General features: G+C 51.9%; 39 protein-coding genes (2 of these 39 cut by a window edge). 34 read left to right on the top strand and 5 right to left on the bottom strand.

The features are described from left to right. The 11 genes from BLW29_RS21385 to BLW29_RS21335 all read left to right on the top strand — a co-directional run. Window positions 1-763: the 3' portion of a carbohydrate ABC transporter permease gene (locus BLW29_RS21385; protein ID WP_090983350.1), read on the top strand. The gene continues 131 nt to the left of window position 1, outside the view; 763 of the gene's 894 nt are visible here — the last part of the coding sequence; its start codon lies beyond the left edge, outside the window; the stop codon is at window positions 761-763. 73 nt (window positions 764-836) lie between these two features. Next, complete coding sequence (locus BLW29_RS21380; RefSeq protein WP_090983349.1) at window positions 837-2,552, top strand: type 2 periplasmic-binding domain-containing protein; 1,716 nt, start codon at window positions 837-839, stop codon at window positions 2,550-2,552. A gap of 182 nt (window positions 2,553-2,734) precedes the next feature. After that, on the top strand, window positions 2,735-4,642 hold the full coding sequence (locus BLW29_RS21375) for a cache domain-containing sensor histidine kinase (RefSeq protein ID WP_090983347.1): 1,908 nt from the start codon (window positions 2,735-2,737) through the stop codon (window positions 4,640-4,642). A 1-nt stretch (window position 4,643) separates the two neighbouring features. Further along, the gene (locus BLW29_RS21370) at window positions 4,644-6,227 is read left to right on the top strand and encodes a response regulator (protein ID WP_090983345.1); all 1,584 of its coding nucleotides are present in this window, start codon (window positions 4,644-4,646) and stop codon (window positions 6,225-6,227) included. Window positions 6,228-6,746: 519 nt separating this feature from the next. Continuing rightward, window positions 6,747-8,234 carry a glycoside hydrolase family 32 protein gene (locus tag BLW29_RS21365; protein WP_090983343.1) on the top strand — a complete coding sequence of 496 codons (1,488 nt, stop codon included), beginning with the start codon at window positions 6,747-6,749 and terminating at the stop codon, window positions 8,232-8,234. Between the two features lie 183 nt (window positions 8,235-8,417). Next, window positions 8,418-10,433, top strand: a complete 2,016-nt coding sequence (locus tag BLW29_RS21360; RefSeq protein WP_090983341.1) for a beta-galactosidase — start codon at window positions 8,418-8,420, stop codon at window positions 10,431-10,433. Between the two features lie 89 nt (window positions 10,434-10,522). Further along, window positions 10,523-11,476, top strand: coding sequence for an ABC transporter permease (locus BLW29_RS21355; RefSeq protein ID WP_256208765.1), 954 nt, complete (start codon window positions 10,523-10,525; stop codon window positions 11,474-11,476). 57 nt (window positions 11,477-11,533) lie between these two features. Then, on the top strand, window positions 11,534-12,421 hold the full coding sequence (locus BLW29_RS21350; RefSeq protein ID WP_090983339.1) for a carbohydrate ABC transporter permease: 888 nt from the start codon (window positions 11,534-11,536) through the stop codon (window positions 12,419-12,421). Between the two features lie 79 nt (window positions 12,422-12,500). Continuing rightward, entirely contained in the window at window positions 12,501-14,249 is a 1,749-nt protein-coding gene (locus BLW29_RS21345) for an extracellular solute-binding protein (protein ID WP_090983338.1), read from the top strand. Between the two features lie 141 nt (window positions 14,250-14,390). Then, window positions 14,391-16,172 carry a sensor histidine kinase gene (locus BLW29_RS21340; protein ID WP_090983336.1) on the top strand — a complete coding sequence of 594 codons (1,782 nt, stop codon included), beginning with the start codon at window positions 14,391-14,393 and terminating at the stop codon, window positions 16,170-16,172. Then, window positions 16,165-17,790, top strand: a complete 1,626-nt coding sequence (locus BLW29_RS21335; protein ID WP_177186741.1) for a response regulator transcription factor — start codon at window positions 16,165-16,167, stop codon at window positions 17,788-17,790. Before BLW29_RS21340 ends, BLW29_RS21335 begins: the two co-directional genes overlap by 8 nt. Before the next feature lie 99 nt (window positions 17,791-17,889). Here the strand turns inward: BLW29_RS21335 and BLW29_RS21330 are convergent, their stop codons facing one another. Continuing rightward, window positions 17,890-18,753: a helix-turn-helix transcriptional regulator gene (locus tag BLW29_RS21330; RefSeq protein WP_090983332.1), complete on the bottom strand. Its 864-nt coding sequence runs from the start codon at window positions 18,751-18,753 to the stop codon at window positions 17,890-17,892. Window positions 18,754-18,911: 158 nt separating this feature from the next. Between BLW29_RS21330 and uxaC the strand changes: the two genes are divergently transcribed. Beyond that, window positions 18,912-20,321 carry a glucuronate isomerase gene (gene uxaC / locus BLW29_RS21325; protein WP_090983330.1) on the top strand — a complete coding sequence of 470 codons (1,410 nt, stop codon included), beginning with the start codon at window positions 18,912-18,914 and terminating at the stop codon, window positions 20,319-20,321. 45 nt (window positions 20,322-20,366) lie between these two features. Continuing rightward, window positions 20,367-21,197: a phytanoyl-CoA dioxygenase family protein gene (locus BLW29_RS21320; RefSeq protein WP_090983328.1), complete on the top strand. Its 831-nt coding sequence runs from the start codon at window positions 20,367-20,369 to the stop codon at window positions 21,195-21,197. 71 nt (window positions 21,198-21,268) lie between these two features. Here BLW29_RS21320 and BLW29_RS21315 read toward each other — a convergent pair whose 3' ends face one another. Next, window positions 21,269-22,363 (bottom strand): CobW family GTP-binding protein, encoded by a 1,095-nt coding sequence (locus BLW29_RS21315; RefSeq protein ID WP_090983326.1) that lies wholly within the window; start codon window positions 22,361-22,363, stop codon window positions 21,269-21,271. Between the two features lie 247 nt (window positions 22,364-22,610). On the opposite strand from BLW29_RS21315, the gene BLW29_RS21310 reads away from it, so the two are divergent. After that, window positions 22,611-23,687, top strand: a complete 1,077-nt coding sequence (locus BLW29_RS21310) for a CobW family GTP-binding protein (RefSeq protein ID WP_090983324.1) — start codon at window positions 22,611-22,613, stop codon at window positions 23,685-23,687. Between the two features lie 89 nt (window positions 23,688-23,776). Then, window positions 23,777-24,283, top strand: a complete 507-nt coding sequence (locus BLW29_RS21305) for a hypothetical protein (RefSeq protein ID WP_090983322.1) — start codon at window positions 23,777-23,779, stop codon at window positions 24,281-24,283. Window positions 24,284-25,844: 1,561 nt separating this feature from the next. On the opposite strand, the gene BLW29_RS21295 is transcribed toward BLW29_RS21305, so the two are convergent. Next, window positions 25,845-27,278: an ADP-ribosylglycohydrolase family protein gene (locus BLW29_RS21295; RefSeq protein ID WP_090983320.1), complete on the bottom strand. Its 1,434-nt coding sequence runs from the start codon at window positions 27,276-27,278 to the stop codon at window positions 25,845-25,847. A 65-nt stretch (window positions 27,279-27,343) separates the two neighbouring features. Next, window positions 27,344-28,234 (bottom strand): helix-turn-helix transcriptional regulator, encoded by an 891-nt coding sequence (locus BLW29_RS21290; protein ID WP_090983319.1) that lies wholly within the window; start codon window positions 28,232-28,234, stop codon window positions 27,344-27,346. A gap of 406 nt (window positions 28,235-28,640) precedes the next feature. Here BLW29_RS21290 and BLW29_RS21285 point away from each other — a divergent pair, with 406 nt between their 5' ends. Both BLW29_RS21285 and BLW29_RS21280 read left to right on the top strand, forming a co-directional pair. Beyond that, entirely contained in the window at window positions 28,641-29,981 is a 1,341-nt protein-coding gene (locus BLW29_RS21285) for an MFS transporter (protein ID WP_090983317.1), read from the top strand. Between the two features lie 80 nt (window positions 29,982-30,061). Further along, window positions 30,062-30,445: a hypothetical protein gene (locus BLW29_RS21280; protein ID WP_090983315.1), complete on the top strand. Its 384-nt coding sequence runs from the start codon at window positions 30,062-30,064 to the stop codon at window positions 30,443-30,445. A 59-nt stretch (window positions 30,446-30,504) separates the two neighbouring features. On the opposite strand, the gene BLW29_RS21275 is transcribed toward BLW29_RS21280, so the two are convergent. Beyond that, a complete protein-coding gene (locus tag BLW29_RS21275; RefSeq protein WP_090983313.1) occupies window positions 30,505-31,602 on the bottom strand; it encodes an undecaprenyldiphospho-muramoylpentapeptide beta-N-acetylglucosaminyltransferase in 1,098 nt (365 codons plus the stop codon). A gap of 224 nt (window positions 31,603-31,826) precedes the next feature. On the opposite strand from BLW29_RS21275, the gene BLW29_RS21270 reads away from it, so the two are divergent. The 17 genes from BLW29_RS21270 to BLW29_RS21190 all read left to right on the top strand — a co-directional run. Beyond that, a complete protein-coding gene (locus BLW29_RS21270) occupies window positions 31,827-32,840 on the top strand; it encodes an iron-hydroxamate ABC transporter substrate-binding protein (protein WP_256208762.1) in 1,014 nt (337 codons plus the stop codon). Window positions 32,841-32,994: 154 nt separating this feature from the next. Continuing rightward, window positions 32,995-34,773, top strand: a complete 1,779-nt coding sequence (locus BLW29_RS21265; protein WP_090983311.1) for a sensor histidine kinase — start codon at window positions 32,995-32,997, stop codon at window positions 34,771-34,773. Further along, the gene (locus tag BLW29_RS21260) at window positions 34,670-36,184 is read left to right on the top strand and encodes a response regulator (protein ID WP_371264769.1); all 1,515 of its coding nucleotides are present in this window, start codon (window positions 34,670-34,672) and stop codon (window positions 36,182-36,184) included. The genes BLW29_RS21265 and BLW29_RS21260 overlap by 104 nt, the downstream gene beginning before the upstream one ends. Before the next feature lie 225 nt (window positions 36,185-36,409). Beyond that, window positions 36,410-37,327: an ABC transporter permease gene (locus tag BLW29_RS21255; RefSeq protein WP_256208761.1), complete on the top strand. Its 918-nt coding sequence runs from the start codon at window positions 36,410-36,412 to the stop codon at window positions 37,325-37,327. Then, the gene (locus tag BLW29_RS21250; protein ID WP_090983305.1) at window positions 37,327-38,244 is read left to right on the top strand and encodes a carbohydrate ABC transporter permease; all 918 of its coding nucleotides are present in this window, start codon (window positions 37,327-37,329) and stop codon (window positions 38,242-38,244) included. Before BLW29_RS21255 ends, BLW29_RS21250 begins: the two co-directional genes overlap by 1 nt. A 71-nt stretch (window positions 38,245-38,315) precedes the next feature. Beyond that, window positions 38,316-39,917, top strand: a complete 1,602-nt coding sequence (locus tag BLW29_RS21245; protein WP_090983303.1) for an extracellular solute-binding protein — start codon at window positions 38,316-38,318, stop codon at window positions 39,915-39,917. 96 nt (window positions 39,918-40,013) lie between these two features. Continuing rightward, window positions 40,014-40,805 carry a glycoside hydrolase family 16 protein gene (locus BLW29_RS21240; protein WP_090983301.1) on the top strand — a complete coding sequence of 264 codons (792 nt, stop codon included), beginning with the start codon at window positions 40,014-40,016 and terminating at the stop codon, window positions 40,803-40,805. Window positions 40,806-40,832: 27 nt separating this feature from the next. After that, a complete protein-coding gene (locus BLW29_RS21235) occupies window positions 40,833-42,419 on the top strand; it encodes a DUF4091 domain-containing protein (protein ID WP_090983299.1) in 1,587 nt (528 codons plus the stop codon). A gap of 1 nt (window position 42,420) precedes the next feature. Continuing rightward, entirely contained in the window at window positions 42,421-44,109 is a 1,689-nt protein-coding gene (locus BLW29_RS21230) for a DUF4091 domain-containing protein (RefSeq protein WP_090983297.1), read from the top strand. Continuing rightward, the gene (locus BLW29_RS21225; RefSeq protein ID WP_090983295.1) at window positions 44,103-45,863 is read left to right on the top strand and encodes a DUF5107 domain-containing protein; all 1,761 of its coding nucleotides are present in this window, start codon (window positions 44,103-44,105) and stop codon (window positions 45,861-45,863) included. Before BLW29_RS21230 ends, BLW29_RS21225 begins: the two co-directional genes overlap by 7 nt. A gap of 116 nt (window positions 45,864-45,979) precedes the next feature. Next, on the top strand, window positions 45,980-49,333 hold the full coding sequence (gene icmF, locus BLW29_RS21220; RefSeq protein WP_090983293.1) for a fused isobutyryl-CoA mutase/GTPase IcmF: 3,354 nt from the start codon (window positions 45,980-45,982) through the stop codon (window positions 49,331-49,333). Window positions 49,334-49,485: 152 nt separating this feature from the next. Then, window positions 49,486-51,306, top strand: coding sequence for a cache domain-containing sensor histidine kinase (locus tag BLW29_RS21215; protein ID WP_090983291.1), 1,821 nt, complete (start codon window positions 49,486-49,488; stop codon window positions 51,304-51,306). Then, entirely contained in the window at window positions 51,306-52,880 is a 1,575-nt protein-coding gene (locus BLW29_RS21210) for a response regulator (RefSeq protein WP_090983289.1), read from the top strand. The genes BLW29_RS21215 and BLW29_RS21210 overlap by 1 nt, the downstream gene beginning before the upstream one ends. Window positions 52,881-53,008: 128 nt before the next feature. Beyond that, complete coding sequence (locus BLW29_RS21205; RefSeq protein WP_090983287.1) at window positions 53,009-54,340, top strand: ABC transporter substrate-binding protein; 1,332 nt, start codon at window positions 53,009-53,011, stop codon at window positions 54,338-54,340. Between the two features lie 87 nt (window positions 54,341-54,427). Then, window positions 54,428-55,315 (top strand): carbohydrate ABC transporter permease, encoded by an 888-nt coding sequence (locus BLW29_RS21200; RefSeq protein WP_090983285.1) that lies wholly within the window; start codon window positions 54,428-54,430, stop codon window positions 55,313-55,315. A gap of 9 nt (window positions 55,316-55,324) precedes the next feature. Further along, complete coding sequence (locus BLW29_RS21195) at window positions 55,325-56,161, top strand: carbohydrate ABC transporter permease (protein ID WP_090983283.1); 837 nt, start codon at window positions 55,325-55,327, stop codon at window positions 56,159-56,161. A gap of 42 nt (window positions 56,162-56,203) precedes the next feature. Then, on the top strand, window positions 56,204-57,671 hold the beginning of the coding sequence (locus BLW29_RS21190) for a CIA30 family protein (RefSeq protein ID WP_090983281.1). Its footprint extends 4,193 nt past the window's final position; 1,468 of the gene's 5,661 nt are visible here — the first part of the coding sequence; its start codon is at window positions 56,204-56,206; its stop codon lies off the right edge, out of view.

The raw sequence follows: 57,671 nt of genomic DNA, 5'->3' as shown, positions 1-57,671 counted from the left end.
TGAAGGGCAGGACGCGATGCGCGGCGGCATCTACTGGTGGCCTCGTCTGGTTAGTCTCGATAACTTCCAAGCCGTGTTCAACAACCCCGGCATTATGCTGGCCATGGGCGTAACCGTTGCGAAGACCGTTATCGGTGTTCCGGCACATGTGTTCTTCACCGCAATGGTTGCCTACGCCTTCTCCAGACGAGAGTTGGTCGGACGCAAAATCTACATGCTGCTGGGCACGATCACGATGTTTTTCAGTGGCGGTCTGATCCCGTTCTATCTGCTGATTCGCGACTTACATATGCTCGATAATTTCTTGGTTTATATCATTCCGGCCATGTTCAACTTCTTTGATCTCATTATCTTCTTGGCTTTCTTCCGAGAAATTCCCGCAGGGCTTGAAGAAGCCGCGAGGATCGACGGAGCCAATGACTTCTCCATCTTCGTACGCGTCGTCCTTCCGGTATCGATGCCGGTTATCGCCACGATCGCCTTGTTCCACGGGGTGTATCAATGGAACGATTATTTTACGGGGATGATCTACATCAACAATATGGATTTGCAGCCGATTCAGACGTACCTGTACCGGGTTATCGCACAGTCGAGCTCCAACATTATGATGGCGGCGATGCCGGGCGGTATTACGAAGAGCGTTACCTCGCAGTCGATCAAGCTCGCCACGATGGTGGTTACAACGCTGCCAATCGTGCTGGTGTATCCGTTCCTGCAGAAATATTTTGTCAAAGGCATGATGATCGGCTCGATCAAAGGTTAGGTTATTCGTCCAAGCAGGCTGGATTCCAAGTCGGCAAAGACATTATAATAAGCGAAGCAAAGGGGTAGAACACATGGGAAAAGGTAAGGTTCAGCGCTTAATTGCTTTAACGACAGTGTTTGCGCTTGTCTTCACGCTGGCGGCTTGCTCCGGCGGCAACAACAACAATAAGAAGAACGAAGCGGCAGCCGGCAACAACAAAGCCACAAATACTGCGGACAACACCGCGGCGGAGAACACGACAGCAGAGAACAAACCTGCCGTATCCGCTGACGAGCCAGGCTGGAAAGCCGACACGTCACCAATCACGTTCGACTGGTATCTGAACTTCTCTTGGTTCCCGAATAAGTGGGGCGTAGACGCAACTTCCCAATACATCACGAAGAAAACCGGTGTGAACGTCAACTTCATCGTACCGGCAGGCAACGAGAACGAGAAGCTCAATACGATGATCGCTTCGGGCTCGCTTCCGGATTTCATCACGCTTGGCTGGTATGAGGACGGCGTGAAGAAGATGATCGAAGGCGGTTTGGTTGAACCGCTGAACAAGCTGGCCGATCAGTACGACCCGTACTTCTTCAAGGTTGCCGACCCTGCGAAGACATCCTGGTACACCCAAGAAGACGGCAATGTGTACGGGTATCCGAACGCATCGTCCTCGCCGAAGGATTTCGAGAAATATGCACGCGATTACACGTCGAACCAAACGTTCGTCGTTCGCAAAGATATGTATGAAGCGCTTGGCAAACCGGACATGCGCACCAAGGAAGGCTTCCTGAACGCGCTCAAAGCAGCGAAGGAGAAATTCCCTGAAGTAAACGGACAGCCGCTTATCCCGCTTGGCTTGCATGAGTTTGGCGAGACCGGCAACAGCTCGCTGGAAGGCTACCTGCAGAATTTCCTTGCTGTTCCTTATGAGAAAGACGGCAAGCTGTATGACCGTGTGACTGATCCGGAGTACGTAAGCTGGCTCAAAACCTTCCGCAAAGCCAATGAAATGGACCTGCTGGCGAAAGACATCTTCATCGACAAACGTCCGCAGATGGAAGAGAAAATCGCGCAAGGCCGTTACTTCGCGATGCTGTACCAACGCAGTGATTTTGCCGCACAACAGAATGCTTTGTTTGCCAAAGATCCGAATTCGGTCTACATTGCAATCGACGGTCCTGGCAATGATGCAGGCGACCAACCGACGCTTGCCGGCCCTGGCATCTCCGGCTGGACAGTAACGCTCATTTCCAAGAACGTGAAAGACAAGGCAAGAGCAATCCGTTTCCTTAGCTACCTTGTAAGTGAAGAAGGCAACAAAGACTTGTTCATGGGCGAGCCGGGCGTTACGTATGACACCGCTGACGGCAAAGACGTGTTCAAGCCTGAAGTCCTTGATCTGCTGAACAAAGACCGCTCTTCCTTCGATAAGAAGTATGGCGCGTCGTACACCTTCTGGATGCTGATGGATACCAATATGAACTTGAAATGGGCGCCGCCGAGCGTGGAGCCGTCCAAGCAAATGGAAGATTGGACCAAAGGCAAAACGCAAAGCTTCTCGCAATACGACCAAATCAATCCGACGGGCAACTCCGAGGAAGGAATTGCGAACACGAAGATCGCACAAACATGGGGCAAAACGCTTCCGAAGCTGCTCCTTAGCAAGTCCGATGAAGACTTCGACAAAACGTTCGCGGAGTTCGTAGAGAAACGTAAGGATGCAGGCTTCGATAAGGTGCAGGCGTTCCAACAGAAGAAATACGAAGAGAACGTAGCAAAGCTGAAGGAATTTCTGAAATAGAAGACGACAAACTAGTCGCAACAATCGGGTAATCGAACAGCCGGCGGTGCAAGCCTCGGCCAAGAAGAGTGGTGAAGTCTGCCGCCCTGCTTGGCTGCGGGCTTCCGCCCGGCTGTTCATGCTCGTTTTCTGCGTTATACTGGAGACTAGGCATTCATCCCACTCTATGGACGTGATTTCATTTGCTTAAGAGACCGCGCATAATCAGCCGTGAAACGATCATTTATAAGCTGGAACAGCTGTCCTTGCAGAAGCGACTGTTTATTTCGTACATCCTCATCCTGCTGCTGCCGAGTCTCCTGATTTCGCTGTATATTTTCCAAGAGCTGAACGACAATTATATGAAAGACATTGTGAAGAAATACGAGAACACGCTGGAGATCGAGCGGGTCAATATGAACAATAATATCGAAACGATGGAGCGGGCCGCGCAGCTGTCGATCTCGGACAAAGAGGTACTTTATTATCTGGAGCGGACCAGTGAACCCAACGCCACGGAGCTGATTGAGTTCGACACGACAGTGGTCTCGAATATATTGCGCCTTCAGTTCAACAATCCGAATATCGAGCATATCCGGCTGTTCTCGAATAATAAACGAATTAACGAGCTGTGGCCTGTCATTATGCTGGAGCGGCGTATTCAAGGGGACCCTTGGTATGAGAAGGTGAACAGCTTAGACGGACAGGAGTTATGGTATTTTGACCGGATGGACCGAGAGCCGATACGCTCGCTTGTCCCCGATGCGAAGGAATACAGACCGAAGCTCTCGCTGCTGCGCGAGATTGAATATCCGGCGGGGCGCCATGTCGGCATTATGCAGGTCGATATGCTGCTGACGAATTTCTTTCAAGGCGTGTTTCATGGTACGGATACAAGCCAGTCGGAGATGTTCGTTATTGATGGCGAAGGCAAAATGTTCCGTAATGACGCCAGTCCTTTTCTGGCTACAACAGGTCTTGAAGAGACGGACATCCGCAGCGCGCTGATTCAGCATGTCACGCAAGGAACCGGACACTTCCTGTTTAACCACGACAAAACGCCGTTTCTAGGCAACTACATGTACATCGAGAAGCTGGACGCTTATGTTGTTAACGTCGTATCGCTGAAGAATGTATTCGCTGATATCAATAAAACGCGCAATAAACTCATTATGGTCAACGTGATTTTGCTGGCGATTCTGTCTGTTTCGACTTATTTCCTGAATGCGCTTATATTGAAGAAATTGCATACGCTCGCTCATTTCATGAAGCGGGTGCGCCAAGGCGATTTCAACTTTGATTTCACGATCCGCGGCGGAGGCGAGGTCGGAGAGCTTGCGCATCATTTTCGCAAAATGTTAAAGAAAATCAATTCGCTCATCGCCGAGGCCGTCACGAAACAGGCTGCATCCAAGGAAGCCGAGCTGCGGACGCTCAAGAATCAGATCGATGCTCATTTCCTCTATAACACACTGGAGAACATTAAGATGCTGGCAGAAATCGAGAACCAGCCTGTCATCTCGGATGCGCTGACTTCGCTTGGCGGCATGATGCGCTACAACTTAAAGTGGACGAGTGAATACGTGCGGCTGAAGGATGAGCTTGGACATATTACGAACTATATCGCCATTATGAACGTTCGGTTTGATCATAAGGTCAGCTTGCAGATCAACATTCCGCCGGATTATTTGGATCAGGAGCTGCTCAAGATGTCACTGCAGCCGATCGTGGAGAATTCCGTTAAGCACGGCATGAAATTTAAGCCTTCGGAGGCGCGCAATGTTGTCATCTCGATTAAAGCTGAAGTCGTCAATTCCAGCATCGTCATCGCAATTGAGGATAACGGGATTGGCATGACTGCGGAGATGGCAGAGGAACTGAACCGGAAAATCAGTCAGGAAGAGGCGGGCGGCCTCACCGACAAACGGGATATATATGCGCAGCAGGAGAAGCAAACGGAAGGCAGCGGGATCGGTTTGCGCAATGTGCATCAGCGTATCCAATTGTTCTATGGTACAGAGTACGGCTTGTTCGTCGAGAGCAGGGAAGGTGCTTACACGCGCGTCATTATGCGCGTTCCTTATTTCATATTAAGCGGAGGGGTGACCTGACATGCGTACACTGCTGATTGTGGACGATGAACGTAATATCAGGCTCGGGCTGAAGGCGATCATTGAACGAGGTTATCCCGGACGGTATGAGATGTTATTCGCGGCAGATGGGGAAGAAGCACTCGGGCTCATTCAAGGCGGTCAAGTGGAGATCGTGATCACGGACATTCGAATGCCGGGGATGGATGGTTTGGCGCTGATTCGCCAACTGGCGCTGCTTGAGCAGAAGCCGGTCGTCATGATCCTCAGCGGGCATGATGATTTTCAATATGCGAAAGAAGCGATGCTCTACGATGTACGGGAGTATCTGCTCAAGCCGATTGTGCGGGATGAGCTGTTCGCAGCGCTTGAGCGGGTGGAGCGGGAATTGGAGCGGCAAGCTGCGCTGTCCGAGCGGCTGGGTGAAGTGCATCACTATCGAGATGAGCTGCTGGCGAGCCAGTTGAATTATATTTTCCTGCATCCGGCTATGACGGAGATTGAAATTGCTGAGCGTTGTGCCAAAGCTGGCTGGGATGCGCTGGTTGAAGCCCGGGATTCGTCGGAGGCGGTTCAGCGTGGTTATGTAATCGCACTGCTGAAGCTTCGCGGCGGCTTCTCCTCCGGGAAAGTAGGTCAGCTTGAGGCGATGCTGGCGGCTCGGCCATGCGGAATTAGGTTCTATTTGAAAGATAGAGACGAGCAGTTAGTCGTCATTTGCGAGGAGGACGAGGGACCTAGTGGATTGCTCGCATTCATGAAGGAGCATCATGTATCCGGGAAAATCGGGGTAAGCGAGCGACTGAGTGGCGCAGGCGGAGTCAAACAAGCGTACGAGGAAGCGCTCGAAGCGCTGCGATATGGCTTCTTGCAGGCGGTAACTGCTGAGCCGGTGCTGCTGCATTACGACCGGAAGAGAGCGCGCCATCAGGAGAGCCATCTGCCGCTGGAAGACATCCGGCGTCTGGCGAATATGCTCGGCACGGAGCGGGATAAGGAAATGAAGCAGATCCTTACGGAGCTTCTGGATCCGAAGAAGCTGGCCGGCTTCGATATCGCGTCGATCGAGGAAATCAGCAAGCAGCTGAACGAGCTTGTGTTTGACCGCGTATTCAATCAGTACGGCGAGGAATCGGTGGAAATTCTGCGGATCTATAAGAAGGTCGGCTGCATGTATAACTTCGAGACGATTCATGATTATTTTCACAGCGTGGAGGATTTGCTGCTTCGGTTAAATGATTATGTGAAAGGACTGCGCCTTGTGCATGTCGAGCATAAGGAGATGAAGAAGGCGGTCAGCTACATTCACGATAATTATCACCGGGACCTAAATATGGCGACGGTATCGAACCATGTCTCGCTGAACTATTCGTATTTCAGCCAGGCATTCAAGGAGTTTACCGGCGAGAGCTTCGTCGTCTACTTGAAGCGGGTACGCATTCAGAAAGCAAAGTCGCTGCTGGAGGAAACGGAGCATAAGATCTACGAAATCAGCGAGCAGGTCGGCTTCGAGAACTCGAAGCAGTTCAATCGCGTCTTCCGCGAGATGGAAGGCATCTCGGCGATGGAATATCGGACGAAGCATGCGGTGCAGCATCGCGTGTGAGAGGGAGGGCAGCCTATAGTGGGCTGCCCTTTTATTGCGGCAAGGCGGGTTGCCGGAGCTGCATGGCAATGGTAGCATGCGCCAAAGCTGTGATGGCCGCCACGCACCTACATGATGCTGGCCATCCCTTCAATACCACATCGAGCCCAAATGTTGCACACTATGCAATATATCTACCATTTCAATCGCGAAATAGCGGAAATGTTGCACAAAAGGCAGCATTTCCTTAGCATACGAGCCCAAAAAGGCCATAACGAACCCGAATGTTGCATAATGCGCAACAAATCCAACTAACCAGCCGTAAAACGCCAGTTTTGTTGCAGAAAATGCAATATTTTCGTAAATGATGCGCCTGAGGAAATGCCATATCAGCCTCTAATGTATGGCTCCAGGGATACATGCAATTCCACTCCATATTACCTGCGAAAAAAGGAAATATTAGATTAATAGTATGCTATAATCCGTTTTAAAGTGGTTACTTTATTCGTGCAAGGAGTTCAATTCGAGCAGGAGGCTGTCATGGAAACGAATCAAGCTAAGAAGCATGAAGAGCAAATTGCCAGAGCCAATCAAGCAACGGAAGAAGGAAGCTCGAGGATTAAGGAGGAACGCTTCCGGCTTCGCTATCATTTGATGCCGAGAACCGGCTGGATGAACGATCCGAATGGACTTGTATACTTCAAGGGCAGCTATCATGCCTTCTATCAATATTATCCGTATAAGCCGAGCTGGGGACCGATGCACTGGGGGCATGCCAAGAGCGAAGACCTCGTCAATTGGACCCATCTTCCGGTCGCGCTGGCACCTTCTGAACCCTATGATCAAGGAAGCTCCGGCGGTTATGGCTGTTTTTCTGGAAGCGCTGTCGTAAATGGCGATTCGCTTGCTTTGTTGTACACCGGGCATGTTTCCGGCAATTCGCCGGTGGAGGTACAGTGTTTGGCTGTCAGCACGGATGACGGCATCACTTTCGCGAAAAGCGAAGCGAATCCGGTTATCCCGGGGCCGCCGGAAGAGGGATTATTCGGCTTCCGCGATCCGAAGGTCTGGAAGCATGAAGATACATGGTACATGGTCATTGGAAGCGGTCAAGAAGGCCGAGGCAATGTGCGGCTATATGCTTCTTCGGATTTGCATGAGTGGCGCTATGTGAGTATCGCTGCTGACAGCGATGGCTCGCAGGGCGATATGTGGGAATGCCCGGATTTGTTCCCGCTTGGCGGTGGAGAGAATCATGTGCTGATTGTCTCTCCAATGAACATGGGAGCAACGAAGACGATGTATGTGTCCGGCACGTTCGACTACGAAGCTGGCAAACTCACGACTACTCTTGCCGAAAGACTCGACTACGGCTTCGATTTCTACGCGCCGCAGACGTTGGAGGACGATCAAGGAAGACGCATTCTATTCGGATGGATGAATATTTGGGGGGCGACGATGCCCGAGCAGCAAGACGGATGGATGGGCGCGATGACGATTCCGCGCGAGCTCATTCTGCAGCCGGACGGCAGCGTTCGTATGCTTCCTGTGCCGGAGCTGGAGACACTTCGAGGAGAGCGGTATGAGGTGGAATCGCAGGTAATTGAAGCGGGCACGGAACTAGCGCTGCGAGGCATCACGTCGGATGCGGTGGAAATCATAGCATTGTTCGACGCTGACGCGGCGACCGAGTTTGGCCTCAAGCTGCGCTGTTCCGCGGACGGCAGCGAATACACCGAGGTCGGTTACCGCGCAGCGGATCGGACGCTCTACGTGAACCGCGATCTTGCCGGCCTTGGCGACGGCGGAATCAGTGAAGTTCAGCTTACGCCGCAGGACGGCGGATTGCTGAAGCTCCATCTGTTCCTCGACCGTTCATCGCTGGAGCTGTTCGCGAATGACGGCGAGAAAACGATGACGAACCGAATCTATCCGCAGCCGGATAGTTTGGGGGCTTCTCTGTTCAGTCGTGGAGGAAATGCGATTCTTCGCTCGTTTGTAAGCTATGAGCTGAATGCGATTCAATAATTATACAAGGCGAAAGAGTCTGCCAGGCAGCAGGCTTTTTCTTTTTTCTAGGTGATATCAGAAAATAGACCAATCCAACCCGGATTGGTCTATTTTCTATGGTCAAAAGGTGGCGTTTATAAGGTTGGGACGCTGCCCGCCATCCTCCATAATGAGGTAGACAACCGAGGGGGAGGGAAGCAGATGAAATTCGGCGCTTGTTATTATCCGGAGCATTGGCCGGAGGAACGGTGGGAGCTGGACGTGAAGCTCATGAAGGAAGCCGGGCTGAACGTGCTGCGTATCGGCGAATTTGCTTGGTCGAAGCTGGAGCGCTATGAAGGCAGCTACAATTTCTCATGGATGGATCGCATCATTCACCTACTAGCAGCACAAGGAATCGACGTCATCTTAGGGACGCCAACCGCTGCGCCGCCTAAGTGGCTCATGGATAAACATCCCGATATCTTTATGCGGGACAACAAAGGCATACCAAGGGGTTTCGGCAATCGGAGGCATTACTGCTACAACAATCCGAATTACATGGCAGCCTCGGATCGCATTGTAACGGCAGTCGCGCAGCATTACGGCGAGCATCCGAATGTCATTGCGTGGCAGACCGACAATGAATTCGGCTGCAACGATACGGTGTACTGCTATTGTGAGTATTGCCGAGCAGCCTTTCAGACTTGGCTTCGCCACACCTATACAACTATCGATCAGCTTAACGAAAGCTGGGGAACGGTATTCTGGAGTCAAACCTACAACGAGTGGGAGCAAATCGTGCTTCCTGCGTATACCGTCTTCCATCTGCATAACCCGGGGCTAGAGCTCGATTATCGCCGGTTTGCTTCCGATTCCGTCATCGCGTATCAGAAGCGGCAAATTGACCTGTTGAAGCAGCTTGCCCCGAGTCAGCCCGTCACTCATAACATGTGGTCGGAGATGAATGAGATCGACAGCTTCGAGCTGTCTAAAGATCTGGACTTCGCTTCCTGGGACATCTATCCCAATCTTTGTTTTACCGATCAGCCGGATCCCCGCGAAAGCGCCATTCAGCTCGACATGGCCCGCGGCGTGAAGCGAGCTCCCTTCTGGGTGCTGGAGCATCAAAGCGGCGCGCCGGGCGGTAACATTATGTTCCCAACTCCGCGTCCGGGGGAGCTTCGCAGATGGACCTATCATTCGGTTGCTCACGGCGCCGATGCGATTGTTTATTTCCGCTGGCGGACCTGCTTATTCGGGGCGGAGCAGTTCTGGCATGGCATATTGCCGCATGATGGCATTCCGGGCAGGCGGTATGACGAAATCAAACATGTTGGCGAGGAGCTGAAACGAGTCATGCCGCTCATCGAAGGCAGCAGCGCGGGAGCGGAAGTCGCGATCATTCGCTCCTACGATAACGAATGGGTCATGAATATTCAACCTCAAGTAATGGGGCACCGGTATATCCGCCATCTTAAAGGCTATTATCGTTATTTCTACGATCATCATATTCCGGTTGATATCTTATCCGACGAGGCGGATTTCAGCCGATATCGACTAGTCGTCCTGCCGCACTATATGCTGTCCAAGCCGGGAGCCAAGCAGCGAATCTATGATTATGCGGCGCAAGGCGGTACCGTTCTGCTCGACTTCCGTTCCGGCTCGCGGCTGTGGGACAACCGGATGTCGGACCAGACGCTGCCCGGCATCTATCGGGAGCTCCTTGGCATCTCGATTAGCGACTATGGCATTCTGCGTGAAGGTCAAACGCGCAGTGTCCGAACGCACGACAACAACAACAGCTACAACGCCACGACCTGGTATGACGTCATCGAGCCCGAGACGGCGGAGCCGATCGCCTGGTTCGGCGAAGACTATTTTGCCGGATCACCTGCAGCAACATGCAATTGGTATGGTCAAGGCGCCGCCTATTACATGGGCATGGAGCCACAGCCTGCCTTAATGAATGCACTTATGGATCGCATATGCGACGCCGCCGGAGTAGCACCGATCCAGTGCATACAGGTTCCGGACAGCATCGAGCTCACGCGAAGGGTAAGCGACACCGGCAACGCGTATATTTTCGCCATCAATCACGGTACAGATCATCAATCCATCACGCTCGCAGAGCCGCTGTACGAACTTACAACGGAGCAAACCATAGGAGCGGGCACGATCGAATTACCGGGTAATGGCGTGTTTCTCTTCTGCAAGGATCACCCGCTACTAGGGTGATAAGCTGCAGTTTATCAGGTTGTTGATGTTACCCGACCCTCGCATAATAAAACTAGGATGAGAAATAGGGTTGAAAGGAGTATGGCAGTGTGAAATCAATCGCTCCAACCAGGCAAGACACAGCACCAAACAAACGCAGCTTCGGCAGAAAAGTCATCATGCAAAGACAGCTGATCTACATGTCTGTTCCGTTCGTCCTCCTAATTGTCTTGTTCTCCTACGTTCCGCTCTGGGGATGGGTAATGGCGTTTCAGCGGTACACGCTTGGCAAAGGGATTAAACATAGTCCTTTCGTCGGCTTCGATAATTTCGTCGCGCTCTTCCAAGATGAACAGTTCTACCACGTGCTGCGCAACACGCTGGCCATGGGGCTGCTGCAGTTGATCACCGGGTTTGTATGCGCTATTGCGCTGGCCCTGCTGCTGAACGAGGTCAGATTCGTCTGGTTCAAACGAGTGATCCAAACGATTACCTACATTCCTCATTTTGTCTCTTGGGTCGTCATTGCGAACATTACGCTCACGATGCTTTCTCCGGATGATGGGATGCTGAACCGTATTCTAATGAAGCTTGGCATCATCCAGGAACCGCTCTACTTCATGGGTGAGGAAAAATGGTTCTGGTTCATCCATACGACGGTCAGCTTGTGGAAGGAGCTAGGCTGGAGCACGATTATCTTCTTGGCGGTATTAGTGGGGCTGAATCCCGAGCAATATGAAGCGGCGGAAGTCGATGGCGCAAGCCGGTTTCAGAAAATGTGGTACATCTCCATTCCGGGCATCATGCCGACCGCGATTCTGCTGCTCATCTTAAATGTAGGCTGGATCATACAGGGCGGCTTCGAGTCGCAGTATTTGCTGGGCAATCCAATCGTCGTTGATTATTCCGAGGTGCTCGATCTCTATGCGCTGCGCTACTCGACACAGCTTGGAGACTTCTCGTTCGGGGTAGCGATCAGCATGTTTAAATCGGTTGTCAGCGTAGTAATGGTGCTGGGCGTTAACTACTTGGCCAAGAAAACGAATCAAAGCCGATTAATCTAGCAGCGAGCTCACACGTACACAATTACAATCCCGACAAGAAATGGAGGGTGGTCAAGAATGGACCGCAATCAGGCGTGGGGCGCATTCGCGTTCAACTTCTTTAACCTTACGCTGCTGCTTCTCATCGGCATGGCAACCTTGTTCCCCTTCTTGAACCTCATTGCGGTGTCGCTTAACGATCCGCTCGATTCCTTGAAGGGAGGAATAACGCTCCTGCCCAGAGAATGGACACTAATGAATTACAGAGCGATATTGAGCGATGACACGCTTGCATGGGCGGCTGTTCGTTCCGTAATTCGTACCTTGCTTGGCACCGTGCTCGGCGTTACGGGCACTGTCATGATTGCCTATACGCTAAGCCGCAAACATTTCATCTTCCGCAAAGCGTTTAACGTCATCTTGGTGATAACGCTCTACGTGAACGGCGGCCTCATTCCGACGTATCTGCTCATCAAGAACCTGGGGTTAATGAACCATTTTGCCGTCTATATCATTCCCGGCTTAATCGGGGTGTTCAATGTCATTCTCATTCGCAGCTACTTCGATCAGCTTCCGGAAGGACTGGTAGAATCAGCGCAAATCGATGGAGCGACCGACTTTCAGACGCTTTTTCGAATCGTGGTACCCATCAGCTTGCCGGTTATTTCGACCATTACGTTATTCATCGCGGTTGGCCATTGGAATTCCTGGTTCGATAACAATCTCTATGCCAGCCGCAATCCGGATTTGAGCCTGCTGCAGTTTGAATTACAGAAGATTCTGATGCAAAGCGTAAGCCAGGTTGCCAATGCGAATGAGCATGTGGACGGCAAAGCCATACAGTCCAACCCCGATACGATTCGGGCTGCATTAACCATTGTAGTTACGATGCCGATTCTGCTTGTTTATCCATTCCTGCAAAGGTATTTTGTCAAAGGCGTTACATTGGCTGCAATTAAGGAATAACGAAGGATTCGCACAATATCAAACGGAGCGATCGATCCGTTGATATATACAAAAACGAGGATTGAAAGGGAGTCTAACGATGAAGGGTACAAGGTTAAAACGCAGACTTACAATCGGACTCATCATTACTGTACTGGCAGTGCTTATCTCAGGCTGCGGTTCCTCCAATAATAACAATAACGATGGGGCAGCAAACACAAACGAACCGGCGAAAAGCACGAATACAGCAACAAACGAAGCTAATACAGGCGACAATGCCACAGCAGAGCCGGCAGCGGATTTAAGTCCGATCGAGTTTACGATCAACACGGCAGATGACAAGCTGAAATGGGATACGCCAATTACGAAAGCGATTACAGACAAAACAGGCGTGTCGCTCAAGTATGACCTCTCCGTGGGCGATCAGTTTCAGAAATGGGATCTATGGCTGGCGGCCGGAGATTATCCGGATGTCGTCGTGCTCGATGCCAACTACACGCAGAAATTCAAAGATGCCGGCGCCATTATCCCGCTTAACGATCTAATCGAGAAATACGGTCCGAACATTAAAGAAAAGTATGGCAAGTACTTCAATTTGCTCAAAGACAAAGACGGCAATATCTACTCCTTGTCCGGCGTCAACAAGAGCGAAGAAGCGGCAGCCAACTCAACTGCTAACTTTATTGTGCAATACGATGTGCTGAAGGAAGCCGGATATCCGGAAATCAAAACCTTCGATCAGCTCTACGACGTCATCAAAGCGTATGCCGATAAACACCCGCAAATCGACGGGAAGGATACGATCGGCTTCGCCGCTTCCATGGCCAGCTGGACGATGAAGATTGAGTTCAACAATCCGGTCATCAATGCGCTTGGACTGCCTGACCATGACCGCTCCCGTATTGATGCAAGCGGCAATGTAACGTACAACCCGGTTTCCGAGGAATCCAAGGCTTATATGAAGTTTCTAAACAAGCTGTATAATAACGGGCTGTTCGACAAAGAGGCCTTCTCGCTCGACAACATTGCAACGAAAGCCGCACAAGGCCGCGTCCTTGCTGCTTATTCACCGGGCTGGTTCTTAGGTGACGCTGAAGCCTCCCTGCGTAATTCGGGTCATCCCGAACGTGCCTATGCCCATATTCCGATTTATTTCTCGGAAGGTACGGAAGATCACTCCAACACGCTGACACCGACGCAGGCAGGCAGCTATCAGTGGACGATCAGCAAGAATGCGAAGAACCCGGAGCGCATGATTCAGATGATTGATTTTCTGTTCTCCGATGAAGGGCAAATCCTCACGCAGTGGGGAATTGAAGGCACTCACTTTGATGTGAAAGACGGCCGCCGCGTGCTGAAGCCGGGGCTTATCGCACAGCGTCTTGCTGATCCGGATACGGATTACAAGGAAGGCTTCCACGGCATCGGAACAGGCAACTTCTCGTGGTTCGGAGTCGGCAATGGCGCGAAGCTGGCAGATGGCGACTATTCCACGCCGCTTACCAAAGACATGGTTATCGCGAATTACGATGACATGACGAAGGAAGTGCTGGCGAAGTATGGCAAGCAGGTATGGGCTGATTTCTTACCGCCGGTTGAGTATGTACCGGGTTATATCTGGCAGCTTACGCCACCAGAGTCAACGAAGGTGGAAGAACAGAAGATCGATGATACATGGCGCAAATACTTGCCGAAGATCATCATGTCGAAGGATGACGCTGCGTTCGATTCCAACTGGAAGGATATGCAGGATGGCATCAACAAGAATGGTCTGGAGAAAGTAGAGGCGGCTTATACGCAGCTATGGGCGGATTTTAATGCCAAGTACAACAGCATTTTAGGCCAGTAATCGTGTATTGTTAAGCTACTCCTTGTTCGCAGCACTTGCGGGCAAGGAGTATGTTTCGTACGGCAGCGGGAGGAATAAGGCGAAGAGGAAGCGAATGAGTGAGAAAACGTACAGCCACGAAAGGTGCGAGGTAGCCGCCACATGAAAATACGGACAAAGCTGATCGTAGCCAATTTACTCGTTGTATTGCTGCTGCTGGGCTCCCTTACGTATGTGCTCATGAAACGCAGCAGCGATCTGGTCTACGAGCATATCATCGAGAATGCTGAACTCTCGCTGTCTCAAGTAAGCGCGAACTTCGATAATAAGCTGAGCTCCTATGAGGAGAATGCGAACACGTTGTTCTTGAACTCTTCCCTGAATGAGAAACTCCAGAAACGATATAAGGATCAGCAGGAAGCGTACGATACGTATTTTGACTATTATCAGCCATTTATTTCAGCCGTCCAAGCGACCAAGGCGATCTCTCATCTCAACTTATATACCGATAATCCCACCTTTCTATTCGCGAATGTGTTTCTGATTGATGAGGAAACGCGACAAAGCGATTGGTATCGCAAGGTGTTTCATAACCGAATCGGCGGCTACTGGACCGGACCCTATACGCCGCTTCTTGAGCATAAACCGGTGTTCAGCTTCCGCAAACGAATGAATAATTTCGAGCCGGATTCCCCAAATGTCGTCTCGATCGAGATCCAGCTTCGTGTGTTGTCGGAGCTTATTAATGTAGAGAGTAAAAGTAAGCGTTTTATTTTTACGCTCGCAGACGGTACGGTACTGATCGATAGTGCGCAGACCGGCGGGATTACGCAGATCAAGGAACTGCCCTTTTATGCGAAAATCATGGAAGAAACAGAGGGAAGTTTCAGCTACGAGGATGAGCATAACGGTTATCAGATTATGTTCCAGACGCTTGAATCTCACAACTCGGTTAGAGGGATGAAGGTGCTGACCTTTATTCCTATAAACGAGCTGATGCCGAAGATCGAACAGCTTCGCTCGCTCTCGATTCTCTTGTTTCTGATTGCGATTGTTGTTTCTGCGCTCTTCATTTCCACGATATCGGTAGGTTTGACGAGCCGATTGACGGAGCTGGCGTTTCGGATGAAGCGGGTGCATAAGGATAATTTTCAGAGTTTCGTCGAAGTAAGGGGCAAGGATGAGGTGGCGCAGCTGGGCCAAATGTTCAATCTGATGGTGCAGCGGGTCGGTCAGCTCATCCAAGAGGTGTATCAGTCGGAAATCGATCAGAAGGAGCAGGCGCTGCGGACGAAGGAAGTGGAGCTGTACGCGCTGCAGACGCAGATCAATCCGCATTTTCTGTTCAATGTCCTGAATATGATCCGAGGCAAGCTGTTAATCGCCGGCGAGCGGGATACGGCCAAAGTCGTGGGGCTTCTGGCGAAGTCGTTCCGGATGATGCTGCGTAATGGCGGCCCTACGATTACGCTGAGCGAAGAAATGGAGTTTATCTCGATCTATCTGCAGATCCAGCAGCATCGTTTCGGCGATAAGTTCACCTTTGCCATCGCGATTCCGCCGGAAGCACTGGATGTGAATTTGCCGAAGCTGTGCATTCAGCCGCTTGTCGAGAACGCGATTACGCATGGGGTGGAGCTGAGTCCTAAGCAATCATGCATTCAGATTAGAGGCGAATTGGTGGATGGCACGCTTCAGATCACGGTGGAAGACGATGGTCTCGGCATGACGCCGGAGCGTTTAACCGACATACAAGCCGGCTTGCAGCAGGATTCACTGGAAGTCACCTCCCACATTGGTCTTCGCAACGTGAATCGGCGATTGAAGGTCAGGTATGGGGACAGCTATGGTCTGACCGTGCATAGCGAGCAAGAGGCAGGAACGAAAGTGACGATATTCATTCCGATGCAGCAGGCGGATAATGGAGGCGGAACAGATGTATAGCGTACTGATCGTGGAAGACGAGCCGCTCGCAAGAGAATCGCTTAAATATGTGATTGATTGGGAAGCTTACGGGTTCCAAATCCGCGCGGAGGCAGAGGACGGCAGACGGGCGCTTGAGCTTATGCAGCGCAACCACTACTCGCTTGTCCTTACGGACATTCGCATGCCGACGATGAACGGGCTGGAGCTGATTGCCAAGCTGCGGGAATTCACGGATGTCCCGGTGATTATTCTTAGCGGGTACGAGGACTTCGAATATGCACGGCAAGCACTTAAGATGGGTGTTCACGACTACCTATTGAAGCCTGTGGAGGAAGAAGAGTTAATCGCGATATTGGAGCGGATGGGCCAGAGCATCTCGGAGAAGCGGGCGTTACAAAGGCAGCATCATCTGGGTTTAACTGCACTTCGCGATCAAGTGCTTCGGAAGCTTGCGCATGGTCCGCTCAGCCGAAGCGAATACGAGGATGCGATTCGAATGATCGGCAGCGGAATGGGAGAAGGACCACTTCGCACCCTGCTTGTGGAGATGGATTCCCTCTCTTCGCCAAGCCCGGCTCTAACCGAGCATGATGCGGAATTGAAGCGATACGCGGTGCGTAATATCCTGGAGGAGCTGTGCGTTGGTCGGGGGCTAGTGTTCGAGATCACCGAGGAACGGTACGGCATCGTTATGATCGGGCAGGAGGACGGCGCTGATGGTGAAGGATTGGTTAGGTTTGCTGGGCAGCTAAGAGATGCAGTAGCCGTGAATGCCAAAGAAACAATCAGTATCGGCATCGGGAGCGTGGCTGCGAGTGGGAGAGAACTTGCGGGGTCCTTTGCCGCCGCGGAGGAAGCGCTAGATGGAAAATTCCTGGTGGGCAGCGGTTCGATTCTGGTGGGCAGAAATGCGGTTGAGCATGTAGTTGGAAGTGGGAGCGGGAGCGAGGACGGAGGAGGGGGCGGCGTTTGCGGCAGCGGGGTCCAACGTACAGGCAAGCTGCAGTCCGGCGTGCTTGAGGCGATTTCCAATTTGCAAGATGAACAGCAGGTGGAGGAAGCCATTGAACGGTTATGGGAAGGCTTCAAGGCGGAGCAAGCACCGGGAAGTGTCGTTCGTAAGAGCGTGCTGGAGCTGCTCGTCCAATTGCAGCAGCTGGTCAGAGAGCTCGGCGCCAGTGCTGACGGTCTCTTCGAATATGAGCTTGGCGACTACGAACGGGTCATGAAATGCAAGACGATGGAGGAGCTGCAGCTTCTCGCAAGTCGAAAGGCTATGGATGTGCGAGCGCGGTTATGCGGGATAAAGCAGCTGCAGCCGAACACATTGGTTACAACGGTGAAGAAGCTCGTTCAGGAGCAGTATCACACCAATATTAGCTTGCGGAGTATCGCACAGCAGGTCTTCTTGAACCCGAATTATTTGGGCAAAATGTTCAAGGCCGGAACCGACGAGTCGTTCAACGATTATTTGCTGAAGGTGCGCATGGAGAAAGCGAAGGAGCTGCTCAGACAGTCGGATAAGAAGGTTTACGAGATCGCCGAGGCTGTCGGTTATGGCGAACTGGACTGGTTCTATAAACGCTTTAAGAGCTATGCCGGGATGAGCGCCGGGGAGTATCGGATGAAAGGATAGCTTGAGTGGAGCGATGGAGGCAGTGAGCAAGGAAGTAAGCGATGGAGGAAGTGAGCAAGGAAGTAAGCGATGGAGGAAGTTCTTCCATCGCTTACTTGCTTATAATGGATTCATTTTGCGGTAGGCAAGCGGCGTCAATCCGGTCATTTTCTTGAAGATGCGGTCAAAATGTCCCGTGTTCTCGAACCCGGTCCGCTCCGCGACGACGATGACTTTAAGATCCGTCTCCTTGAGCAGGCGCTGAGCCTCGCGAATTCGCGTCAGATGAACGTATTCGATTAGGGTGAAGCCCGTGACCGTCTTGAAGCTTCGGCTGAGATAGTAGGGGCTCATGTAGAATTGTTTGGCGAGATCAGCCAGTGCAAGCTTGGTGTCATAGTGCTCGTTGATATGCAGGGCAACCTCGGAAATTTTCTGATGGAGAGCAGTCGGCTGCTCGGCTTTCGCAGCGTCTGAGTCCGCCGGTGCGGGAAGCCTTGCCGCGAACAGAAGAAGTTCGGTCAGGAGAAGCCGCAGATAGGATTCAAAGCCGGGACGCTGCTCGGAGGATTCGGTGATCATTTTGCCTAGCAGCTGACGGACGAATACTTGCTCTTGCGGCGTAAGGTGCAGCAGCAGCGCGTTATGCCCGAATGGTTGCAGCAGCAGCGGGTCATAGAGGGGATGCTCCGTTCCGAGGAAAGCATCGCTGAAATTGATGACGATTCGTTCATGCTCCGGAGGTCCATGCTCAGAGGAGTTGTGGACGACCTGTTTATTCACCAGCACTAAGTCGCCGGACGTAATCGAATAGGAGCGGTCCTCGATGAAATGCACGCGCTGCCCCGATACCAAATAATAGATTTCATAGGTGGGGTGGAAATGATTGTTGCGTCCAAACGGCTTCGTTCGATGCACATGCTGAATATAGAAATCGCCTTCCTCATCTCCATATGAGAGCGGTTCGTCGACGGTGAGCTTCATTCGATCCTCCTTAAGGCTGAACTAACAAGATAACTCTACTTTAGCGCAAGATAGGTGAATAAACCATCACTTTGAGCAAAATATGTCACGATATTCGGCAAATATTGCGTTATGCTGAATGGAGATACGGACTTTAGAGGAAGGTGGTACATCCCACTATGCGTAATTTTATGGATGATGATTTTTTACTACATAATGAGACTGCGAAACGGCTTTATCATGAATATGCGAAAGCCATGCCGATCCTGGATTATCACTGTCACCTTAGTCAGCAGGATATTTACGAGAATAAAAGCTATACCAACCTGACCGAAGTTTGGCTGTATGGCGATCATTATAAGTGGCGGGCGATGCGCGCTAACGGCATTGAAGAGAAATACATTACCGGCGGCGAAGGGGTCAGCGATTATGACCGTTTCCTCGCTTGGGCGCGGACGGTACCGATGACGCTTGGCAACCCGCTCTATCATTGGTCGCATTTGGAGCTGCGCCGATTGTTCGGCATCGAAGAGCTGATCAATGAGAAGAACGCGCCGGTCATCTGGGAGAAGGCGAATGCCAAGCTGCGTGGCGGCGGGTATGCCGTACGGGATTTCATCCGTGACGCTGGCGTGGAAGTGGTCTGTACGACAGATGATCCGATCGATTCGCTGGAGCATCATGTGCTGCTGGCACAGGAGCCAGATTTGGGTTTCCGCGTGCTACCTTCATTCCGTCCGGATAAGGTGCTGGAGATAAACCGTGCTCCTTTCGTCGGTTATATTGCGAAGCTGGCCGAGGCTTCGGGGAGAAGCAGCATCGAGAGCTATGATGAGCTGCTGCTTGCGCTGAAGGAGCGGGTACAGTTCTTCCATTCGGTTGGAGGCAGAGTGTCTGATCATGCGCTAGATTATGTACCTTGGGCGGAGACGACGCGCGAGGAGGCGGCGGGGATTTTTGCGCGGGCACTTCAAGGTGGCGGCGTAACGCTTGAAGAGGAGAAGAAGTACAAATCCTATACGCTGGTTTACTTAGGCGAGCTCTATGCGGAGCTAGGCTGGTCGATGCAGCTGCATATGAACGCACATCGCAACAATAATGCGCGAACCCTTCGCGAGCTTGGCGTGGATACGGGGTTTGATTCCATGAACGACAGTCCGGTAGCTGTGCCGCTTGTCCGGCTGCTGAGCAAGCTGGATGAGCACGATAAACTGCCGCGTACGATCGTATATTCTTTGAATCCTGCAGATAACAACGTGCTGGCATCGCTGATCGGCAGCTTCCAAGGCGGTGGTATTCCTGGCAAAATCCAGCTCGGTGCAGCATGGTGGTTCAACGATACGAAGGACGGCATGCTGGAGCAGCTGAAGTCGCTTGCGAATATGGGGCTGCTCAGCCGGTTTGTCGGCATGCTGACAGACTCTCGCAGCTTCCTCTCGTATACGAGGCATGAGTACTTCCGCCGGATCTTCTGCAATTTGCTTGGCGAGTGGGCGGAGAACGGGGAAGTTCCTGCGGATGCGGAACTGCTCGGCGGTCTTGTGAAGTCGGTGTGCTACGAGAATGCAAGAGGGTATTTCCGTTTCTAGCTTTCGGTAAGTTGAGAAGGTAGAAGACCATTCAGGAGGGATACCATGGAGGGCAAACTGACATCACCCGATGAGATCAACAGAAAGTTGTATCCGCACGGCGAGATTCATCAGGCTGTTCACCGCGTTACCGATGTTGAGGAGGAGCTGGTTCAGTTCTATCGGCAGCAGGGATACGCTGCGGTACTGGATGTGTTGTCCGGCGACGAAATTTGGCGTGCGACTGAAGCAATTATGGCGCATATTGCCGATGATGGGACAGCCGTAAAGGTGCAGTTCGTGAAGCCGAGGAGCGAACTGCACAGCGATGAAGAGCGTGAGCTCGCCGTCCGCAAATTGTATGAGTTTGTGGAGGTCGACGATCGGTTGCGAGCAATCGCCTATCATCCGGACATATTGGCCGTCGTGGAGAAGTTGCTCGGCGCGAAGCCGAAGCTGGTGCAGGATATTGCATTGCTTAAACCGCCCAAGGGCGGGGGAGAGAAGCCGTGGCATCAAGATATGGCCTACGGCAACCTGGCTTATGATCGGCCTGTGATTGGCGTTTGGATTGCGCTTGACGAAGCGGGGCTCGATAACGGCTGCATGCAAATTATCCCCCGTTCGCATATGAACGGCGGCATTCCGCATTATGCGGAGCGGGATTGGCAGCTATGCGATACGGTTGTGCCTGTCGAGCGCAATGTCGCTGTTCCGCTCGCGCCGGGCAGTGCGCTGTTCTTCCATGGACTGCTCATGCACGGCACCGCATACAATTTCTCACAGAAGCGCCGCCGCGCGCTGCAGTTTCATTATGCGCCGGATACCGCTGAGAAGATCAACCCCAGAGAGTATAAGCGTATGTTTACGAGCGAGATGACGGGGGCGGACTGTTAGCCTTTGTTTTGAAAAAAAGGGATATCTCATCCAGGCCGTTCGTGGTGACGGCAGGTGAGATATCCCTTTATTTATTTGCGGGTAGTGAACCGTGCCCACTCCTGCTTGATCTTGCTCTCATCGAGTTCGATGCCGATCATGACAAAATACGGCTTCCCTTCATAGCTGCTCATCGACCATTCCAGTCGTTTGCCCGCCAACTGGAACAGCATGAGGCTGCCATCCTTGCCGTAAGGCAAATATCCTTTGGCACGCAGGCAATTGTTGCCGCGCCCGCTAATAAAGGCTTCGAACTGACGCCGCGAGAGTCCGGCTGCATTTGCGCCGGGATAAATCGCTGCCGTTCGAATGCGCGAATACGAGCTCGGCGCTTGGGTTGCGGTGGCGCCTTGCTGTGTGGCCGCGGCTTGCTTGTTAACGGCCGCCTGCGACTTGCCGGCGCCGCCTCCGCTGCCCGGCAGCTTCTCCGGCAGCACGCGGCCGCCGATTGCAAAAGCCGTCCGCGTGCCGGAGATGACAGGCTGCCTCCGCGCGGGTGAAGGAGAGATTCCCGCGAATACAAGCGCGGAATCGATCTCGCAGCGTGTTGCCGTGATGACTTCGGCCGCCTGGTTGCGATCGCGAATGAGCTGCTTCACTTTATCCGCGGTTCGATTGGATATGAGGTCGAATTTATTGGCGATGATCAAGTCCGCCGCCTCAATCTGCTTGCGCAGCGTACGAATCAGCTCGCGGTCAGAGGAGAAGATGCTGTTATAGTCGAGCGCATGCTCGGCATCCAGCACCGTTACGATCCGGTGCAGCTGCACCTTGCCGATAATCGTCGGCTCCGTTAACGCCTCGGCAATTTCCTCCGGGTTCGCCACACCGGTTAGCTCCATCACGATCACATCCGGCTGCATCAGCGCAAGCCGCTCCAAGCAAGAGGCTAGCTCGCTCTTCTTGCTGCAACACAGGCAGCCTTCCGTAATCCGCTCCAGCATCTGAGTGGCGGATGCACTGCTCACCATCGTTCCATCCACGTCAACGGCTCCGATTTCATTCATCAGTACAGATGCGCGTAAACCGGTAGCCTTGGCATGCTGCAGCAGCCTCAGAAGCAGTGTTGTTTTTCCGCTGCCCAGAAAGCCGCTTAATACGATTACCGGGATTGCTGATTGTTCCATGTTCGAGCGCTCACACTCCCTCCAAGGTCCACATTCAAAGAAGGATATGCGGCATCCGGCCAAAATAAAACCTCTTGGGGCAGAATCTCCAACGCGCGCAGCAGTAGGGGCGACAGAGAGCGAACTCACCCGAGCAAGCTGTTAAATTCATCGAAATAACGGTATAATTTAGCCAACTTCGTTCGGAGACCAATCAGCACGCAAGCGATTTGTCCCCAGAACATTAACGAGAGGACGAACACGAACTATGAATGCCATTCCAATCCATCTGCTGTCAGGCTTCCTGGGCAGCGGCAAAACAACCCTTCTAAACCATGTGGTAGATTACTATAAAGCACAAGATGTGAAGGTCGCGATCATCATGAATGAGCTCGGCGACGTCAACTTAGATGGTCAATTCGTCGATCAGGATGTACCTATGGCCGAAATGCTAAGCGGCTGCATCTGCTGCACCATTCGCGGCGATCTGAGCATCGAGCTGAAAGAGTTGATCGAGGAGCATCAGCCTGATGTTGTGTTGATTGAGTCGACGGGCGCTGCCAATCCGATGGAGATCATCGATGCGATTACGGAGGCGGCTTTGTTCATGCGCCTCGATCTACGCACGATCGCAACGGTCGTCGACGGACCGGAGCTGCTCGTTCGCAGCCGCCGGGGCGGCAAAACCTTCAAGCTCATGCAGGATCAAATTCGCTGCGCGACGGATCTGATCGTCAACAAAGCCGACAAGCTTGCACCGGAGGAGCTCGTAGAGGTCCAGCAGCTGGTACGCGAGCTGAATGCGTATGCTCCGCTCACGGTGACGGTTCGCTGCGTCGTCGATTTGGGGATGTTCGATCAAGCAGCCGCGGCCAAAACGAAACCGGAGGCCGGCGCAGCACAGCCGGCGCAGAACGGCAATCATGTCTGCGGCGCTAACTGCCAGCATGACCATGATCACGAACATGATCATGACCACGACCACGATCATGACCATGACCACGATCACGATCACGATCATGACCATGACCACAACCACACTGACGAGCCTTATAATTCGCATGCGCATGTTATGACGCTGACGCATTATTTGTCAGGTCCCGTTGACAGTCATGCCTTCGAAGCACTCATTAACAGACTGCCGAAGGAAGTATATCGAGCCAAAGGCATCGTCACATTCAGCGATACGAACAGTCGATTCCTCTTCCAATACGCCTATCGCGAGGTGGAATTTATTCGGATCACGCCGCAGGGAACTGTGAATGACGTTGCGGTGTTCATCGGGGAGCATTTTGCCAAGGATGTCTTGGAGCGGGAATTGGCAGAGCTTACAGAGGCTCATTAAGATTAGTGAGTTTGGAATATTTTGGGGTATGTCGGGGATACTATCGCAGAATGGGCAGTTTTATAGCCCGCGAAAGGGAGCTGATGTACATGACAACAAATCGGTTGCGTACGCGGCTGGCCATCCTCGGCACAGCTGCCGCGCTCATTCTAACAGCAGGAACGGTATACGCGAATAGTGCTGAAATTGCGATTCCATCCTCCGACCAGCTGCAGGCGCAGCATGAACAGAAGCAAGAGCACTGGAAACATGGCGATCACGGCAAAGGCCGTGAACACCGCGAGGCTCGGAAGCTGGAACATCTGCAGAAAGCGGCTGTTTACTTCGGGATCTCAACCGAAGGGAAAACCGCAGAGCAATTGCAAGAAGAGCTGAAAGCTGCCATTAAGAAGAGTCCTACGAAGTGGGAGAAATTCAAGGCAGAGAAGAAAGCGGAGCGATTGGCACGTCTGCAAGAGAAAGCGGCACGTCTGGGTATCAAGACGGAAGGGAAAACAGCCGAGCAGCTTCGCGAAGAACTTCACGCAGCCTGCAAGGAGCATGGCATGAAGAAGGATGAGAAGGGCCAGAAGTCCAAGTCTTATTCTGCTTCATAATAAACCGCAAACAACAAGGGCAGTCTCAGAAAGTTGCAAAAGCGACTTTCAAGGCTGCCCTTGTTTTGCTAATGTGGCTGGTATCGCTAGGATACGCTTCGTATGCGCCCGAGCCAGGACAAGGCCAACCCATCGATCCCACGCGATGAATATTGAGAGTGCGACAAACGTACGCTCAGCACTAGAAAACACGCTGAAATGAAGCTGAGAGTTCCAAAGTCGCACGCTCAGCAAACAAACTAACCCGATTCCCTCCGAGATGGATGCTGAGAATGCGTCAAACGAACTCTCACCATTTAAACCACGCCATAATGGAGCTGAGAGTTCCAAAGCCGCTCTCTCAGCAGGCAGTCTAATTCGATTCCCTCCAGTCGAATGCTGAGAGTGCGACAAACAAACTCTCACCACCTAAACCGAGGATGTGTGGTCCTGGGAGCTACTCATTACTCGTTTCTGCTGCATTTCGGTGGATGTGTGGTCCTGGGAGCTACTCATTACGCGTTTCTGCTGCATTTAGGCGAATGTGTGGTAGTGGGAGCTACTCATTACTTGTTTTTGCTGCATTTAGGCAGAGGTGTGGCTCTGGGAGCTACTCATTACTCGTTCCCACTGGATTTCGGCGGATGTGTGGTAGTGGGAGCTACTCATTACTCGTTTCTGCTGCATTTCGGTGGATGTGTGGTAGTGGGAGCTACTCTTTACTCGTTTCCGCCGACTTTCGGTTTATCAGACACCACGCCGAAATGAAGTTGAGAGTTCCAAAGTCACACGCTCAGTATACAGACTAACTTGATTCCTCCCTCACGATGATGGTGAGAGAGCAGAAAACAAACTCTCACCACCGAAACCACGCCGAAAATATGCTGAGAGTTCCAAAGTCGCACGCTCCGCAAACATACTAACCCAGTTTCCCCCCTCCCGTAATCAGCTCGCATATACCCGAATACGACTAAATTAGCCTTGTACGATCCGTTAGAGCTTCCCGCGAAATATATGCGATTAATATGATCCAATTTGTTTGCGCAGATAGGTTTACTCAGTGTGCTGAGGTGGAAATGTTGCAGAACATGCAACAAATCGGACGTTACGATGGGTGAAACCCATTTATGTTGCAGATTCTGCAACATTTTTAAAGTTCGGAGCACTAAAGGGGCATATAGTGGAGGTAATGTTGCAGAATCTGCAACAAATTGCCCATTGCATAAGCAGAACGCCATTTATGTTGCATGAAATGCAACATTTCCGCTTAGGACGAGCTCCCATAGGCGGCCAAGCCAGGTAAGCGGTCAAGTATGAACTCCAGCAGGTGGCCAAGCCAGGTAAGCAATCAAGTACGAGCTCCCAAAGGCGGCCAAGCCAGGTAAGCGATCAAGGATGAGCTCCAGCAGGCGGCCAGACAGAGCGAATTTGCATGAAATGCAAATGAAACACTTTCGCTCAGGACGAGCTCCCGCAGGCGAAGCCATGCCGAGAGCCAGCACCCTGCGCCTCTTCCCCCAGCCTCCTGGCCCTCCCCAAAACAAAGGAGCTAAGCGCATCCCAGCCGCTTAGCTCCTTTCCATTACGCTATAACCGAAGTCTGTGCCTGTATCTTGCGGAACACCTCGAAGCTTCTCCGAGCGCAATCCGAAATGGCGATCGGATGGAAGCCGGTTACTTCCGCGTACAGCTTGTCGTTCAGCGGTGTCGTCCAAGAAGCAGGCAGTGCGCCGGCCCCGAGCATCGCGCCGAGGATGGAGCCGACAGTCGCTCCGTTGCAATCCGTATCCCAGCCGCCGAGCACGGCCGTCGTAATGCCTTTCTCGAAGTCGCCGCCGGAGTAGATCAAAGCTGCCGCACAGAGCGCCGCATTATTGTTCGTATGCACGGCATCGTAATGCTTGAACGCTTCCCAGATGCGGCTGACCAGTTCAACTTGATCCGTCGTCGAATTGGCGATCTCGATGGCGAATCGAACATCGTGCGCGAGTCTGCTTCCCGAAGGGATAACGCTGAGCCCAATCTCTACGATGCGGCGCACGTCAGTCTCTACGAAAGCAGCGGCAATCATAGCCGAGCAGAACATCGCGCCATAGATGCCGTTCTTCACATGGGAGAACGAGGAATCCTTCCAAGCGAGCTCCGCTGCCAGCTCAGGATTACCGGCAGCGCCGTATGCGTACCCGTCAACGCGGATTTGCGCGCCGATCCATTCCCGGTACGGATTCAGATAGGTGCGCACCCAATCCTTAGAGGCAAGCCGATCTTCCGGGCTGGAATCGCCCATATGCGAGGTTACTTGGGCATAGTTCAGATAAGCCTGCGTTTCCGCCGTGCAGACCTGGGCATAGCTGAGCTTGCGGTGCCACATTTTGCCGATATCCCACGAGTCGAAGTCCGTTCCGCGTTCCTCCAACATATGAAGGCCGAGCACGGTGTAGCGGATATCGTCATCCGTTTCCATGTATGCGATATGCTCGCGCGTGCTCGCTTTGCACCACATGGCGATATGCAGGTCCGGGTAGTCCGCTACACTGGCGGACTCGACAGGCGTATACCCTTGAATCGGCCAGGCATCCGCGCCTTCAAACCACAGCTTCACATTCTCCCAGCCGGGTCTGCCGCCGGAACCGTTCATGTACGGACCTGCCTCGAGCGGCTTGCCGAGCGCGCAGCCCACGGAACGACCGAGCCATGCGCCGTTAAACTTATCGAGCCACTCGCCATCGGTTAGTGAAGGCGCTGCAATTGCCGGTCCTGCCGGGCTTTCGGCACGGATCGTTTCCAGATCGGAAGGCTCCGAATAAGGGAAATCCGCTCCAATCGGAAGTGCCATCAATTCATTGTAGATATCCATCAGCGCGGACTCGTTATAGCCGTTAGCTTTAGCCGCAGCTGCCGCCTCCGCTTTAACCGCCTCCAGCTTCTCTGCAAACCCGGTCACATCACAGCCTTCTTCGCCGCGCTGCTTGATCTCTTCTTGAATCAGTGAAAATAAGGGAGCCCAACCTGCCATATCGCATTCACCTGTCCTCTCTAACGTATATATCTATTGTAGCGGACAACAGTTGATGCATCTTCTCATGGTACAGGCGGGAAACTCTCATTTTTTGCGGGAGCTGCATCCGGTGCAAGCCCGAGGGTTTGGCGAAAATGAACCGGTGAAATGCCTGTCGACTCCTTGAATACACGGTAAAAGGTAGCTAGGCTTTGGAAGCCGCATTCGAACCCGATATGAGCCACTTGCTTGTCGGTTCCGGCCAGCAGCCGCTTCGCTTCTTGGACCCGAAGCATAGCCACATAGTCGGCGAACCGTCGGCCTGTAGTCTCATGAAACACACGACTCGCCCGAGAGACGCTGATGCCGAGCTCCTGCGCGATATCTTGGAGACTGATCGATTCGCGGTAGCGCTGCTCCACCAGTGAGGCTAATGCCTTGGTCTGATTGACCGATTGCACCATCATTCGCTGCTGCGAGGCGGTAAGTCCGCTGTGGTAATGCCGCAAGAGCAGGCCGCACAGCTGGATGAGCGCACTCTTGGCCAGCGCGATATAGCCCGGCTTTCTCTCGCGCAGCTCCCGTTCAATGGCGGTCATCCATGGCGCGATGGCCGCAGCAAGCGGGGTATCGGCGGCAATGAGATTGCTGAAATGCTCCGAATGGTAAGAGAAGGGAAGCAGCAAGCTGGGATCTTCCTTCATGAGCAGGTCGCTGTCGAAATTCAGAAACAGATAGTGACTGGGATGAAGCGGATCGGACTGCGCGATATGCAGCTCCTCATTATTAACAAGGAAGAAGTCGCCTTCCCGGACATGATATTGTTTATTGCCAAAATAAAACGTCCCCGTCCCCGACAAACATAATCCCATTTCTAAACTTGTATGCGCATGCAGGGGCTGTCGATAGGCTTTAGGTGTCCAATAGAAGGCGTTAATCGGAATTTCATGCTCATACGTAATCGTAAGCTTCATAGACGGAATTTCCTCCTTATCACAAAGCGATGATAGCGGGATAGCCCAAAAGACTCTCTTTTTAGGGACAAACCGATTGTGCAGAATCGGTTTTGACGATACTATTGGGATAGATAAGAGGTGGAACATGCATCAGATGCGCTTCAAATGGAGTTATCTTGCAGCAATTGTCGTATCCCTGGCGCTTTGGGCGGCCATCATTATGGGCGTAAAGCAGCTGCTGCACTAGAAAGATGTCAATCGCACGGGTGTTTCCCGGAGCGAAAGGCATCTTTTTTAGTTTCACGATCATAGAGTTCAAGCATATCATCTTGCAACAATCGGTCAACCAAATTACACTGATAGGCGAGTAGTACTAGGACTTCAAGCAAGCAGCAATGAAAGATGAACCGAAGGAGACAGTGGGATGAAGGCATTAAGCGCAAAGGAAAAATGGTCTTATGGATTAGGCGCACTTGGGCAAAACCTGATTTATGGTCTCGTAACTACCTTCCTGATGGTTTTCTACACAGATGAGTTCGGCATTAATGCTGCGATTGTCGGCACGTTGTTTCTGATTGCACGGATATGGGATGCTGTGCTTGACCCGGTGGTGGCTGTGTTTATCGACCGCGTCAATACGAGATGGGGCAAATTCAAACCGTTTGTGCTGATTGGCGGCGTCATTGTCGCTTTGCTAACCGTAATGTGCTTCTACGCCCCTGACTTTAGCATGCCAATGAAAATTGCCTACATCTATGTCACGTACATGCTCTGGAACACGGCATATTCCCTATTCGACGTACCGTATTGGTCCATTGCACCAACGCTCACGAATGATCCGGCAGAACGTACTAAAATCATTGCCTTTCCCAAAATCCTCGGTGCAGTCGGCATTATCATTGCCAGCGGTGCAGTCAGTCCGCTTGTGAAGGCGCTTGGCGGTAACGATGATGCAAACGGTTACTTGTGGACGGCGATTATATTTGCACTCATCTGTGTCTTGCTTATCATGCTGATGTTCCGAAACACACATGAGCGATTAGTTGGAACAAGAGCAGAGCATGAGTCGCTCAAAGCCAGCGTAAACGTCGTCATTCGGAATAAACCGCTGCTAATTGTGACGCTTGCCAGCTTCTTCGCCACAACGCCGCTCGTGCTGAAGAATACGATGGCGATTTATTTTATGAAATATAATGCTGGTGACGAAGACAAGCTTCCGCTGTTTCTGTTAAGCGCGATGCTTCTGATGCTCGTGGCAATGGGCATCACGCCGAAGATAGCGGCGAAGAGAGGGAAGAAAACGACCTTCATTATCGGCGGTATGATTGGAATCGTGGCGAATCTGGTACTCTTCTTCATCCAACCGGAGAATACAGCCGCCTTGTTCACTGTCAATGCGATCAGCATGTTCGGACTCGGCTTCATTCTAGTCCTGATTACATCGATGCAGGCGGATACCATTGAATATGCAGAGTGGAAGACGGGGAAACGCTCCGAGAGCATTGTGACCTCCGTCGGAACGTTCAATGCGAAGCTTTGCTCTGCAATCGCAGGCGCGATAGCGGGATACGGACTTTCGCTGTCCGGCTATGTGGCTGATCAAGACCAAACCGATACCGTGCTGACAGGTATTCATGTGATGATGTCCATCTTACCGGCAATCGGCTTGCTGCTTTGTGTTCTATGTATCTCGTTCTATCAACTAACTGAACATCGATACGCGGAGATGATGGTAAGCCTGAACGCGAGGAAGAAGGGTTCATAGATAATTACATAAACCCCCAGTCATTGTAGACAGCTTGTCATATAATACAGCATGTCTACTTGAAAGGAGTTGATGTGATTATGGCTTATTCAACGGGCGTAGTTACCAACACCAGAGCTTCCGGAACTGCGGCGACCAATATCGTCGTGAACACGAGAAATCTGGACACTGATGATTCCGTTTGGATTACTGTACAAGTATTCGCTTCTGTCGATTCCAGTGACTTCTATACGGCGTATTACTCCATGTACGAAGTACTTGAAGATTCGTACGACGTACGGGAATTTTATATTGCAGGGAATGTCACGTATGAAGTGCAATTGTCGGTGACTGTAGAAGCAGGGGTGCCGAATGCGCTGATGTCCGTAACCGGACTCGACGAATATGGAAACTTGGTCGAAGACCAGCGTTACACGCAAGCCGACCTTGCTTTCATTACCAGTCTCAGCCCAATTAAGCTGTAACTACACATGAAGATGGCTCGTTTGCAGAAAACTGCGAACGAGCCATTTTTCGATTCACCTTATTCGATAAGAAGTGCGATTAATCGGCTGACGGCATCATCCTGCCCATGCCGCCGCATACGCTCTTTGATCGCATCCCGATTGCTGTACAGCCTGGCAAGGCGCGATAAGAAGGCTTCATCGGTCAGCTCTTCCTCCTGCAGCACCTCGCAATAACCGGATTGCCGGAACGATTCGGCATTCAGAATCTGATCGCCGCGGCTCGCATCCTTCGAAAGCGGGATGAGCAGCATCGGCTTGCCGAGTGCGAGAAACTCGAAGATCGAATTCGAGCCGGCCCGTGATATGACCAGTTCCGTACAAGCGAGCGCATCAGCCAGCTCATCATGGATATATTCATATTGCCGGTAGCCGGGAATGCCGTCGCAGCTTGCATCGAGCTCCCCTTTGCCGCATATATGAATGATTTGGTACGTGCGCGTCAGCTCGGCGACATTATGCCGGATGGCTTCGTTGATGCGCTGGGAGCCGAGGCTTCCGCCCATAATGAGAAGGACAGGCTTGCCCGGGGTGAATTTGCACCATTTGATGCCTTTCCACGCGCTTCCCTTGCGCAGCTCACTGCGGATGATCGGTCCGACATGAACGGCTTTGTCGCCTTTAATATGCTGGGCGGTCTCCGCGAAGGTAATGCAGATTCGCTTAGCGAATGGTCCTGCGATCCGATTAGCAAGGCCGGGGGTCAAATCCGATTCATGGATGATGACCGGCACCCGGTTCAGCCAAGCGCCGATGACGACCGGAACGGAGACGAAGCCGCCTTTGGAGAAGAGCATGTCAGGCTTCAGTGCTCTAATGAGGCGGAAGGCTTGGAAGACGCCTTTGACGACACGGAAGGGATCTTTCATATTTTCCAAATCGATGTAACGGCGCAGCTTACCTGTCGAGATGCCGTAATAATCGATGCCAGAGAGTCGGCTCACGAGCTGCTTCTCAATCCCGTTCTTCGAGCCGATATACGAGACCTTCCAGCCCCGTTCGAGCAGTGTGGGGATTAGTGCCGTATTGACGGTCACATGTCCCGCTGAGCCGCCGCCGGTAAACAGAATATGGCGCGGCTTCGTTTCCCGTGGCGGGGAAAGGGTTTGATTTGGCATGAGGGCACTCCTTGATAACATCATTATGACAAGCGTACCACAAGTTTCAATAAGTCGGGAGATAGTGAAGGACGTTACTGAACCACTTTCTATATCTTAGAACACTATGCGCGTATACAGGGCGAACATGACAAGGAAATCCCTCGCTATGGCTTGACTTTGAAAATGATTTTCATTATCATGCAATGTAGTGAAGAAATCTTTATCATCAGGGGGCACTTACATTGTTTAAGACAAGTACGATTAGAAAGTTTAGTTTGATCATGACGGGTTTGCTGGCATTGATGCTGGTTCTATCCGCTTGCGGCAACAAATCCGAGAATAACAGTGGCAACACCGCAACTGAGAATAGCGGCAACACTGCTGAGAACGCCGGCAACAACGCGGCAGCTGAGCCTCCGACTGAGAAAGTAGTTAAGGATGGCATGGGCCATGATGTTACAATTCCTGCTGAACCGAAGCGTATCCTCGCTTCTTATTTAGAAGATCCGGTAATAACGCTTGGCAAGACGCCTGTTGCTCAGTGGTCTGTAGCAAACGGCGTTCAAGATTACCTGGCTCCGCAACTGAAAGATGTGCCAACAATTGGCTGGGATCTGCCGGTTGAGAATGTACTGAGCTTAACACCCGATCTCATCATCGTAGGTTCCGAGTCTGCTGTACAGAAGGGGCTTTATGAGCAATATGCGAAGATCGCTCCTACTTATGTACTTGGCGACAAAGTAAACAACGACTGGCGCGAGACGCTTAAAACAATCGGCGGCCTGCTGGGTCAGAGCGAAGATGCGGACAAAGCAATTGCCGAGTACGATCAGAAAGCAGCCGACACCAAAGCGAAGCTTGCCGGTGCGATCGATAAGCAATCCGTAGCCGTTCTATGGCTGGTAGCGAAGAACTTCTACATCGTGGATGAAACCAAATCAAGCGGCGCGGTCCTTTACAAGGATCTTGGCTTAACGCCTCCGAACCTGGTTAACGAAATTCCGGAGAAGTCCAAAGCTTCTTGGAATCCGGTAGCGATGGAGAAGCTTGCGGAATTGACAGCCGATCACATCATTCTGGTGAACAGCGACAAAACCGATGCAGCCGAAACGTTGAAAAACCCAGTATGGAAGAACATCCCTGCCGTGAAGAACAATCATGTTTATGAAGTTCCGGCTTCAAGCGCATGGCTCTACTCCGGCAAAATCGCCGGCGAGCAAATGATGGACGATGCGGTTAAGCTGCTCGTTAAATAATAATTTAGAAGCGTGCAATCCTCTCATTTCGATGAAGAGGAGCTGCACGCTTTTATTTTGCATACGGTAATATCGACACTGACAGCGGTTTCATCTTCTGTGTTATAATTAGAGTCGAAACGTTTCAAACCATATGTAGGCAGGATGACAGACTATGAATGTGTTGCGCAAGCTCCCGATCAGAGGGCAGATGTTTCTCATTGCTGCATTAACGATGGGCATGATTATCGCCATTCTGCTGTTTAACTACAGCCGAAGCGCTGCCTTTCTGACGAAGAACAACGAGGTCTATACAAACGATATGTTCAGCCAGATTGAACAAACGATTCTATCGAATTATGATGTTGTGAAATGGCTGACCTACAACGTCGCCTATAATAAATCGATCCAGGATTATTTGCTGGACGAGGATCCCTTGTCCAAGCTGCAGCGTTATCCGACGCTCAGGAATTTATTCATCAACTTATCTACGGTTAAGCCGGGGATCTTGGATTTCCTAATCATCGGTAAGAACGGCGAAACCTTCTCCCTGCAAGGCAGTACGCTGAGTCAGTTTAACGTCAAGATGCCGAAGAAGGCAGACTCGTATTTCTCTGCCATTCAAACCTGCAAGAACATAGGGCTCGAACGTTACTGCTTCGCTGTCGGTACGAACATTTTCTCCAGTGACATTCACAATAACTATACGAACGAGATCGGTCAGATCATCCTGCTTATCGACGCAACTACACTTACCGGCGGCTATGACATCAAATCTCTCCAGCCCGGAACAAGCGTATATTTGCTGGATCGGAACAACACGATATTCATGAGTAATGCACGTGACAAAATCGGACAACCATTCCACTTGCCAAGCGACGAAGCGGATAACGGCATCGTGCAGGTAGATGGCAAGCTGCAGCATATTCAAGTGAAGGAGCTGCCCCAGATCGGCGGGAAATTCGTCCGTTTGATTCCGGATGATGTTTTCTTCAAGGATATCCGCAAGCTGCGCAAGCAGACGATGATTGCCTTAGGTATCGGTATCCTGCTGATGATCATTCCGTTCGTGCTGATCCTGAACAATATGATTTTGCCGCTGCGCAAACTCTATCATTATATGAGAATTCATCATAAGGACGATTTGAACAAAAGGCTGGATTTGCAAGGATCTACAGAAGCGGAAGTCATCGGCATCCGGTACAATCAGATGCTCTCGGACGTACAGGATCTCACCGAGCAGCTGGTCGATTCCAACGAACGGCTGTTAAAGTCGGAAATTGAGAAGAAGCGCGCCGAGTTTGATTTTCTCAAGAGTCAGGTCAATCCGCATTTCCTTTACAATACACTGGATACGATTCGCGGGCTCGCCTCCGAGCGAGGCGTGCCGGAGATCCGCGAGATGACCGGGGCTTTGTCTCGGATATTCCGATACAGTATCAAAGGCCAGGACACCGTATTGTTGTCTGATGAAATCCGCATTGCAGAAGCGTATATGAACATTCAGATGATTCGCTTCTCGAACCGATTTACCTTTCAGTGTGATATTCCCGAGAGCTTAAGGTCTGCTGTTGTACCGAAAATGATCCTGCAGCCCTTGGTCGAGAATGCCGTCTATCACGGGCTTGAACCGAGATATGAACAAGGCAAACTGACCATTACCGCTCACTATGATCTCAACAGCGGGCATGATCTGATTGTGACCGTCAGCGATGACGGCGTTGGCATTGACGAGAAGCGCCTGGCTCGATTGAGGTACCAGCTTCATTCGGACCGTCAGGTGAAGCCGGATGCCGCGAAGTCTGCCGGCGTTGGACTGATGAATGTCCATCATCGTTTGCAATTTCATTATGGCCATGATTATGGACTGGATATATGGAGCAAAGAAAATAGAGGCACCGTCGTTACGATCCGGATTCCCGTTCAAATGGAAGGAGGAGCTAATCCTGTATAGAGCTATAATTGTCGATGACGAGCAGTGGGTCGTGAAGAATCTGCTGGATACCATCGTGTGGTCCCGTTTTGGCTTTGAGATCGTCGCTACCGAAACGCAAAGTCCAAGAGCGCTTGAGCTCATGAAAGAGATCAATCCCGATTTGGCCTTCATTGATATTCGGATGCCGCAGATTAGCGGTTTGGAGCTCATTAAGAAATGTAACGAGCTGCAGCTGGATACGCTCTTCATTGTCGTCAGCGGCTTTGCGGAGTTCTCGTATGTACAGAAATGCATGAACCTCGGAGCGATCGGGTATTGTCTGAAGCCGATCGAGGAAGAGGAGATCATTCCGCTGCTCAAGAAAGCCAAAGAGAGGCTGGATGAACGTTCGGCCAAAGATGTGCCTTCTATGCTGGAGTGGATTGTCGAGGATAAGCAAGAAGGCAGCGAGCGAGTGATGAAGCTGCTGACCAATGCCGGCATCGATGCTGCGAGCGGCTTACGCGTTGTTGTCGGCTTGGATGTGAACGACTCGAATCTGCTTCGTCCGTATCGGCATATGAGGCTGAGCGCAAGCGGGGGGAAAAGCGTATATATTGCGATGGAAGAAGAGGATCAGCCGGAATCGCTGTACGGCCATTTGGCGAATAGCAGCGCTACATTCCGCGGCATCGGGATCAGCGGATTATTCCATCACGTGGCAGAGCTGAAGGGAGCCATCGAGGATGCGGAGATGGCAGCCTTTCAATACTTTATAACCGGCCACCCTACTGTGCTCCAAGTCGGTGAGTCGAAGGGCTTCTCGGATTTCAAACAGCTGCCCGCTGCGCTTCAGAATCGAAATTTGTCTGAATTAATGTCGCTGTTTGAGCAATATGAGCAATCATTCCGTGCCGGCGCCTATCAGATCAAGCACGCCTTCTTCCTCCACAACACGGTATTAACGACCATTATTCATTCGCAGAATAACGATTCAGAGAAGCTTGCCAGATACTTGCTGGTCGACTATGAACGATTAATCGAGCGATATCAAGATATCTCGGAATTAATTCAGGATTTGAATCGGATGTCCGGTGCATACTTGGGCGGCATGTATCATCAAGGGCATTTCCGCAGCGAATCATTCGTTGCCGTTATTGAATACGTGAACAATCACTACCAAGAGAATCTATCTCTTCAGATGCTGGCTGATGAATTTTTTATGAACCGGAATTATATCAGTCAGCTGTTTATCAAGCATGTCAGCCAGTCGTTTACGGATTACTTGGCTGAGCTTCGCGTCCGTCATGCCTGTGAGCTGCTGAGGAACAGCAACTTGCCCGTCCACCGTGTAGGGGAGCGTGCAGGTTATCCCGATGCTTATTATTTCAGCAAAATATTCAAGAAGATCGTCGGCAAGACGCCAAGAGAATATCGAGTGAGTAAATAGGAACGGCATCCTGCCGTTCTTTTTTTATTGAACGAAAATGGACAATTATTATTAGTTCTTGTCTATTTGTTAGATGTAAGGAGAAGCCTAACGGAAAATGTCCGATTCTGAATACAAAAGCTGCTATTCATTGTACATGGGAAGCGCTTTCATTTGCGGCTAATATAGTTCTATAAGAAACAGAACAGCAGGTAAGACGACTTACATGTATTGGGGATGGTTCAGTTGAACGGTACAGTGCTATGGAAACGGATCTTGCAGTATAAAATGTTTTATTTGTTCTTAGTGCCCATTGTCGTTTACTACGCAATCTTCGCGTACATCCCGATGTACGGCGTCACACTCTCCTTCAAGAAATTCATGTACAACAAAGGCATATTGGGCAGTCCATGGGTTGGGCTGGACAACTTCCGATACATCTTCAAGTACTCCGATTTCTGGACGGCGTTCCAGAATACGATTGTCATCAGTATCGGCAGGCTCATCATCGAGTTTCCGATGGCGATTATCGTAGCCCTGCTGCTTAACGAGGTAGCAGGCTCCAAGCTGAAGAAGCTGTACCAGACCGTTTTCACGTTTCCGCATTTTCTATCCTGGGTCGTGCTTGGCGGTATTCTCGTGAATATCCTTGGCAACACAGGCGCGGTACATTTGGTGCTATCCCATATTGGACTTGAGAATGTCAGTTTGCTATCCGATCCGGATACGTTCAGAGGTTTACTGTACTCGACGAATATATGGAAAGAAGCAGGCTGGGGAGCCATTATCTATCTGGCCGCTATTGCCGGGATAAGTCCTGAGCTGTATGAGGCGGCTTATATGGATGGCGCGAACAGGTGGAAGCAGATGCTTCACATTACTTGGCCATCGATTAATGGAGTTGCTGCAATGATGCTGATTCTGGCTGTCAGCGGCATTATGAATGGCGGTTTCGATCAAATTTTCAACCTGTACAGCCCTGGCGTATACGATGTTGCGGACATTCTCGATACGTTTATGTACCGATTATCGTTCTCCGGCAGAGTTAATCTTGGCTTCGGTATCATTACGGCAGTTGGATTGTTTAAGTCGGTTATCAGTTTGGCCCTCTTGCTGATTGCTAATTATTTCGTGAAACGTATGGGTCAGGAGGGGCTGATGTAATGGCAGAAACTACAGTTGTAAATCAGAACGTCGGCGGCGGCCAAGACGAGCATCGTTTGGCAAACAGGGGAAAGAGTAAAGCAGACATCATCCTGCATGCCCTATTCATCATCGCAGCAGTAGCGGCCATATTTCCGTTCTACACCGTATTAATCAGCTCATTCGGAACGCCGACTGGCTTGATCTGGCCGACGACCTTTACACTTGAGGGGTACGAGCAGATTATTAAGTACGGCGTCGGCAGAGCCTTCGCGGTCTCGATGTCTGTTACAATTATTGGAACGTTCCTCAGCTTGTTTCTAACGACGGTTGCCGCTTATGCGCTCAGCAAGAGAGGGATGCCGGGCTGGAAGTATATTATGGGCTTTATTATCTTCACGATGTTCTTCGGCGGCGGCCTCATTCCGTACTACTTGACGATTAAGGGTGTTGGCTTACAGAACAGCTATTGGGTTATGATTCTCCCATCAGCGCTGAATACGTTCTATATATGGATCATGCTTTCCTTCTTCCGGGACTTCCCGGCGAGCTTGGAGGAGTCGGCTAAGATCGACGGGGCAGGCGATTTCGCCATTCTGATGCGTATCGTCATTCCGACCTCGATGCCGGTCATTGCTTCGATCTCGCTCTTCTACGCGGTAGATCGCTGGAACGATTGGTATACGCCGATGCTGTTCCTGACCGATGCGGATAAATATCCGATGCAGCTCATGCTGCGCAACATGTTGACTAGTATTTCTCAAATATTAAGCATGAATAACGGCGTATCGGTTATCGATCAATCGAAAGTGAAAATTCCACAGGATTCACTCAAAATGGCAGCAATCATGGTAACGAGCTTACCGATCATGGCCGTCTATCCCTTCCTGCAAAAGTATTTCACTAAGGGGGTGATGATCGGTTCGATCAAAGGTTAACGCCTTTGAAGCTGATTACCCGTACCTGAGCCTTGAAAGAAGATCCATTACTTGAGGGGGATACAAAAGATATGAAGAACAAGAAAACTCTTACCGTAGGTCTTAGCACAGCGCTGATTGCAACCACCTTGCTGGCAGGTTGCGGGTCGAATGCAGATACAACAAACAATGCAGGCAATGCAGCGACAACGAACAATGCTGCCAACACGGGCAACGGGAATGCAGCCGAAGCCGATCTGTACAAAGAGCATCTGGAAGTGTCCATTGCGTATTTCGACATCGCTTCCGCGATCAAAGATGGCCAACCGGACGATATGCTGAAGATGATTCAAGATAAATTCAATATTACAATCAAGCCGGTTAACGAATCTTGGAGCGATTACTCGGACAGAACGAAGCTGTGGGCCGCTTCCGGTCAACTGCCTGATGCCTTCTTCTCGGATGCGACAAGCGGCGACTTGTTCAATCAATGGGTCGATCAGGGGATCATTAAACCGCTGCCGGACGATATGGGCAGATTTCCGAATCTGAAGAAATATATCGATCTTCCGGACGTTCAAGGCGCGAATGCTGCCGATGGCAAGAGCTACTTCGTACCAAGGATGCTTGCTAACCGCAATGAGCTTCCGAACGACCGCGGCATTCTGATTCGCAAGGATTGGATGGAAGAGCTGGGGCTCAAAGATCCGACGACGTACGATGAGCTGAAGGCTGTATTGAAAACGCTGGCCGACAAGAAAGGCGTAATCGGACTGACGACGAATAACATCGGCTGGACGCATGACAGCGTCTTCCACAACGTTGCTCCTGGCGGCGGCTGGTGGCAGAAGGTAGACGGCAAATGGATTCCGGGCTGGATGACGGATGGCTATGCTGAAGTTGTAGAACGCGAGAGAGATCTGTTTAAATCCGGTCTGATGGATAAAGATTTCGCGGTTCCGAACATGGATGCCGACGGCAAGTTTAATCAAGGCAAAGCAGCTGCAATCGTTACTACTGTGAAAACCATGACTGGCATGATTCCGGGCTGGACAGCGGCAAACCCGGGCTCGAAAATTATCGATCATGTCAAAATCTTGCCGAACATTCCGGCAGCAGACGGCAAAAACTACTTGTACGGCTACTTTGACTACTGGTCCGGCACGCTCTTTAACGGAGAAGTCAGTGACGAGAAGCAAGAGCGCATTCTGGCCCTGCTGGATTGGCTTGCGTCCCCGGAAGGACAGAAGACCGTGTTCTACGGACTTGAAGGCGTAGATTGGGAGCCGAACGGCGATAAAATCACCAACAAGCATTCCGGAGAAGCAGGCTTTGATCTAGCGAAGAAGTACCCGTCTTCAACCGTATTTAACGGTCTGTCCATCTGGGGTGACGGCGTGCGTTATATTGAAGGTTATGGTCCGTCGGAGACGGAGCAAGTCCAACAGTACTTGGATGGTGTTGAAGCAGAGGCACTGAAAACCGGCGAGAAGGCTCCTGTAAACTGGGTTGTCAATTCCTTTGCCAGCTCGCTTAGCACAGGCGGCGGAGACCTTGACGGTTTGGTAACCAAGCTTGTTATGGGCAATGACGATATCAAAGCAGCGCTTAAGAAATTTGCCGATGAGCAAATGGGTCTTGGCTTGCAGGATGCGATCGATCAAGTGAACGAGAAGTTCAAGGATGAGAACTAAATAGCCGTACCCTTGGAGTGGGAGCCTGTTTGCGGGTTTCCACTCCAACCTTTTGTTCTGGCAGCGATTCGAATTAATTGGAGGTATAACCTAACCATGATAACGAACCACTTCGATGTATCGGATAACGGATGGAAGCTGGTATGGCATGAAGAGTTTGACGGGCCGGAGATTGATTTGTCGCGCTGGGATTATGATATTGACGGACATGGCTGGGGGAATAACGAGCTCCAGTATTATACGAGAGAAGCTCGAAATGCTTATATCGAAGATTCCAAGCTTGTAATTAAAGCGATCCAAGAGGAATACGAGGGAAGTCCATATACATCGGCGAAGCTGGTTACGCGAAACAAGGTGGACTGGACGTATGGACGTTTTGAAATCCGTGCGAGACTGCCCTATGGTCAAGGCATTTGGCCGGCTTTTTGGATGATGTCTACGGATTTACAGGTTCACGGTGACTGGCCGAGTGCCGGTGAAATCGACCTCATGGAGATGTGCGGACATGAGCCAAACAAAGTGCATGGCACGCTCCACATGGGCAATCCGCATTACTATAAAGGTGATTGTTATACGTTGGAATCCGGTAATTTCGCGGATAAGTTCCATACGTTTACGGTGGATTGGACGCCAACACAGATGAGATGGTACATCGATGGTCAGATTTACTATAAGAGCAGCGAATGGTATACACGAGAGACTGATTCTTCGATAGCCGAGCCTTACCCGGCACCATTCAACAAACCTTTCTATTTGATGCTGAACTTGGCCGTCGGCGGCAACTGGCCGGGCTATCCGGATGAGACAACGGTATTCCCGCAGACACTGGAAGTGGACTATATCCGTATCTATCAACCGGAAGACGGCAATTACGGACCAGCAATCTAAGTAAGCCTTGCAGGAGGTATAACTCGAATGAAAGCTCAAATCTTCAGCATGAATGAATGGATTTACCCGGACAGCATCGTTTCGGAGAACGGCAGCACAGCGATCAAGCTGCATACAGCAAGAGGCAGCTACGCTGCTTGTCAGATTCTGTTTAACGAAGTATCGCCGAACGCCGAGATTCATTGTGAGTTTGTACGTTCGACAAGCTGCGTATTTGTGCGCCAGCCGGAGGTCTATCAATTACTTGATATTTTGGTAGAAAAGAATACCGGCCCGATTAGCCACTGCATCAATGAAGGCGAATCTGCTGTAGGCTACACGACGCGCCAGGCGCCATTCCGGGTGTACGAAGCTATGAAGCCGCTTACGGAAGGTGTCGTTGCTCGCGCTGCTACGGAAGCACTGTATCTGTGCTGGGAAATTCCGACCGATGCGGGAGCAGGTACTTACACGGGGGAACTGGATGTAAGGATTGGTGAAGGGACTTGCCTCATTCCAGTCCAAATCGAGGTGCATCAAGCGGTCGTACCTGCAGAGGAGACGCTGGCGGTTACCAACTGGTTCAGCCTGCCGAATATGGCCAAGCGCTACAACGTAGAGCTGTGGTCGGAAGGGCACTGGGCAATGATCGAGAAGTATGGCAGACTGATGCGGCGTGCAAGGCAAACGCATTTCTGGGTGCCGATGGATGCGGTGCAGGTTAGCCTTGTGGGCGAAGATCGCTACCGGTTTGATTTTGCTAGAGCGGAGCGGCTTATTCGGCTGTACTTCAGCCTTGGATTTACGTTTATTGAAGGCGGTCTGGTTGCCGGACGCAAAGATTTCTGGGGCTCGGAGTTTCATATATGGAATACGTGGAACGGCGGAGAAGCGCTTAAAGCGATATCGACGGAAGGTTATGCGTATCTGTCGCAATTTCTGCCTGCTTGGCGAACGTTCCTCGAGCAGAATGGCTGGCTGGGCAAGCTGGTGCAGCATGTAGCGGACGAGCCGATCGGAACGAGCGTGGAGGAATATCGCATTCTATCGGGTATCGTTCGTAAATTCATGCCGGGCATTCCGCTGCTTGAAGCGGTAGAAACCTATGATCTGGCCGGTTCTGTCGATATCCTGGTGCCGAAGAATATCTACTACCTCGAGCATCGCGAACAGTTCGAGAAGCTGAGATCGCTTGGCGATAAGCTGTGGTTCTACACCTGCTGCTTCCCCGGGGGCTCTTCGATGAACCGCCTGTGGGACATGCCTTTGCTGCGGACGCGGTATTTGCATTGGGGCAATTACAAATATGATTTGGAAGGCTTCCTGCATTGGGGTCTTAATCATTGCGATGACGACAAAGATCCTTACGAGCAGACGGATCTTTGCTTCCCGCCGGGGGATACGCATATCACCTTCCCGGGAACGAATGGACCGATCGGAAGCGTGCGTTTAGAGGCGATGCGTGCAGGCATCGAGGATTATGAGCTTCTGAGGCAGCTTGCGAAGAAGGATAAGGGGCTCGCAGATGAACTGACGCATAGCTGCCTAATCAGCTTCAATGAGGCTAACGAGGATACGGCGCACTTCGAGCATGTGCACCGCAAACTGCTTCAGGCACTATCGGAGGAGAGATAAGATGGCACAGACTTTTGAGACGAAATGCGTCCATTCGCTTGTTAAGGTATTTGCCGATGAGGAGCTGCTGGAGTCCGCATTTCATGAGGGCTCAGCGCTGCTTGGCGAATATTATTCCTTTCAGGTCGCATACCGCGCCGCTTATCTGATGAAGAACATTCGGGTATTTGCCGAATCGCCGGATTTGGAGGGTGCCATCTCGCTTAGAAGCGTCGGCCTGGTACCTTCTGAGCTGACTAACTATAACGACCCTGACGATTACTTGCTGCGAACTACGCCGGGACTATACCCGGATCCGCTGTATCCGCTTGAGGATGGTACTGTACATGCGCTTCCGAAGCAGTGGCGGTCTGTGTGGGTTACGGTTAAACTCGGAAACGCCGGCGCTATTGCGCATGGCGAACATCCGATTAGGATTCGATTCACGGACGAATCCGGCGAGGAGCTTGGATCGGAGTCTTTCCGGCTTCGAGTTATTAATGCTGAACTGCCGGAGCAGCGTCTTCTCCACACGGAATGGTTCTATTTCGATTGTCTCGCCACCCAGTATAACGTCGATATCTTCTCGGAAGCGCATTGGAGCCTCATCGAGACCTATGTCGCTCATTATGCTGAATATGGCATGAACTTGATCTTGACGCCGCTGTTCTCGCCGCCGCTTGAGCTGGATTACGGCAAATATCGTCCGACTGTCCAGCTGATCGGCGTGAAGCGCATCGGTCATGGGCAAGAGCATGGTTATCAGTTCGATTTCTCGCTGCTGGAGAGATGGGTAGAGCTATGCCACCGCAATGACATCCATAGGTTCGAGTTCTCCCATTTGTTCACGCAATGGGGAGCGAAGCATGCGCCGAAGATCATGGCGGAGGTCGAGGGTGAGAATGTGCAAATTTTCGGCTGGGAGACCGATGCCGCCGGAGAGGAGTACAACCGATTCCTGACGCAGTTCATTCCGGAATTGGAGCAGTTCATTCGCTTGCATGGTCTGGAGCAAAGCTGTTATTTCCACTTGTCCGATGAGCCGACGCTTCATGATCTGGAATCGTATACGAAGGCAAGCACGCTTGTCCGTTCGTTGTTCAATGGCGAGTATCCGATCATCGATGCCTTATCCGAATTTGAGTTCTATGAGAAAGGGCTGCTGACGCATCCCGTTGTATCCACCGAGCATATTCACACCTACATTGCCGGCAAGGCCGATCCGCTCTGGGCGTATTATTGCTGCTGCGAGTACAAGCATAACGAATCGAACCGCTTCTTCAACATGCCATCGGCTCGCAATCGAATGATTGGCGTTCAGCTGTATAAGCACAATATTCAAGGGTTTCTGCACTGGGGCTACAATCACTGGTATTCTCAGCGTTCACGCCGCGTCATCGATCCGTTCACGGTGACGGATGCTGATCATGCTTTCCCTTCGGGGGATGCATTCTTGGTTTATCCGGGCAAGGAAGGTCCGATCACGTCCATTCGGCTTGAAGTGCTGCGCGAAGCATTCCAAGATATTCGAGCGCTTCAATTGCTGGAGAGCTGCATTGGCAAAGAAGCGGTGATTGCCTTGCTGGAAGAGGAAATGGCGGGGCCTCTTACGTTTAGAGATTATGAGAAAGGCAGTGCTTGGCTGCTGCGCATGCGTCAGCGCGTGAATCAGTGGATTCATGCCTGCAAGCAAGGGAAGTTCTCATGCTGAAGCGGACCGAGTGGCGGGAACCGATGCTCGTTCACGAGTCACAGCCTTGCGGCCCAGTCCCAACCATCTGCGATGAGGAAGGCATCTATCCGTATGTGAGTTTTAGCGAGACGGCGGAGCGGCCGGTGCTCCGCAAGCTGCGGATGATCGCGATCGAGAACGACTGGCTGAAGGTAACGGTATGTCCGGGTTTAGGCGGTAAGATCCATTCCATCCTCGATAAAGCAAGCGGCAAGGAGATTCTGTTCCATGCCGGCTCGGTGCGGCCGGTGCGCATCCTGCCGCGAATGGCATTCATCAGTGGCGGCATTGAGGTGAGCTTCCCGATTGCGCATACGCCTGTGCAGATCGAAGCGGTGCATGCTGCTGCCGAGCAAATCGATGATCGACTCTATATCTGGTGCGGCGAGCGAGAAGTGCGCTACGGGATGCATTGGACGGTGGAGTATTCGCTGGGGGAGCAGGACCGGCTCCTGACCCAGCGTACGACATTCGTGAATCCGACTTCGCAGGCGCATGCATGGATGTCTTGGTCCAATGCCGCTCTGCCTGCTCGCGCGGATTCACAGTTTCATTTCCCTGCAGGGCATGTGCTTCGGCATGCGGATGTGCTTGAAGAGCTGGAGTGGAGCAGGGAGCGCGAGTATCGTTTAGCGGATTTCGATCGAATGCAGGGGTTCTTCTGGAAGACATCCGATTGCACGGCATTCGGGATGTATACGCCGAGTCTAGGGAGCGGGCTGTACCATGTTGCCGACCCGGCGGTAACGCCTGGGATGAAGCTTTGGTTGTACGGCACCGGTCGACACGAAGCTTGGGCGCATCAGACTTCGCAGCGACAAGAGAGCTATGTCGAGATTCAAGCGGGGCCGCTGCTGGAGCAGGCGGACAATACCAAGCTGCAGCCGGGTGCCCGGCATACGCATGTGGAATATTGGCTGCCAAGTACAGTACCGCTGGACATTCGAGCGATTAAGCTGCCGACTCCGCGGCTCGTGGATCTTAGGCAAGTGCCGGTATTCGATTGGGTGAAGCGGGAGACGACATTGCCTTGGCTTGCGCTGTTGTCTGCTTATGAGGAGAGCAAGGACTTAGGCGTGCTGCTTCCGGCCCCGCCTGAACCTGAGAGCTGCTGCTGGCCTCCATCCGGAATGGAGCAGCTGGGCGAGGCGCTGCTCTGGGCGGCAATGCAAGAAGAGGATAAAGTGAGCCGATCGCTCTGGGTCTATTATCGGGCGGTATGGCTGGCGGCGCGTGATGAGATGGACGAAGCCATTGAGCTTCTGCAAACGCTGGAACTGGACTGTGCCTACGCGCTGCTCGGAAGACTGCTGCGCGTCGTGAAGCAGGACTATGAAGCGTCAAGAGTTACGTATGACTGCATGGAATCCGCAGCATGGCAGCTGCACCCGCAGCTGTTCATTGAGCGGGATATGACGCTCGAAGCCATCGGGCATTCCACGCTGGAGGAACGGGAGCGCTGGTTCAAGCTGGTGGATTCGCTGCAAGACGACGGGCTGGTGGAGCGCAAGGCGGCAATGTTAGTCGCTCGTGGTTCGCTGGCCGAAGCGAAGGCGCTCTTAGAGAACCATCGGTTCGGCAGCATCCATCAGCGTTATGAACGAACGCTTCTATGGATGCGAATCCATGAAGCGCTAGGTACCCCCAATGTTGAGATCCCCGAGCATCTGGGTGAAGATGATTTGGCCATATACGGTGCATACCGCGTATCGGATGCGAATAAGGAATCCTAGCTGGATCCGCGATGAGCCGCCCCCTTCACAAGTTGAAGGAGGCGGCTTTTTGGATATAAGGATACGCTTAGTCGCATAAAGATAACAGACAACGCTAGCATTCGGAGGCGATCGGTATGAACGAAGGGGTCAGTCGGTATGTGCCGGTACATCAGATTCGGTTCGTTACAGCATCCGCATTGTTTGACGGTCATGACGCATCCATCACCATCATGCGGCGAATATTGCAGGCGAGCGGCGCAGAGGTTATCCATCTGGGACATAATCGATCCGTACGCGAGATTATAAAAGCAGCCATTCAAGAGGATGTTCAGGGCATCGCGGTATCCTCGTATCAGGGCGGACATGTGGCATTCTTTAAATACATGGTGGATTCGCTCCGGGAATCGGGGGCTGGCCATATTCGCATATTTGGGGGAGGCGGGGGCGTAATTCTGCCTGCGGAAGCGGAGGAGCTTCATCGCTACGGTGTAACGCGGATCTTCTCTCCTGAGGACGGAAGGCGACTTGGATTGCAAGGCATGATTAACGTCATGCTGGAGGCTTGCGATTATTCGACGGTGGCCGATTTCGGTGATAAGCCTGCGGAGCTTGGGACCGGGAACGATCGCATAACGGCACGCTTCATGACTTTGGCAGAGCAGCGGGTAGCAGCCGCAGCGACTGAAGCAGCGCGACTCGGAGAGCTGTTCGCGGACGTTGCATTGGTAGCTGGGGGCGCGCCTGTTCTGGGTATTACGGGTACCGGCGGCGCGGGCAAGAGCTCCCTGACCGACGAGTTCGTGCATCGTTATCTGCAGCATGACCCTCTCAAGACGATTGCCGTATTGTCGGTCGATCCAACCAAACAGAAGACAGGCGGCGCGCTGCTTGGCGACCGCATTCGGATGAACGCGGTGTATTCGGACCGCGTGTTTATGCGGAGCTTCGCCACCCGCGGGTCAAGATCGGAACTGTCCGCAGCGATTGCGGACGCTATCGTGACAGCGAAAGCCGCAGGCTATGATTTAATCGTCGTGGAGACGAGCGGCATTGGCCAGGCGGATAACCAAATTACGGCGGTGGCGGATCTCTCGGTCTATGTCATGACGAGTGAATTCGGCGCGCCGAGCCAGCTGGAGAAGATAGAGATGATCGATTACGGTGATCTGATCGTAATTAATAAGTTCGATCGCCGCGGCTCCGAGGACGCGCTGCGAGAGGTGAAGAAGCAGGTCCAGCGAAGCCGGCAGCAGTTTGACCGGAATTGGCAGGACATGCCGGTGTACGGCACGAATGCGAGTCAATTCAATGATGCAGGGATGAGCCGGTTATTCGCGGCCATCATGCAGAAGCTGAGTGAGCGAGGCGGCGAAGCGGGAGCTGATGCGGGCGCGGCAGGCAAGGTAAGTGCGGCCAATGGGACGGATGCCAATGCGACGACTGCGGCGTCCGACGTCACCGCAGCCAGCCAAACCGACCAAATCGGCCAGCCCGGTCAGCCATCGCAGAAGCAAACGATCATCCCGGATGAACGAAGCGGCTATCTGAGTGAAATCGTGCAAACCGTCCGCCGCTACAAGCAGCTGACCGAGGAGCAAGCCGCGGCCGCGAGAATGTGCTACCGCATCGAAGGAACGCTTGAGGCGGCGCACTCAGCGGGCGACGAGAACGCGATTCCCTCACTTGAGCGGCTGCGCAATTCGTATTTCAGCAAGCTGAACGAAGCATCGCGAACCATTCTGCAGCAGTGGCCCGCACTAGTGAAGGCGTACCGTAACCAGACGCTTACCACGACCATTCGCGGCCAAACGTTCACAAACGAGCTGTATACCAGAACCTTGTCCGGCCTGGATATTCCGCGAGTTGTGCTTCCGACCTATGAGGATTGGGGCCAGCTCATCCACTGGGCATACCAAGAGAACCGCCCCGGCGAATTTCCGTACACGGCAGGCGTTTTCCCCTTCAAGCGCGAGGGGGAAGACCCGAAGCGTCAGTTCGCTGGAGAAGGTACGCCGGAACGGACGAACCGCAGATTCCATTACCTCTCGAAAGGGGAGCAGGCCAAACGCCTCAGCACCGCGTTCGATTCCGTAACCTTGTACGGAGAAGATCCAGCGTACAGACCCGATATCTACGGCAAAATCGGTGAGAGCGGCGTCAGTGTCTGCACGCTCGACGACATGCGCAAACTGTACGCCGGTTTTCGGCTGTGTCATCCGGCTACATCCGTCTCGATGACAATTAATGGGCCGGCGCCTATGCTGCTGGCGATGTTTATGAATATCGCCATCGAGCAGCAGCAGCTGGAAGCGGCCGCAAGCAAGCCTGGCGGCACTCTCACCTCAGAGGAATCTGCGGATACCCGCAAGCAAACGCTCCGCACTGTTCGCGGCACGGTGCAAGCAGATATTCTCAAAGAAGACCAAGGGCAGAATACATGCCTCTTCTCCATGCCGTTCGCGCTTCGGATGATGGGGGATATTCAGCAATATTTTATCGATCACGATGTACGGAATTATTATTCCGTGTCCATCTCCGGCTATCATATCGCGGAGGCGGGGGCGAACCCTATTACGCAGCTTGCGTTCACGCTGGCAAACGGGTTTACGTATGTCGAGTATTACCTCAGCAGGGGGATGCCGATCAACGCGTTTGCACCGAACCTGTCGTTCTTCTTCAGCAACGGGTTGGATGCGGAATATTCGGTCATCGGAAGAGTAGCGCGGCGCATCTGGGCGGTAGTGCTGCGGGACCGATACGGTGCCGACGAGCGAAGCCAGAAGCTGAAGTATCATATCCAAACCTCAGGCCGCTCACTGCATGCGCAGGAGGTAGACTTCAACGATATCCGCACTTCGCTTCAAGCACTGATGGCGATTATGGACAATTGCAATTCGCTGCACACGAACTCCTATGACGAAGCGGTCACGACGCCATCCGAGGAAGCTGTCCGCCGGGCAATGGCGATTCAGCTCATTATTAACAAAGAGCTCGGGCTGATGCGGTGCGAAAATTTGCTGCAAGGCTCGTATCTGATCGAGCAGCTGACGGATTTGGTAGAGGAAGCGGTACTGCTGGAATTCGAACGGCTGCATGTGCGAGGCGGCGTGCTCGGGGCGATGGAGTCCCAGTATCAGCGGGGGAAGATCCAAGATGAATCGTACTTGTACGAGATGAAGAAGCATAGCGGCGAACTCCCCATCATCGGCGTAAATACATTTCTGAATCCGCAGCCCAAGGAGCATGTAGCGGAGCTGCAGGTAGCGCGGGCGACCCCAGAAGAGAAGGAGCAGCAGATAGCGGGTTTATGCAGCTTCCATGAGCAGCACAAACAGACTGCACCTGAGGCACTGCAGAGGCTGAAGCAAATTGCGATTAGCGGCGGCAATTTGTTCGAGGAGCTGATGGACACCGTCAAAGTGGCAAGTCTTGGGCAAATTACACACGCGCTCTATGAGGTCGGAGGCCAGTATCGGCGCAATATATAGGACACGCAGAAACACCAGAAAACCCGCAGCCTTCCTAGAGAAGGAGCGGGTTTTCGTTCGTCCTGTCACCCTATTATTTTTATGATTTACATTGCTAGGACCAGAGAGGTGATGTACGATGAACGAAAATAGGATGATGGCGAGGATGGCTCATGCGCGGTTCGATTAGACGGTTATGGTCTTTTTTTATGGTGCACAACAGTATGCAGAAGAAGCTGACGGCAGTGTTTCTCTTTCTCATTATCAGTCCCATTATTGCGATCAGTTACATCTCTTACCAGAATTATGTCAGTTCGATCAATGACAATACGACGAAATACATGAACGAAGCGATTTACAACTTCCAGAGCAAGCTCGAAGAGAATATTTCCAACATGATGATGATTACGAAGATCCCGCTGTTCTCCTCCGAGCTGCAGCAGTTTCTCGTCTCGCCGAGCCTCGATTTGTCGAAGCAGAAGAAGATCGATTTCTATATCGGCCTGATGAACAATATGAACAAGGATATGAGCTCCACCTATATTCTGGATCTCTACGGCAACGTCTTTTACAGAATGAAAACGGATTCAGTCCGCTCCGACCTCAAGGAACAATTCCCGAAATGGACGAAGCTGGCCGCTCAAAGCAGAGGCAATCCGGTTATTCTGAGTACGCAGGAAATATCGATTCCGGGTCATACGCCCTACTACGTATTCTCGGTTATTCGGGATATCCGCGACGTCAGTTCCTATAAGTCCATCGGCACGATCGTCGTCGATACGAAGCTGAGCATCATCGAAGATACGGTCAAACAAATGGACTCCATCACCAAAGGCAGAACGCTCATTATCGACAATGCGCATCAGGTGATTTACGACAGTCTGAAGAAGTCCATCGGCAAGCCGCTCTCCGACCCGCAGCTGCTCGCAGACATAAAGGGCACGCAGGGCAGCGTGGAGACGACGATCGACGGCGAGAGCTACATTGCGACTTACAACGAGTCCAAAATAACCGGTTGGCGCACCATTGTCTATATCCCGGTCAAGCATTTGCACAAGGATGCCAAGATTACGCGCAACCTCACAACAGGCTTAACGATCATCATTATGATTGTCGCGCTCATCGTCTCGATTGTCATTTCATTCCGACTCACGCATCCGCTCCGCAAGCTGTCGAGTCTGATGGGAGCGGTTCAGCAGGGGAACCTCGATATCAGCTTCAAGGTAAAGAATAAGGACGAGATCGGTGTGCTTGGCACGCAATTTAACCGCATGCTTAGGCGTATTAAGGATCTGATCGACGAGATTTACGTCATCCAGAACCGCAAGAACGAAGCCGAGCTCGAAGCGCTGCAGAGCCAAATCAATCCGCATTTTATCTATAACACGCTGGAGACCATTCGCATGAAGGCGATTTTGAACGACGATAACGACGTGGCCGACATGACCTTCATTCTTGGCAAGCTCATGCAGTACAGCATTAACCGAGGCAAAGAAATGGTGACGGTGCAGGAAGAGCTCCAGCATCTGGGCAACTATCTCGATCTGCTCAAATACCGCTTCAAGAACCAATTCCAATGGGAAGCGGATTTGCCTCCCGAGGTGCTGAGTTATCACATGCTGAAGCTGACGTTCCAGCCAATCGTGGAGAATGCGATTCTGCATGGCGTGGAAGGGAAGAAAGCGAAGGTCCATATCCGCGTGTACGCGACGCTGGAGAGAGAGCTGCTGCATATTCACATTCAAGACGAGGGCAATGGCATCAATCCGCATACGCTCCAGCATTTGCAGCAGTACTTAAACGGGCAGACGGAGCAAACGGACATGAAATCCGGCATCGGCCTTAAGAATGTGAACGAGCGAATCAAGCTGCGCTACGGGAATGCCTATGGCGTTGCCATCGACAGCCGCGTCGGTGAGGGCACCATTGTCACGCTGTCGCTGCCTTACCCGTCTTCCGCGCTTAGCATAGATCAGATTACTGGGGGAGTATAATGATGCTTAACATCGCCATCGTAGACGATGAAGAAATTATAAGACTCGGACTTGAGAAAATGATTACGAGATTCTCGAGCGATTACCGCATTGTCGGGAGCTACGAGGACGGAGCCGAAGCGCTGGCAGCGATCGGCGCACCGGATCTGCAGGTGGATCTCATCATTACGGATATTAAGATGCCTTACATGGACGGGCTGCGGTTCATCGAGCTCGTGAAGGAGAAGCTGCCCGGCATCCGGTGCCTGATTCTGAGCGGCTACAATGACTTTGAATATGCGCGCAAAGCCATTCAGTTCGGCGTGGATGATTATATGATTAAGCCGGTAGACATGCAGGAGCTGTCGCAGCTGCTGCAAACGGTAGACCGGCGGCTGTCGGAGCGGCGCGAGAGCGAGGAGCAGCTGGCTGCAGCTTCGAAGCAGCAGAAGGGTCAAGAGCTGGAGGAGCAGCTGAGAAAGCTGCTGCAGAGCGGAGGTGCTGCCGAGCATGAAGCGACGAGCTTATTGCCTGAGCTCCAATCCGGCCGAGGCGCCGTCATGGTATTTCGCACCTCGAATAGGCTCGCACATGAGAGCCTGCTTCATTACCTCGACGAGAGCAAAGACATGTTCCACCATGTCGTCGTAATGGAGAATAACCTCATCGCGGTACTGCTTTCCGTTCAGGAGGACAGCAAACAGCCTGAGCGGAGCTTGCGTGCCATCAGCCTTCGGATGATGGACTATATGCATAACCGCAGCGGCGGTTTTATTGCCATCGGGGAAAGCGTGCTGCCGCAAGGCCCCGGCGGTACATGGCATGGCGCCTACGTAGAAGCTCTCGCCGCGAGCAGGCATCCGTTCTACAAGGAACGCGAGACGTTCGCGATGAATTTGAAGGATCTTCCTGCAAAAGCCGAGCAGTGGAATTTCAATATGCCGGCGCTTGATGAGCAGTTCAAGACGGCCTGCGAGATGCTCGACTCCCATACGATCAAGCATGTCATTCCGCTGTTCTTCGCGGAAGCGGAGCGGGGAAAAGCCGGCTATGACGAGATCATGCATATGGCTGGCCATCTCTTCTATACGCTCACGACCAAGATCGACGGCTTCTTGGACGCGCTCTATGAGCTGCAGGGGGCGACGTTTGATTTTCACCGGACGGTTGCCTCTCATTTTGCGATGCGAGATTTGAAGGAGTGGCTGATTGCCATCGTCGATCAGGTGGTGAAAGCGCTGGAGCCGACTCGCAATGCAAGCAGCAAACGCGTCATCGAGACGGTGAAGCTGTGGATTCAAGAGCATTACCGCGAGGAAATCGAGCTGACTGCACTTTCGGAGACGGTCTTCTTAAACGCGAGCTACCTAAGCTTCCTGTTCAAGCGGGAGACGAATCAGACCATAACGGAATACATTACTTCGGTTCGCATGGCCAAGGCCAAGGAGTATCTGAAGGACAGGCTCGACCTCAAGGCCTATCAGATCGGCGAGCTTGTCGGATATGCGGACGGCATCTACTTTAACAAGCTGTTTAAGAAAACAGTCGGCGTCACGCCGCAGAAATATCGGAATCAGACGAGCGGCAGCCAATAGTCGATACGGACCCAAAAAGAAGACAATAAATACAAAACGGCTGCATAGAAAGCGTTCTCATATTCCTCCATAATTCTAAATGTAAACGATAACAAAACGCTCCAGTACGGATGAGGGGGAACAAGGAAATGAAGAAGTGGGCATCACTGGTGTTGTCAACGGTCGTATTCGGGGCCGTGCTAGCAGGCTGTTCATCAAACGGCAACAACGAGGGGAATAAAGAAGCAGCATCGACAGAGAGCACAACCAATACAACAACGAACGAGGCTGCAACGAACGACGCTGAACCGGCGGCGGAGAGCGCGATTAAAGGCAAGATCGTATTCGCGACGAACCGTACGGATTTAGTGGAAACCGAGCTTAAGGAATACGCCAAACGGTTCAAAGAAAAGTACCCGGAAGCAACGGTGGAGTTCGAAGCGATCAAGGACTATGAGGAATCGATGAAGGTGCGTCTGGCATCCAACGAGCTCCCCGATGTCATTCTCGTTCCGAAGACGGTAACGAAAGCGAATTTGCCGGAGTTCTTCGCTCCGCTGGATGACCTGGGACTGAACGACCGCATTTATTTTAAAGATAATTACACGCAGGATGGTTCTACTTACGGAATCGTTTCCGGCAGCTCCGCGATGGGGATTACCTACAACAAGAAAGCCTTCGAGAAAGCAGGCATTACCGCTGTTCCAAAAACATTGGATGAGTTCTATGCCGCATGCGAGAAGCTCAAAGCAGCCGGTATTGTCGCACTCTCCACGAACTTCAAAGACAAATGGCCTTTGATGGGCTGGGATCAAGAAGCGTTCCTGTTCGCCAACGACCCGGGTCTGCACAACACGATGGCAGGTCAAGACGAGCCATTCCCTGTAGATGGCCCGCACTGGAAAGCGATGAATATTATTAAAACCATCGTGGATAAAGGCTATGTCGAAAAAGATCTGATGTCCACGAACTGGGAAGGCTCGAAGAAGGACGTTGCTTCCGGCACGACTGCAATGTACCTCCTTGGCAACTGGGTCATCAATCAAGTCATCGATAATGGCGCGAAGTCGGAGGATGTCGGTTTCTTCCCGCTTCCAATCGATAATAGCGGCGAAGCCAAAGCGCTTCTGAGCCCGGACTACGCATACGCAGTCAGCAAGAACAGCGGCAATGTGGAAACAGCCAAAGCCTTCTTGAAATGGCTTGTCGAGGAATCCGGTTATGATGATTTCGGCGGATTCATTCCGGTATTGAAGGATAAAGAATCCAAGCTGCCGCAGCTGGCAGAATTCATGTCCTTTAAGCCGCAAGTGGTTGAGATGGTAGCAGAGAGCGACGAGTATGTCAGCATTGGCAACAAAATGCAGTTTGATACAAGCGGCTTTGCACAGGATGTCATCATGGCAGACGATGTGACCAAAGTATTCGCCGACTACAACAAGCGCTGGAAAGAAGCACGCGCCGCAGTAGCATCGAAATAATTTCGACTGAGAGGGGCATGACGTGAACGGTTCATGTCATGCCCCGTTTCTATTGCATGTTTCTATTGAACCGGGAAGGGGCTTTGCATGTATTCCTCCATTTACAAGAAGCAGAAGATCATCGTGTTATTCACCTTTCTGCTGCTGCCTGTCACCCTATTGGTCCTCTTCTCCTTGTATCCGGGCGTAATGCTGCTCTATTTAAGCTTAACCTCTTGGGATGGCTATAGTGCGGCGAAGGGGTGGGTTGGCTTAGACAACTACAGGGAGATCTTCCGCAACAGTGAAATTTTCAGCGTGTTCTCCCACAACCTGTATTACTTCTTCGGCGGCATTATTCAAAATATCCTTGCCCTCTATTTCGCCGTCGTGCTCAATAAGAAGCTGCGCGGCCGCAATATCTACCGTGTGCTCATCTTCCTGCCTTACATCATGAACAGCGTGGCCATTGCGTATATGTTCTCCTACGTGTACGACTCTCAGGACGGCTCGCTGAACGGGCTGCTGACTGCACTTGGTCTCGACAGTCTCATTACAAGCTGGCTCGGCAATAAGCATACGGTCAATATCTCGCTGGCGTTCATCTCGATGTGGAAGTATCTCGGGTTTAATATGGTGATTTACTTAGGCGCCTTGCAGTCGATTCCGGATGATCTGTATGAGGCGGCGCTGATCGACGGAGCGAATGAAAGACAGTCCTTCATCTATATCACATGGCCGAGTATTCTCAAGATTGTCGAACTCTCCATGCTGCTTACCGTAACAGGCGCGCTTGAAGTGTTTGATTTGCCGTTTATTATGACCAAGGGCGGACCGGCGGGAGCCAGCGATACCTTTGTGACGAAGACGGTGGATACGGCGTTCCACTACAGCAACTACGGTCTTGCCTCGGCAATGGGCGTCGTACTGCTGCTGATTGTCATCGTTGTCATTACGATACAGCGTAAATTTATTCTTCGGGAAGAGAAGGGATGATGGAACACCATGTCGATCTTTAAACGCAACAATCCCTTTCTTGCCATGCACTATTTGCTGCTGACGTTGGCTGCCTTTCTCGTTCTCTTCCCGCCTTATGTCGTGATTCTGAACGCCTTCAAGGGAACGGAGGAATATAACACTTCGTCCGTATTCGAGCTGCCGCGCAGCTTCTTCAACCTGGAGAACTTCGAAACGGTGATGCGAATCGGACATATGGGGCGCGCCTTCTGGAATACGAGCATTATCCTCGTGCTGGCGCTGATCGGAAATATCATCATTGGCACGATGGCAGCTTATGCGCTCGGCCGCTTCCAATTTAAGCTGAAGAAATATTTGCTCGGCGGCTACGTGCTGGCTACGCTAATTCCTTCGGTGACGACGCAGGTTGCGACGTTCTCGATTGTAAAGGAGCTTGGATTGTTTAATTCGCATATGGCTCCTGTACTGCTTTATCTGGGCACGGACGTGGTGCAAATTTATATCTTCCTGCAATTTATTCGCAGTATTCCGTTTGATCTCGACGAGAGTGCGATGATGGAAGGCGCGAGCTTGGTGCGGATCTTCCGCTCGGTTATCTTCCCGCTGCTCATTCCGGCAACGGCAACGGTCACAATTATTAAGACCATCTCCATCTATAACGATATGTACATTCCTTATCTGTACATGCCGGCGCAGAAGCTGGGCGTCGTTTCGACGTCGCTTATGAAATTCGCCGGGGTGAACAGCGCCCAGTGGAATTTGATCAGCGCGGCTGTCGTGATTATCTTGATTCCTACTGTGATCATGTATTTGTTTCTGCAGCGTTATATTTTCTCAGGTATTGTAAGCGGTTCGGTCAAATAAGTTTTGCTTCTCCACACATTCCATGTTCGGGAGGTAACGATCTTGTTCAAACGTTATATACCTATCCTGATGACCCTGGCTCTCACGGTGTCATCTTTTTTATCGGTTTTTTCGGCTTCGCGGCCGGTTCATGCGGAAGAGCTGCCTGCGGCTGCATCTGTTTTTGAGGATTTTATTACGCGTGACGGCGATACATTGAAGGACGGCGAGACGACGTTCCGGTTTATTTCGGCCAACGTGCCAACGCTCAGCATGATCGAGGATATTCATTGGCGGGTTCCGACGGCATGGGAGCAGGAGGATGCGTTCCGAGCACTTGTACAGATGGGCGGAAATGTAACGCGGCCTTATGTGCTGTCCGTGAAGAAAGCGGATGACACGACGGAGGAGCGGGCTGTTATGGGACCTGCCACGCCGGGCGGTCCGCTGCAGTTTAACGAAGAGGTGTTCAAGGCGCTGGATAAAATGCTGCAGCTCGCCAATCAGTACGGCGTGCGCATTATTCTTCCTTTCGTCGATCAGTATCAGTGGCAAGGCGGCATCAAGGAGTATGCGGCTTTCCGCGGCAAGAGCGAAGCGGCCTTCTGGAGCGATCCGCAGCTGGTTGCGGACTTCAAGTCCGTCATCGCGCATGTGGTGAACAGGGTGAACAGTTATACAGGTGTAGCTTACAAGGATGATCCTGCTATTCTGGGCTGGGAGACCGGCAATGAGCTGGTGCCGTCGTCACAAGCATGGACCAGCGATATCGCGGCATATATCAAGAGCCTGGATGCCAATCACTTGGTTATCGACGGAAAATATGGCATTGACGATGCTTCGTTGAACGATCCCAACATCGACATCGTATCCAACCACTATTACCCGGATCATTACTCCGATTACGGTGCGCAGGCCAATCTAGACATGGGCAAGGCAAGAGGCAAGAAAGCATTCATCATTGGCGAGTTTGGCTTCAAGCCTACGGCGCAGGTAGAAGAGTTCTTAAACATCGTGGAGGAAAGCGGTGCAAGCGGCGCCATGATCTGGAGCATGCGTATGCATAACCGCGACGGCGGTTTCTACCCGCATACGGAAAGCGTGAAGGACGGCGTCTTCTACGGCGCATACCGCTGGCCGGGCTTCCCTTCCGGCGACGGCTTCGACGAAACGAATTTGCTTCGGGCATTGAGCAGGCATGCCTATCATATTCGCGGCATTAACGAGGTTCCGCCGCTGCCGGTTCCGGATACGCCGCAGCTGCTGCCGATCAATGAGGTGTCTACGATCTCATGGCTCGGATCTGTCGGAGCCAGCTCGTATACCGTTGAACGTTCGGATGCGGATGCGGTTGCGGAGGATGGAGCTTGGAGCGTCGTCGGGAATGGTGTTTCCGATGCGGTCGAAGGAGAAACGCAGCTGTTCCATGATACGTCAGCCGTAACCGGCGCGTCGTATTACTACCGATTGAAAGCGAATAACGCGTCCGGTTCCTCCGATTATTCGACTGCTGTCGGTCCGGTGATCGCGA

The organism is Paenibacillus sp. CF384 (assembly GCF_900106745.1).
Lineage (GTDB): Bacteria > Bacillota > Bacilli > Paenibacillales > Paenibacillaceae > Paenibacillus_Z.
Note: the sequence above shows the minus strand (reverse complement) of the source record. Positions and strands in the feature narration are given on the sequence as shown.

Coding starts and splice junctions, on each gene's coding strand:
- BLW29_RS21265 (WP_090983311.1), top strand. CDS start 32,995: ATGAATGTGTTGCGCAAGCTCCCGATCAGAGGGCAGATGTTTCTCATT.
- BLW29_RS21340 (WP_090983336.1), top strand. CDS start 14,391: ATGAAAATACGGACAAAGCTGATCGTAGCCAATTTACTCGTTGTATTG.
- BLW29_RS21250 (WP_090983305.1), top strand. CDS start 37,327: ATGGCAGAAACTACAGTTGTAAATCAGAACGTCGGCGGCGGCCAAGAC.
- BLW29_RS21335 (WP_177186741.1), top strand. CDS start 16,165: ATGTATAGCGTACTGATCGTGGAAGACGAGCCGCTCGCAAGAGAATCG.
- BLW29_RS21285 (WP_090983317.1), top strand. CDS start 28,641: ATGAAGGCATTAAGCGCAAAGGAAAAATGGTCTTATGGATTAGGCGCA.
- BLW29_RS21350 (WP_090983339.1), top strand. CDS start 11,534: ATGGACCGCAATCAGGCGTGGGGCGCATTCGCGTTCAACTTCTTTAAC.
- BLW29_RS21195 (WP_090983283.1), top strand. CDS start 55,325: ATGTCGATCTTTAAACGCAACAATCCCTTTCTTGCCATGCACTATTTG.
- BLW29_RS21380 (WP_090983349.1), top strand. CDS start 837: ATGGGAAAAGGTAAGGTTCAGCGCTTAATTGCTTTAACGACAGTGTTT.
- BLW29_RS21330 (WP_090983332.1), bottom strand. CDS start 18,753: ATGAAGCTCACCGTCGACGAACCGCTCTCATATGGAGATGAGGAAGGC.
- BLW29_RS21235 (WP_090983299.1), top strand. CDS start 40,833: ATGAAAGCTCAAATCTTCAGCATGAATGAATGGATTTACCCGGACAGC.
- BLW29_RS21320 (WP_090983328.1), top strand. CDS start 20,367: ATGGAGGGCAAACTGACATCACCCGATGAGATCAACAGAAAGTTGTAT.
- BLW29_RS21240 (WP_090983301.1), top strand. CDS start 40,014: ATGATAACGAACCACTTCGATGTATCGGATAACGGATGGAAGCTGGTA.
- BLW29_RS21370 (WP_090983345.1), top strand. CDS start 4,644: ATGCGTACACTGCTGATTGTGGACGATGAACGTAATATCAGGCTCGGG.
- BLW29_RS21360 (WP_090983341.1), top strand. CDS start 8,418: ATGAAATTCGGCGCTTGTTATTATCCGGAGCATTGGCCGGAGGAACGG.
- BLW29_RS21365 (WP_090983343.1), top strand. CDS start 6,747: ATGGAAACGAATCAAGCTAAGAAGCATGAAGAGCAAATTGCCAGAGCC.
- BLW29_RS21290 (WP_090983319.1), bottom strand. CDS start 28,234: ATGAAGCTTACGATTACGTATGAGCATGAAATTCCGATTAACGCCTTC.
- BLW29_RS21310 (WP_090983324.1), top strand. CDS start 22,611: ATGAATGCCATTCCAATCCATCTGCTGTCAGGCTTCCTGGGCAGCGGC.
- BLW29_RS21305 (WP_090983322.1), top strand. CDS start 23,777: ATGACAACAAATCGGTTGCGTACGCGGCTGGCCATCCTCGGCACAGCT.
- uxaC (WP_090983330.1), top strand. CDS start 18,912: ATGCGTAATTTTATGGATGATGATTTTTTACTACATAATGAGACTGCG.
- BLW29_RS21215 (WP_090983291.1), top strand. CDS start 49,486: ATGCGCGGTTCGATTAGACGGTTATGGTCTTTTTTTATGGTGCACAAC.
- BLW29_RS21245 (WP_090983303.1), top strand. CDS start 38,316: ATGAAGAACAAGAAAACTCTTACCGTAGGTCTTAGCACAGCGCTGATT.
- BLW29_RS21200 (WP_090983285.1), top strand. CDS start 54,428: ATGTATTCCTCCATTTACAAGAAGCAGAAGATCATCGTGTTATTCACC.
- BLW29_RS21210 (WP_090983289.1), top strand. CDS start 51,306: ATGATGCTTAACATCGCCATCGTAGACGATGAAGAAATTATAAGACTC.
- BLW29_RS21205 (WP_090983287.1), top strand. CDS start 53,009: ATGAAGAAGTGGGCATCACTGGTGTTGTCAACGGTCGTATTCGGGGCC.
- BLW29_RS21260 (WP_371264769.1), top strand. CDS start 34,670: ATGGCCATGATTATGGACTGGATATATGGAGCAAAGAAAATAGAGGCA.
- BLW29_RS21275 (WP_090983313.1), bottom strand. CDS start 31,602: ATGCCAAATCAAACCCTTTCCCCGCCACGGGAAACGAAGCCGCGCCAT.
- icmF (WP_090983293.1), top strand. CDS start 45,980: ATGAACGAAGGGGTCAGTCGGTATGTGCCGGTACATCAGATTCGGTTC.
- BLW29_RS21230 (WP_090983297.1), top strand. CDS start 42,421: ATGGCACAGACTTTTGAGACGAAATGCGTCCATTCGCTTGTTAAGGTA.
- BLW29_RS21345 (WP_090983338.1), top strand. CDS start 12,501: ATGAAGGGTACAAGGTTAAAACGCAGACTTACAATCGGACTCATCATT.
- BLW29_RS21280 (WP_090983315.1), top strand. CDS start 30,062: ATGGCTTATTCAACGGGCGTAGTTACCAACACCAGAGCTTCCGGAACT.
- BLW29_RS21295 (WP_090983320.1), bottom strand. CDS start 27,278: ATGGCAGGTTGGGCTCCCTTATTTTCACTGATTCAAGAAGAGATCAAG.
- BLW29_RS21225 (WP_090983295.1), top strand. CDS start 44,103: ATGCTGAAGCGGACCGAGTGGCGGGAACCGATGCTCGTTCACGAGTCA.
- BLW29_RS21315 (WP_090983326.1), bottom strand. CDS start 22,363: ATGGAACAATCAGCAATCCCGGTAATCGTATTAAGCGGCTTTCTGGGC.